Raw genomic sequence first — 56,790 nt, 5'->3', positions numbered from 1 at the left:
GCGCACCCTGCACCACGACGCCGGCGATCGGCCCCACGTCCTGGTGTGGGAGGTCACCCGGGCGTGCCAGTTGGCGTGTCGGCACTGCCGGGCTGACGCGTTCACGCGGGCGGACCCGCGCCAGCTGACCACCGAGCAGGGCAAGGCCCTGCTCGACGACTTCGCCGCCTACGGCACCCCGAAGCCCATCGTGATCTTCTCCGGCGGCGACGCTTTCGAGCGCCCCGACCTGGAGGAGCTCATCGCCTACGGCACCTCCATCGGGCTGCCCATCGCGCTGTCGCCGTCGGTCACCCCGCTGCTGACCGACGAGCGGCTCGCGTCCGTCCGGGAGGCCGGGGTGAAGGCGTTCTCGCTGTCACTCGACGGCGCCACCGCCGAGACCCACGACTCGTTCCGCGGCATCGAGGGCACGTTCGACGACACGATGAAGGCCGCCGAGCTCGTGGTCAAGCACGGGTTCCGGTTCCAGGTGAACACCACCATCTGCCGCAACAACCTGCGGGAACTGCCGCAGCTGCTCGCCACCACCATGAGCATGAAGGCGCACATGTGGTACGTGCTGTTCCTCGTGCCGATGGGCCGCGGCTCCAACCTCGAACCGCTCGACCCGGAGGAGATGGAGGACGTGCTGCACTGGCTGCACGACGTCTCCGACCGGGTCGCCGTCAAGGTGACGGAGGCGCCGAACTACCGTCGGGTCGCCATCCAGCGCGACGACCTCCGCGCAGCGGGCCGGCCCATGCCTGAGCGCGGTGAGCTTCACGCGTGGCTGACGGAGGAGACCGAGCGGCTGCTGGGCGGCGTCGTCGAACGCCGCACGCCGCGGCCGCCGATCGGGGTCAACAGTGGCCGGGGGTTCGCGTTCGTGGACCACATCGGCGACGTCTACCCGTCGGGCTTCCTGCCCCACAAGTGCGGCTCGGTGAAGGAGCAGTCGTTCCGCGAGATCTACGCGGAGGCGCCGATGATGAAGGCGCTGCGGGAACCGTCGTCCTACTCCGGCAAGTGCGGAGTGTGCGAGTTCAACTGGATCTGCGGCGGCAGCCGCGCGCGGGCGCACGCCATGCTGGGCGACCCGCTCGCGTCGGACCCCACCTGCATCTACCAGCCTCAGGGGGCCTGACCGCACATCCCTCGGTGGTCGACGGGGTCCCCTCGGGCCGGATCGCCGTGGGCAAGGGGGCGCCCTTCTCGCCCATGTGGGACCCCACCCGCCGGAGATGTGGTCTCCACCGAGCCAGTCGTCGGCGGGCACCCCCAACGCCCGACCTACCGCGAAGGGCGCCCCCTTGCCCACGGCTAAACGCAAGCTGTGCCGGATGGTTACTCTGGGCGCCTATGAACGGGCCCGGCGCGACCGACTCGCGGACCGGTCAAGAGTTGGCGGAGAGCAGCAGCGCTTCGCCCTGTCCTCCACCCCCACACAAGGCGACACCCGCGCGCCCGGCGCCCCGACGATGCAACTCCATCGCCGCATGCAGCGCCAACCTCGCACCGGATGCCCCGACGGGGTGGCCGAGCGCGATGGCACCGCCGTGCAGGTTCGTCCTCTCCCACGGGTAGCCCAATTCCTTGAGCGACGCCAGGCCGACGGCGGCGAAGGCCTCGTTGATCTCGAGGAAGTCCAGATCGGCCACCTCCCACCCGGCGCGCGCCAACGCAGCGGCCAGGGCCTTGGACGGCTGCTCGTGCAGCTGCGTATCCGGCCCGGCGACCTGCCCGGCCTCGCCCACCACGCACAGCACCGTCAGCCCGTTCGCCTCCGCGTACTCCCGAGAGGTGACCACCAACGCTGCGGCGCCGTCGGAGATCGGCGATGCGTTGCCCGCGGTGATCGTCCCGTCTGACCGGAACGCCGGCCGCAGCTTGCCGAGCGTCTCGACGGTGGACTCAGCCCGCACGCCCTCGTCGCTGTCGAGCACCAGCGGTTCACCCCGTCGTTGCGGGATCGACACCGGCGCGATCTCGTCGGCGAAGATCCCGTCGGCCGCGGCGCGAGCGGCCCGCACATGGGAATCGGCCGCCACCGCGTCCTGCTCTTCCCGGGTGAAGCCGTGCCGTTCGTTGCCCTGCTCGGTGAGTAGCCCCATCGAGATCCGGTCCGCCGCGTCGTCCAGCCCGTCGGCGGCCACGGCGTCCTCCAGCGGGGCCGTGCCGTACTTCACGCCGGCGCGCACCCGGGCCAGGTGCGGGGCGTTGGTCATCGACTCCATGCCCCCGGCGACCACCACTTCGGCCTCGCCCAGCCGGATCAGCCGTGCGGCGTGCGTCACCGCGGCGAGCCCGGACAGGCACACCTTGTTGACCGTCTCGGCCGGCACGTGCATGCCCAGCCCTGCCGACACGGCCGCCTGTTTCGCCGGGTTCTGCCCGCAGCCGGCCTGGATCACGTGACCCATCAGCACGTACTGCACGGCCTCCGCCTCGACCCCGGCCCGCGCCAGCGCGGATCGGATGGCGTGCGCCCCCAGGTCGACGGCCTTCATCGAGGCCAACTGACCCAGCAACCGGCCCTGCGGGGTGCGGGCCCCGCCCACGATCACGACGTCCCTCATGCCACTTCCTCCAGCTCCACCGAGAACTCGGCCCCGGTCTTGGTCTCAATCTCATCAGCCGAATGCCCGGGGGCGATGCGTCGCAGCACCAGCCCGCCATCGACCACGTCGAAGACGCAGAGGTCGGTGATGATCCGCTGCACCACGCCCCGGCCGGTCAACGGCAGGGTGCATTCGGCCACGATCTTCGGCGACCCGTCCTTGGCGACGTGCTCCGTCAGGACGATCACCCGGTCGGTGCCGGCCACCAGGTCCATCGCGCCGCCCATGCCCTTCACGAGCTTGCCGGGGATCTGCCAGTTCGCCAGGTCGCCGGCGCCCGAGACCTGCATCGCGCCCAGGATGGCGGCCGCCATCTTGCCGCCGCGGATCATGGCGAAGCTCGTGGCCGAGTCGAAGATAGCCGCGCCCGGCAGCAGCGTCACCGTCTGCTTGCCGGCGTTGATCAGGTCTGGGTGTTCGTCGCCCTCGTACGGGAACGGGCCCATCCCGAGGATGCCGTTCTCGCTCTGTAGCACCACGTGCACGCCCTCGGGCAGGTTGTTGGCCACCAGGGTGGGCATGCCGATGCCCAGGTTCACGTAGTCGCCGTCCTGCAGTTCGGCGGCCGCCATGGCCGCCATCTCGTCGCGGGTCCAGGCCATCGTCTAAGCCTCCTGACGCGCACGCACGGTGCGCTGCTCGATGGGCTTCTCGCGCCCGGAATACTGCGCCACGTGGTGCACGTAGACACCCGGCAGGTGCACGGCGTCGGGGTTGATGCCGCCCAGTTCGACGATGTGCTCGGCCTCAACGAACGTCACCCGCCCCGCCGTCGCGACATTGGGGTTGAAGTTGCGGGCCGTCCGGTTGAACACCAGGTTGCCGCTGACGTCGGCGGTGTGGGCGTGCACCAGCGACACGTCGGCGACGATGGCGCGCTCCAGCACGTACTCCCGGCCGTCGAAGGTCTGCACCGGCTTGCCGTCGGCGATGATCGTGCCCACGCCGGTGGCTGTGTAGAACGCGGGGATGCCGGCCCCGCCCGCACGCAGCCGCTCCGCGAGGGTGCCCTGCGGCACGAACTCCACCTCCAGTTCGCCGCTGATGTACTGCGCCATGAACGTCTTGTTCTCGCCAACGTAGGACGCCAGCACCTTGTGGACCTGTTTGTTGTCGAGCAACATGCCCAGGCCCACGCCGTCGACGCCCATGTTGTTCGACACCACGGTCAGGTCCCGGACGCCCGAATCCCGGACGATCTCAATCAGGTCCACCGGATTGCCGGACAACCCGAAGCCTCCGACGGCGAGCGTCATCCCGTCGAAGAGGTGCTCTGTCAGCACCTCGGCGATATTGGTCCGGACCTTGGTCATGGGGCCACCTCCTGATGCAGCACGGCATCGGCGACCACGGCGGCTCCGCGTTCCGACAACGTGATCGTGTAGTGATTGACCCCGGGCACATCCACGACGGTGAACTCGGGCAGCCGGGCTGCCCACCGGGATGCGTAGTCAGCGGGGAAGAGCCCGCCGGGCTCGTCCATCATTCCCCGCTCGGCGCGCAGGAACACCGTCGGCACCGCCAGGCCCTGCAGCGCGTCGAGGAACGTGTTGCCCTCGGCGCGCACCAGATCTTGGTAGTCGCCGGCCATGGCGTCGTAGCTGGTGGAGGGCCGGTAGGGGGCCTCGTCGCCGTGCAGGTCGTAGCGGACGTAGCGCTCCACGTCCGGCGTCCACGTGGCGAAGGCGGGGTGCTGCTGCCAGAACGCCACGTACTGCTCGGGGGAGTCGAACGTCATCGACAGCCGTTGCGCGGCTGGGCCGAGGATCGCCTGCAGCGCGTCCTCCGGGGCGAGGCCCTCGGGCATCGGCAGCGGGAGGCCGCCGTCGACGAGCACCAGCCGGTCCATGAGCTGCGGGTGCCGGTGGGCGAGCGTCACGGAGACGAACCCGCCCATCGAGTGCCCCACTGGCAGCACGTGGTGGATGCCGAGGTGCTCCAGCGCGGCGGCCACGTCGTCGGCGTGCTGTGCCATCCCGTGCGGCCCGGGCAGGGCGTTCGACCGCCCCCTCCCGCGCAGGTCCGGGGCGACGATCCGCCACCCGGGCAGGTGCCGGGCCAATGGTTCCCAGGCGCGCGATGACGAGGTGATGCCGTGCACGGCGAGCACCGTGCCGACGGGGTCGGCCGAGGGTTCCCAGACGTGGCAGTAGAGCCCGCCGGGCACCGTGACGTCTCGGCGGCTCATCGCGCGATCCACCCGCCGTCCATGACATAGCTGGCGCCGGTGGCCATGCGGCCGTGCGGGCCGGCGAGGAACGACACCAGGGCGCCCAGGTCGCCGGGCTCCACGAACTCCTTGACGGCCGGCTGCACCAGCATCACCTTCTCGATCACCTCGGCCTCCGAGATGCCGTGCGTCCTGGCCTGGTCCGCCACCTGGCCCTCGACGAGCGGGGTGCGCACGTAACCCGGGTTGACGCACACGGAGGTGACCCCGTGCGGGCCGCCCTCCAGCGCCGTCACCTTCGACAGCCCTTCCAGGCCGTGCTTGGCCGACACGTAGGCAGCCTTGAACGGCGAGGCCACCAGGCCGTGCACCGACGAGATGTTGATGATGCGGCCGAACCCCTGCGAGTACATGTGCGGCAGCGCAGCGCGGATGAGCAGGAACGGCGCCTCCAGCATGATGCGGTGCAGCAGCCGGAACGCGGCCGGGTCGAACTCCTCGATGGGGGAGACCCGCTGGATGCCGGCGCAGTTGACCAGGATGTCGCAGTCGAGGCTCAGGTCCTCGAGCGCGGCGGTGTCGGACAGGTCGACGACCCAGGCCTCGCCGCCCAGTTCCTCGGCGGTCGCGCGTGCGGCGGCCTCGTTGAGATCAGCGACGACGACGCGCGCGCCGTCGGCGGCCAACGCCTGTGCGCAGGCGAGCCCGATGCCGCTGGCGCCGCCGGTGACGAGCGCCTTCCGGTCGCTCAGTGGGGTGCTCATGCGTGTCCTCCTCGAGGTTGCAGTGCGTTGGTGACGAAGTCCATGACGGCCTCGAACACGTCGTCGGGGATCTTGGCGGCAGGGTGGCCGGCGTCCCAACTGAGGTAGCGCATGCCCACCACTTCGCCGACGCCCATCAGCGCCCACGCAGCCACCTCCGGGTTCGCCACCGAGATCTCAGCCCGCCCTGCCGCATCGGCCAACGCCTCGGCGTAGCCCTCGAAGATGCGGGTGTAGTGGGTGCGCATCGCGTCGGGGGCCACGAACCAGGCCTCGCGGATGAGGGGGTAGACCTCGGGGTGTTCGGCGAGGAAGTCGAAGTAGGCGCGGAACCCGCCGCGCTCCGCCTCGAGCCGGTTGGCGGCGCCGTCGCTGCCCTGGCGCATGGCGTTGCGCAGCTGACGGTTCAGGTCGACGACCACCTCGTGGTAGAGCTCAGCCTTGCCGGGGAAGTAGAGGTAGAAGGTGCCCATGGCGACGCCCGCGCCCTCGGTGATCTTCACGATCGACGCCTCGTGGTACCCATGGGTGGCGAACGCGGTGCGCGCCGACTCCAGGATCTTGGCCTTGGTGCGTTCACCGCGGGCGGTGCGGGGGGTGATGGTCGTCATCGGCGACTCTCTTCTCTCAGTGCCCGGCGGCTGACCTTGTCGATGCCGGCGGTGGGCAGGGCGTCGGCGAACGTGATCCTCGCCGGGGCTTTGAAGGCGGCCAGTTGCGCCCGCACGTGGGCGATCAGCTCGGCGCTGTCGACGGTGGCGCCCGGGCGCAGGACCACGTGGGCGTGGCCGACCTCGCCCCAGATGTCGTCCGGCACGCCCACGACTGCGGCCTGGGCGACCGCGGGATGCGTCAGCAGCGCCTCCTCCACCTCGACGGGGGCGATGTTCTCGCCGCCGGAGATGTACACGTCGTCGGTGCGGCCGAGGATGGAGTAGTAGCCGGCCTCGTCGCGGGTGGCGAGGTCGCCGGTGTGCAGCCAGCCGTCGCGCAGCGCGTCGTCGGTGGCGACGGGGTCGCCGAGGTAGCCGGCGAACAGCCCCGGCCCCCGCACCAGCAGCTCCCCGGTGGCCGGCCCGACGACGGGATCGCCGTTGACCGGCTCTGCCAGCGCCACCTCCACGTGGGGGTACGGGCGGCCCGCCGAGCCCACCCGCTCGAGGGCGTCCTCGGGCGGGAGGCACAGCACGTTGGGTCCGGCCTCGGTCAGCCCGTAGCCCTGGGTGAGTCGCACGCCGCGGGCGTGCCAGGTGCGCAGCACGGCGGCGGAGGCGGGGGCGCCGCCCACGACTGCGGTGCGCAACGTGGAGAGGTCGGTCTCGGCGAAGGTGTACTCCTCGCTGAGCCGCCGGTAGTGCGTGGGCACGCCCATCATGGCGGTGATGCCGCGCGCGGGGATGAGCTGCAGGATGCGGCGGGCGTCGAACGTGCGCTCCAGCACGACGGTGGCACCCACCGACCAGGCCAGCAGCGGCTGCACGTTCCACCCGCCGGCGTGGTGCTGGGGCAGCACCGAGAGCACCACGTCGTCGCGGTTCAACGGCACGACGCGCGAGAAGGACAGGTTGGTCCAGAAGCACGTGTCGTGGGTGAGGACGGCGGCCTTGGGGCGGCCGGTGCTGCCGGAGGTGAAGATGATCAGCAGGGGGTCGTCGTTGTGCGGCCCGCGGCGCGGCCCTGCAGGCGTGTGGTGGGCGCGGGGCGGCACGCCGTAGGTGTCGAACCTGGCGGTGTTGATGGGCTCCGGCAGCAGGGCCAGCCCTTCCCCCGCGACGGTGGCGTAGGCGTCCTCGACCACCACCAGCATCGGATCGGCGACCCTCAGGGCGTGGGCCAGTTCCGCCGGCGCCGAACGCCAGGACAGCGGGACGAGCGCGATGCCCAGGCGGGCGCAGGCGAAGAACCAGACCACGTGATCGGTGCTGCTGCCGGTGACGGTGGCGATGCGGTCGCCCGCGCGGTAGCCGCCGCGGGTGAGCCGCTCCGACAACCGCCCGACGCGGCGCTCCAGACCGGCGTAGGTGGTGCCCACGCCGCGGTCGTCGACGGCCACCCGGTCCGGGTAGGAACGGGCGCTGTCGGTGAGCCAGCGGTCGATCGTGTGGTCGGTGTTCACGCGATGTCCTCCAGCGCCTCGCGCGGGTCGTTCCCGCGTCGGCGGCCGGCGAGGCGGTTGAGCGTGCCGGACACGCCGCCGGGCAGGAACAGCACGATCAGGATGAACAACGTGCCCAGGATGAACATGGGCTCCGACAACGGGATCCGCAGGATGGCCGGCAGGTCCGCGATCGCCGGCGAGCTGGCCAGCGCGTTGAGGCGCTGGTTGAGCAGCGTGTAGATGATGGCACCGACGACGGCTCCCCACCGCGAGCCCACGCCGCCGAGCACCACCATGGTGAGCAGCGAGATGGTGAACTCGGTGGACACTGCCGTCGCGGAGGCGCCGGATTGGAGCAGCAGGAACACCATGCCGGTGAACGTGGCCAACGTGCCGCCGACGGCGAACGCGATGAGCTTGACCAGGTACGGGCGGCCGCCCAGCACGCGGACCCGGGTGTCGTTCTCGCGCACCGCGGCGACGTTGTGGCCCAGGCGGGAATTCTCGATCCAGGCGACGATCACGTAGACGACGGCGACGGTGACCAGCGCCACCCAGTAGAGGTTGCGGGTGTTGATGACGCCGATGACGAAGTCCGGCACGTTGTCGCTGGCCATGGACAGGCCCTCTTCGCCGCCGGTGAGGCGGCCGGGGTTCCGGCGCACCAGCACGTTGCCGGCCTGCGCGAACGCCAGCGTCACCATCGCGAACGAGATGCCGCTGACCCGCAGGCTGATGGCGCCCAGCACATTGGCGACGAAGATGCCGATGACCAGCACCACTGCCCCCGCCGCCAGCAGCGGCAGCTCTGTGTTGCGCAGCACGATGGCCAGCCCGTAGACGCCCACGCCGAAGTACAGTGCGTGGCCGAACGACAGCAGGCCGGCGACGCCGAAGATCAGGTGGTAGGACAGCACGACGGCCACCATCAGCATGGTGAACGCCATCAGGTGCATGGAGCCGGCCGAATACGTGGGGCCGGGCAGGATGCCGAGGCCGGGGATGGCCAGCAGCGGCGCCACGAACAGGGCGACGACGACGACAAGGGCGATCAGGTAACCGCGGCCTTCGCCGGGGAGGAGCCTCTTCATGCTGCGGCCTTTCCGAGGAGGCCCTGGGGGCGGACGAGCAGGACGACGCCGAGCAGCAGCACCACGATGAAGTCGCCGACGCCGAGGTAGAAGTTGGCGAACTGCTGGAGCAGCGCCACCAGCACCGACGCGATGGCCGCCCCGGCGAGGGACCCCATGCCGCCGATGACGGTGACGATGAACGCGAAGATCAGGAGCGAACCGCCGAGCAGCGGCGAGACGTAGCCGAAGAAGTGGCTGGCGAGCACGCCGCCGATGCCGGCCGCGATGCCGCCGATGGTGAACACCAGCGTGAACGCCTTGCGCACGTCGATGCCGAGCGCGGTGACCATCGAGCGGTTCTCGACGCCGGCGCGGATGATCAGGCCGTAGCGCGTCTTGTTGAGGAACAGCACCAGGCCGCCCAGCACGATGAGCGCCGCCAGAATGGTGACGAAGCGGTCGTTGGGGATGCGGGCGCCGAGGATCTCGGTGGTCTCGCGCAGCCAACCGCTGGAGTCCAGGAAGATCGGGTCCGGGCCCCAGATGCCCTCGAACAGCGCCACGGTGGCCAGGGACAGGCCCACAGTGACGAGCAGTTGCTCGATGTGGCGTTTATAGAGCGGCCGGATGAGCAGCAGTTCGGTGGCCGCGGCGAAGAGACCGCCCACCACCGCACCCACCAGGATGGAGCCGAAGAAGCCGGCGAACGTGCCGGCACCCAGCCGTCGGCCCACCTCGAACCCGGCGAACGCGGACAGGGTGAGGAACGAGCCGTGGGCGAAGTTCAACACTCCCATCAGGCCGTAGATCAGGCTGAGGCCGGAGGCCACCAGGAAGTACAGGGCGCCGAGGCCCAGCCCGGTGAAGGTCAACAGGACGAGCGTGCTCACTTCGTGGCCTCCCCATGGACGCCGAGGAACCGCTGGACACGTTCGGTGTCGTCGAGCAGTTCGCGGGCGTCGCCGGTATGGACGACGCGGCCGGAGTCGATGACGATGACGCGGCTCGCGAGACGGTTGATGACCTGCAGGTTCTGTTCCACCAGCAGGATCGGGACGGTGCGGGCGGCCTCGTCGAGGACGGCGGCCACCTCCTGGACGATCTTCGGCGCCAACCCCTTCGTTGGTTCGTCGATGAGGAGGAGCCGGTTGTCGTTGATCAGCGCGCGGCCGAGCGAGACCATCTGCTGCTGGCCACCGGACAGGGTGCCGGCCCGCTGCTGCGCGCGCTGCTTGAGCTCCGGGAAGAGCTGGGTGACGAACTCCCAGCGCGGCTCGTCCTGGCGCGCGGCGAGCGTGAGGTTCTCGTGCACGGTCAGCATGCTGAAGACCTCGCGGTCCTCCGGCACGTAGCCGATGCCGCGCTGGACGATGCGGTGGGTGGGTTCGTGGTCGATGCGTTCGCCGTCGAAGGTGACGGTGCCGGTGCGGTCGTAGAGGCCGAGGATGCCCTTGAGGGTCGACGACTTGCCGACGCCGTTGCGGCCCAGCACGGCGGTGACTCCGCTGGCGGGCACCTCGAACGTGATGTCCTCGACGACCTGCTGGCCGCCGACGGTGGCGCGGAGGTGCTCGACGGTGAGCAGGCTCATGCGATGTCTCCCAGGTAGGCCGACTGCACCGTCGGGTTGGCCATGATGGCGCCGGGCTCGTCGAAGGCGAGGAGTTCGCCGTGGTGCATAACGGCGACCCTGCTGACGAGGCCGAGCACCACCTCGAGGTGGTGCTCGACGATCATGACGGTCTTGCCCAGGTTGTTGAGGTCGCGGATGACCTCGGTGAGCCCCGGCACGTCGGCGTGGGCCACGCCAGCCATGGGCTCGTCGAGGAGGATCACGCTGGGGTCCTGTGCGAGGAGGACGGCGATCTCGAGCTTGCGCTTGTCGCCGTGGCTGAGGTCGCCGGCGAAGCTGCGGCGGGACCCCAACTGCACGATGTCGAGCATTTCGCGGGCAAGACGGGTGGCGTCGTCGGCGCTGCGCGGGAACTTCAGGATGGAGAGCGAGCCGCCGAGGCGCTGTTGCGCCGCGAGCCGTACGTTCTCCAGGACGGACAACCGTGGGAACAGGCTGGAGGTCTGGAAGGTGCGGCCGAGGCCGGCCCTGGCCCGGGACGCCACTGAGTGTTTCGTTACGTCCCTGCCCAGGAGGAGCACCCGGCCGCTGCTGGCCGGATTGATGCCGCTGATCAGGTTGAACAGCGACGTCTTGCCCGCACCGTTGGGGCCGATGACCCCCACCATTTCCCCGGGGGCGACGGCCAGACTCACGTCCCGCACGATGCGTGCGCCGCCCACCTGCCAGCAGAGGTCCCGGACCTCCAGCGCTGGTCCCACAGTTGTCACTTGCATCATCAGGATCCGCTCACGACGCTTCCGGCGGGGCCACGTCGGCGCCGTCCATGGTTTCGACGAGCTCAGGCACCCACTGGCCGCCCTCTTCCTTGAGCTTCACCACGAACATCGGCTGGATCATGGCGTGGTCCGATTCACGGATCTGCTGGGGGCCCTTCGGAGCGTCGAACTCCCAGCCCTCGAGCGAGGCGATCATCTCATCGACGTCGTCTCCGCCGCCCTCGCGCACTGCCTGGACGATCATCTGCGCGGCGACGAAACCGTCGGGCGAGAACAGATCGGCCTGGTGGCCACCCTCGTCGAGGAACGACACCATCGCGTCGTTGACCTCGTTGTCCGGGGCACCGGGGAAGTAGTGGTTGAGGAAGTTGATCTTGTCGGAGGCCTCACCGTACGCGCCATAGGTGGAGAGGTCGCCGAGGCCGGTCATCACGTTGGTGCTCTCAAGCACGCCCTGCTGCGACAGCGCCTGCCACATCGCGCCGGAGGTGGCTCCCGCCCAGGCGACGAAGACCAGATCAGGCTTCGCGTCGAGGATGCGGGCCGCGAACGGCGTGAACTCGGTCTCGGCCTCCGGCACGAGGAGTTCGGAGACGACGGCGCCCTTGGGCTCCAGGATCGCCTTGGCGGCTGCCACGTTGCCCTGACCGAACGCGCTGTTCTGCGCGAACACGAGCACCTTGGAACCGTCAGAGATCTGGCCGGAGGTGGTGGCGACGTCCTGCAGCGACTGGCGGCCGGAGCGGAACGTGTAGCGGTTGATGCCGGTGATGGCGTCGGCCGCGGCCGGGCCGGAGATGTACAGCACCTTGTTCTGCTCGGCCTGCTCGGCGAGCGGCCCGGCGACACCGGAGGAAACCGTGCCGCCCATGATCTTGGTGCCGTTGCCGATGGCCTCCTTGGCCGCGGCGACCGCCTTGTCGGGGTCACCGCCGTCGTCGGTGTAGGTGATCTCGAGCTCGCGGCCGTCGACTGCGCCGGAGCCGTCGGTGGCGTAGTCAAGGCCTGCCTGGAAGCCCTGGTAGTAGGTCTCGCCGTAGGCGGCGAGAGGACCGGTCTTGGAGTAGATGATGGCGACCTTCACCGGATCGCCGGTGGCGACCTCGGAGGTGCTGGCCGAGGCTTCGGCCGATGCGCTGCCGCTGGCCGTGGTTTCGCCGCCGGCGCTCTCGGAGGCGGTGGTCCCGCCACCGGCCGAGGTTTCGGCCGGAGCGGGAGTGGTGCTGGGCGCACAGGCGGCCAGCATCATTGACAGGCCCACAGCTACTGCTGCGAGTACGGGCTTCTTTGTCCGCATGGGGTTCCTTCCGCTGAACATGAAAGGTGATTCAGGTATGAGGATCGTGCCCTGTGCGCAGAGGGCCTGTCAAGGGTTTCAGGTCACGTTTCGATCACGACGGGTGAGCGCCGCGTGATTCGCTTCCCTTCCGGGGGTGGGGCTAGTGGTCGGCCAACTGATGGAGGTGGGCGTGGATGACCTCCCACACCGTCGGGTCGCTCACGGGGCGGAAGTGGCCCTCGACGCTGAGCGTGACGTTCGTGGCGTCGTCGAGATGCGAGCCGCCGGGGATCATCTGGTCGAACGCCGGGGCCAGCGACACGATCCGACGGTTGACCTCCCGCTCGGCGATCAGCGCCGCGAGCTCCGGGTGCTCCGGGTGGAACAGCCCGAGGGGTGAGCGCCGCAGCAGGAACATCCGCTGCACGCGGTTCCAGAGTTGCGAGCCACTGAACGGCGTCGCCACGGCCACCATGCCGGCCAGCACGCCGTCGGATCTGGGGCTGAGCAGCATGGCCTTGCCGATGAGCCCGCCCTTGGAGTGGGCGACGACGACGGCGTCGCGCACCTCGAGCGACTCCAACGCGTCGAGGCCCTGGGTGACGGAGGCGGTGATCCCCCGCAGGTTCCAGCCGAGCGCCGGCAACTGGTGGACCGTGTGCCCGTGGGAGACGAGCCACTGCTGCAACGGCGCCAGGTATCGCGGGTTCTCCAGGATGCCGGGGATGAGGACGACGGCGGGGCCGGTGCAGTCGCCTGGGGTGCCGGACGTCTCGTCCCTGCGGGCGCGGAGCGAGAGGTACTGGTCGCGCAGCGCCACCGCCCAGTCCTGGGCGGCGACCCGGACCGACCGGGGGCTGCGGAGTACCGACCAGGCCGAGACGGGCGGGTGGGGCGCAGCCCCGCCGGATCCAGATGCGGCGTCGTCCCGGACCCCGGATCCAGATGTGGGGTCCTCCGGCCCGGACGAGGCCAGGATCAGCTCGGCCACCCTCTCGGCGTGGGTGTGCATCGCCTGGTGCGCGCCCGGCACCACGGCGACCTGGGCGCGGCCGCCAGCCCGATCAGCCAGTTCCTCCAGCCAGCGGCGCGGCGCCATAAGGTCGAGTTCGCCCGCCACGAGCAGCGTCTCGACGTGGGTCAAGGAGATCCGGTCCTCGATGGGGTAGTTCAGCATCGCGGGGAAGATCTGCCACATCCACTTCGGCCCGCAGCTGAGGAAGGCCCGGACCGACGCGGCGGCTGAGCTGGGTTTCTCCTTCAGCGCCGACTGGCTGAACTGGCGCACGAGGGTGCGCGCCCGGCGGCTCGTGCGGTCGACCACCGGCGACAGCAGCACCATGCGGGAGCAGAGCCCGGGTTGCTGGGCCTCCGCCTCGACGACCACCTGGGCACCCATCGAGTGCCCGATCCACACGGCCCCCTCGACCCCCAGCTCAGCCACCGCGCGGCGGGCCAACGTGGCGAACTCGGCGATCCGGAGCGTCTGGTCCGGCTCTGGGGTGGGCCCGAAGCCGGGCAGGTTGAGCAGCACCAGCCGGCCGCTGCGCCCCAGCGCCTCGGCCAACGGCTCGAAGTAGCTGGACGCCACCCCCAGCCCGTGCACCAGCACGAGGGTGCGAGCGTGGTCACCGGTGGACGTGAGGGCCTGCAGATGGAAGCCGTCGACGTCGATCGAGGTGCTCGTCAGGTGCATCGCCCCAGCGTAATCACCCGACGGGGCGCCCGGCCCCGTCCGGGGTCAGCCGACGCGGGCGGCGGCGAGCTCGTCCTCGGGAGGCAGCGTGTGCTGGGGCGGCTCCTTCACGAACAGCGCCACGATGAGGCCGATCAGCAGGACCAGGACGATGCCGAGGATGCCCCAGTGCTGCGCGGATTCCTCGTCGCCCGCGCCCGTCACCGCCAGCCCGAGCGCGATCGCCAGGCCGAACATGAGCGGGGCCAGGAAGCTCACGGCCCGGCCCGTCGTGGCGTAGAGGCCGAACATCTCGCCGCTCATGCCCTTGGGGATCAGGCGGGCCAGGAAGGAACGGCTGGCGGACTGCGCCGGGCCGACGAACAGGCACATGGCCAGGCCGAGCCCCCAGAACACGGGCTTGCCGCCGTCGTGGAACACGAACACGCCGAGGCCGAGCAGCACCAGCGCGATGAGCGAGCCGATGATCACACTCTTGGGGCCGAGGCGGTCGTCGAGCAGGCCGAAGAGGATCGTCGAGACGCCGGCCACGACGTTGGCGGCGACGCCGAAGATCACCACCTCGCTGAACTCGAACCCGAAGGTGCCGGCCGCCAGCACACCACCGAAGGTGAAGACGCCGGCCAGCCCGTCGCGGAAGAGCGCCGCGGCGATCAGGAAGAACAGCGTGTTGGGCGAAGTGCGGGCCAGCCGCCTGATGGAGTTGAAGAGGGCCCGGTAGGAGCCGACGATGCCCAGCGACGGTGCGGGATGCGCCGGCCGGCGGTCCTTGAGCGCGATGAAGATCGGGATGGAGAAGACCAGCGTCCAGGCGCCACACAGCAGCATCGAGAGGCGCACCTGGTCCGCGTCGAAGCCGGAGCCCATGAGCGCGATGATGAGCAGCAGGATGGAGATGCCGCCCAGGTAGCCCAGGCCCCATCCGAGGCCGGAGACGCGGCCCACGTTGCGTGGGGTCGACACCTGGTCGATGGCCGCGTAGTAGTTGACGTTGGCGATCTCGGAGACGACGTTGCCCGCGCCCAGGAGGATGGCGCCCAGCAGGAAGTACTCGGGGGCGGGCGCCACGAAGTACATCGCGGCGCAGATGGCGGCCAGCAGCCAGGTCTGCCACCTGAGGTGGAACATCCGCTTGCCGGAACGGTCTGATCCCTGGCCCAGCACCGGGGCCAACAGCGCGATGAACAGCCCGGCGATCCCCGTGGCCCAGGCCAGCTTCATCGTGACCTCGTCCTTCGGGCCGAAGGCCGAACTGGTCAGGTACACCGCGAAGACGAAGGTGGTGATGACCGTGGCGTAAGGCTGTGTTCCCCAATCCCACAGTGCCCACGAAAAGACCTTGCCCTTACTGGCCTGCGCCGAGGAAAGGGCACCGGTCGTCTCGGGCGACGGCGTGATGTCTGGAATTGCGGATGTGCTCACCAGCGCAGATTAACGCGCGCGAGTTAACTTTCGGTGAACCCATGCCAACACACCCAAAAGTATGAGAGAAACCCCATATACCTGCCCGTGGAAAGACGTTACGGTGATTATGTGGGCTGCCGTCCACGCGAAACTGAAACAAGGAGGAACCATGCGAATCGGTTCTGGCATCATCCTCATGGCCATCGGCGCCATCCTGGTGTGGGCCGTCGATGCTGAGGTGCCTTACGTCAGCCTCGACATCATCGGCTACATCCTGATCGCCGCCGGCGTCATCGGGCTCATCTGGGCACTTCTGGCCTCGCAGCGCACCCGCGTCACCGAGGCCCGCACCGTCCAGGATCCCAACACGGGCGAGACGGTGCACCGCGCTGAATCGCACGACGGTCTCTGATTAGAACTCAACAATAAGGGTCCGCTCCTTGGGGGGCGGACCCTTCGTTTTGGTGGGACCCCTCCAGACTTGGACGATCGATTTTGTGCACTCGATCCAAGTTGTAAGGTGGGGGCGCAGCCATAGGAACCCACACCGGCGCCCACGACGGTCGCACGGGAGCAGAAGGAAAGGCATACGCATGACCGACAACGGAGTCCTCAAGTACGGGGATCTCGAGCTCGATCTGCCGATCGTGGAGGCCACACAGGGAAACAACGGTTTCGACGTCAGCAAACTGCTGTCGAGCACGGGGCTCACCACCCTGGACCCTGGCTTCGTTAACACAGCGTCGTGCACTTCGGCCATCACATTCATCGACGGCGACAAGGGGGTGCTGCAGTACCGCGGTTACCCCATCGAGCAGCTCGCAGAGAAGGCCACGTTCATCGAAGTGGCCTACCTGCTGATCTACGGCGAACTGCCCACCCAGGCCCAGCTCGACGAGTTCTACGGCAAGATCTCCCGCCGCATGACCCTCGACGAGCGACTCCGTGAGTTGTACCGCAGCTTCCCGCGGGGGGCCCACCCCATGCAGGTGCTCGCTGCCGGTGTCACCGCGTTGGGTGCGTTCCACCGCGAACACCTCGACGTGCACAACCCGGAGCACGTGGAGGAGTCGTCCCTCAGGCTCCTCGGCTCCATGCCGACGCTGGCGGCCTACGCCTACAAGTCGTCCATCGGCGCGCCGTTCCTGTATCCCCAGACCAAGCTGGGCTACGTCGAGAACTACCTCCGTCTCTCCTTCGGCACGCCGTCGGAGGAGTACGAGATCGACCCCGACGTCGTACGCGCCTTCGAGACGCTGTTCATCCTTCATGCAGACCACGAGCAGAACGCGTCCACCTCGACGGTGCGCCTCGTCGGCTCGGCAGACGCCAACATCTACGCCTCCATGAGCTCCGGTGTGGCGGCCCTGTCCGGCCCGCTGCACGGCGGCGCCAACCAGGCGGTCCTCGAGATGCTCCGCGAGATCAGCGCCGAAGGCCTGAACATCAAGGACTTCGTCTCCCAGGTCAAGGACAAGAAGTCCGGCGTGAAGCTGATGGGCTTCGGCCACCGCGTGTACAAGAACTACGACCCGCGGGCCAAGATCATCAAGGGCCATGCAGACACGCTCCTGCGCAGCACTGACAAGAACAACCACCTCCTCGACATGGCCCTGGAGCTGGAGGAGACGGCGCTGAACGACGAGTACTTCATCGAGCGCAAGCTGTACCCGAACGTCGACTTCTACACGGGCCTGATCTACGAGGCGATGGGCTTCCCCGCGTCGCACTTCACCGCTCTGTTCGCCCTCGGACGGCTCCCAGGCTGGATCGCGCAGTGGCGTGAGCAGCACGCAGACCCGCACCGCAAGATCGGCCGGCCGCGCCAAATCTACGTCGGTGAGAAGGAACGCGACTACCGGCCGATCAACGAGCGCTGATCCCGTCAAACCGCCTCTGACAAGGGCCCTGGTATACCAGGGCCCTTGTTTTTGTCCGTTGGGCGGCAACGACCTACTTCGTCCGCGCAAACAACTGATTCCCGCACCCTGAAGGTAGGGCCGGGTTCATCATGGTGGTACTGGACCGCAGGCTATTGGGGGGGTGGTCCAGACACCGTAGGGGGCGGAGCCACCAGCGCGAGCTCGATCGGGCCGGTGGCGGCTGCTCCTCCCGGGACGCCCGGGTAAACGCTCAGCCGAGGTGCCCATTGGCACAGCCGCTTCGAACGATGCTCCTCCTTCAGGTTCAGGATGAATCAACCCAGGAGGTCGTCCATGCGCAGAATTCTCGCTCTTTCCGCCGCCGCAGCACTGTTGGCCAGCTCCGTCGTCGCAGCCGGTTCGGGGCCTGCGATGGCCGCTGACCCGGTGGTGCTCCCCACGCCGCAGTCCATCATCCGCGAGGGCGCGGCCGTCGCACTCGACGGGGCGGTCACCGTCGTTGCGCCCGCCGATGTGGACGGGCCGGCGAAGCGTGAACTCATCGAGGTGCTCACCGGCGTCGACGCCACGGTGACGTGGGCCAATGAGGCCCCCACCGCCGGCACTGTCATCCACTTCGCTGAGACCGACCCGACGACACGGGCGGTGGCTGCGCAGCTGGGAGTCGCGGACGCCTCCACCCTCAACGCCGAGGGCTACGTGGTGGCCAACGGCACCGTCGGAGGGCAGCCCACCGTGCTGTTGGAGGGCGCCAGCGCACGGGGGTTGTTCTACGCCGTCGACACGTTTGAACAGCTCCTCCAGGGCTCGACGGTGGTCCCGGCGACGGTGCGGGACTGGCCGTTGATGTCCATCCGCGGTGGCATCGAGGGCTTCTACGGCATCCCGTGGTCGCACCAGGCGCGCCTGGACCAGTTGGAGTTCTACGGCGAGCACAAGATGAACACCTACATCTACACGCCGAAGGACGACGCCTACCTGCGCAGCCAGTGGCGCACTCCGTACCCCCAGCCCGAACTCGAGCAACTCCGGGAACTCGTCCAGACCGGGCGCGACAACCACGTGGAGTTCGTTTTCGCGCTGTCGCCGGGAAATGACATCTGCTATTCGCTCGACAGCGACTTCGACGCCACCATCGCCAAGTTCGAGCAGCTGCGCCAGATCGGGGTGCGGACGTTCTACATCGCCCTCGACGACATCGACCCCTACCTGAAGTGCGCGCAGGACCTGCAGCGCTTCACGCTGCCGGGCTTCCGCAAGCTGGCCGAGGGGCAGGCGTACTACCTCAACCGCGTCATCAACGAGTTCATCAAGCCCAACAACCTGGAGCCGCTCCAGACGGTGCCCACCAACTACGCGGGTTCGGCGCCGGACGCCTACAAGCTGGAGTTCGGCACGCAGACCGACGACTCGCTGATCATGCAGTGGACGGGAGAGGGCGTCTTCTCGGACCAGATCACCATGGAGTCGGCGGCCCGGGCGAAGACCACCTACAACACCGAACACCTCTACATCTGGGACAACTTCCCGGTCAACGACGGCCAGCCGGACCGGCTCTTCCTCAACCCGTTGTCGGGTCGTGCGGCGGATCTCCACCAGCACCTGGATGGCTTCACGTCCAACCCGATGGTGCAGTCCTACGCCTCGATGATCGCGCTGGCCGGCTATGCCGACTACACGTGGAACGGGCCCGCCTACACCCCGGCCGTCACGCAGACGCGCATCCTCGACGAGCTGGCGGGCGACGACCCGGCGGTCCGCGAGGCGCTCGAGGTTTTCGTCGACCTGAATCAGGACTGGCGGCCCTACCGCCCGTCGTCTCCGCAGGCACCGGCGCTCGGCGCCGACATCGCCGCTTTCTGGGCCGCGCACGACGCGGGCACCGCGGCCGGCACGCAGCCGTTGAAGGAGCGCCTGGCCACCATCGCCGGGTTGGAGGAGTCGCTGGCGGGCATGGCCATGACCGGCTTCTACGACGACTCGCTGCCCTGGATCCAGGCGGCGACCGAATGGGCCACCGCGCTGAGTGAGGCCGTCGTCGGGCTCGAAGAGCTGGCGGCCGACGACGGATCGGGTGCGGCTGCGTCGTTCCTCGCCTCGGCGGCCGAGCGCAAGAAGGCCTCCACCACCTACCGCGTGGACGGGCTCAACGGCCTGACCCCGGTGGCTGACAGGTACATCCCGAAGGTGGGCGACACCCGCTTCGACACCTTCCTCCAGGAGGCCTATGGCCGCTACCTGACGTGGCTGGGTGCGGAGCCCTACGCGTCGGAGACGTTGCCGGGCGCGCCCACGCGGTCCGCCAGACTTGGCCAGTACCAGACCAACGCCATCGAGCGGATCGTCGACGGCAACCTGAGCACGTTCTGGTGGTCGAGCGCGGCGCCGCAGACCGGCGACTGGGTCCAGATGGACCTGGGCTCGGTACAGGCGGTGGGCGGAGTGTCCGTGCACCAGGCCGACAGCGACGGCTCCCGGGGCGACATGTTCTACAACGCTGCGCTGGAGTACTCGACGGACGGGGCCACGTGGACCACGGCCGGCGAGTTCACAGACGCAGTGGTGCTCGCTGCCTCGTTCCAGGAACCCGTGCAGGCCCGCTACGTGCGGGTCCGCGCCACCGCCCCCAACGCCGGCGGACAGTGGATCAAGATCCGCGAGTTCCGCGTCCTGCCGCCCAGCGCGGAGTTGGTCAGCACGGCGCCGGATGGCAACCCCGTCGCGGCGGTGGACGCGAACCTCACCACCGCGCTCGAAGGCACCGCCGAGGCGGGCCAGTACCTGTCGCGCTGGCTGGACGCGCCGCTGCAAAACGCGCAGATCCGCGTGGTGGGAGCGGAGCTCAGCGGCACCGTCGAGGCCCTGGTCGACGGCGCGTGGGAGGTTGTCGGGGAGGCCACGGCGCCCTGGTTCGAGGGGGTCGTCGGCGGTGAGGTGACCGCGGTGCGCATCGTGTTCGACGCAGGCCCGGTGAGCGTGACGGAGCTGCTGGTGTCGCCGTACGACGGCGTGATCCCGAGCCCGTCGCCGTCTGCGAAGCCGTCGGTGTCGCCGTCTGCGAAGCCGACCAACAGCCCGACGCCCCCGTCGAAGTCGCCCAGCGCGAAGCCGACGGTCACGCCGAGCACCCCGGGGCGCTTCGAGCCGAAGCCGCCGTACACGGCGCCCGGCATCTTCGAGCTCAACGGCCGGCAGTGGATGACCACCTGCGAGCCCTACTCGCAGACCCAGCGGTGCCGCACGGAGATCTGGGCGACGATCGTGCGGGTCCGGGGGGGCGAGTTCGTGCGTGAGAACGCTTGGGCGTTCAACAACCTGACGTACCTGCCCTACATGACGCGCGCGGCGTGGAAGGGCAACCCGCTCGGCGACGCCGGCGTGACCGACGACGGGGTGTTCACCTCGGGTGGGCGTCAGTGGCGCACCGAGTGCGACACCGCCGCCACGGGACGCGGCGCGTGCCGCAGCTACACGTGGACGACGGTGTACGCGGCCACCGCCAAGCCGGGCGGAGGCTACGCCTTCAGCCAGTCGAACCAGTGGGTCTTCAACAACATCGTGATGTTCCGTACCGGCTCTGAGTCGACCGCGGGCGACAGCGACGGCCCGAAGTTGTACTCGTCCGGTTCCTGAGGAGCGGCAAGCGAGGAACGAGCGCAGCGCTCACGAAGGTCCGCCGAAGCCGATCTGACACCTGAATGAGGACCCCGGAGTGGAAGGACTCCGGGGTCCCCACTTGTGGAGGCGTTTCAGTCAGCCGGCGGTGGGGTCCTCGTCGGGGGCTCCGACCGCGAGCAACTGCAGCGCGCCGGTGGGGCAGTTGCGCACGGTGGTGCGGAGGCGTTCGTCGCGTTCGGCGTCGTCGGCGGCCGACGGGTTGATCCACGGGCGGTTGGCCGTATTGAACACCTCGGGCATGTTGCGTACGCACTGGCCGTTGTGGTTGCACAGCGCGGAGTCGAACGTCACGTCGACCAGTGGGCCGGTGTAGCGCTTGCGGCCATGGGTGGGGATGTCGCGTTCCGACGCGGGTCTGGCGACGGCGACCGCGCCCACCATCGCGCCCTCGTCGTTGCGCAGCGCGGCGAACGTCATGTCGATGTAGACGCTCCCGCCGTCCTCCCGCAGGGACTTGGTGCGGCGGGCCTGACCGTCCGACGCCAGCGCACCGCGCAGCATCGCGGACGAGAAGCCCCGGTGGTGGGCCTCACGCAGCTTGAGCGGGATCATGAAGTCGACGTCGCGCCCCAGTGCGTACTCCTTCGACCAGCCGAACAGGTCCACGCACGCCCGGTTCCAGGCGCGCACCAAGCCGTCCTCGTCGATCACGATGATGGCGTCCGTGGCGCTGTCTAGCGCCCAGCCCGCGACCTCTGCGCTCAGCGCACCGTCGGCGGCGGTCCAGTTGGTCATGTGCCCTCCTGATCTCGCGCCCCATCATTCAGCAACCGGCGCGGATAAGTCCAGGGAACCGGGAGAAAACCGGCCTCCAGCCGCATGCCATACCTCCGCGCTGCGCGAGAGGAGCTCTTCCAGGCTCGGCGGCTCTGAATCCACCTCATCCGGGCAGGGTGGTGCCTTGGGTGGCGGGGTGAGTTCGCGTAGTAGGTGGCGGGGGTGTTGTCGTGGTGTGCGGGTTGGGTCGATGTGTCGGGGGGGTGAACCATGGCATCCCGGTGTCCGGGTCGAGGTGGACCTGCCATTGCGATTCGGCTGATTGTTGTGGGTCTGGTTCGACGAGGCGGTGGTGGTGTGGACAGAGCAGGACTGCGTTGATTAGGGAGGATTCTCCGCCTGCCCACCACGGGTTGATGTGGTGCGCTTCGCAGGTGGCGGGGCGGGCGGTGCAGCCGGGGAACGCGCAGCCGCCGTCGCGGAGGACGAGCGCGGTGCGGATGGCGGGGGTGAACAGGCGATGCTTCCGGCCGACGTCGAGTGGGCGGGAGTTGCCGCCGAGGACGGCGGGGATGAGGTCTGCATCGCAGGCCAACCGGCGGGCGTCGCCGGCGGAGAGGCCGTCGAGGTCGTCGGCGCCCATGATGCCGGCTCTGCCGAGCCCGGTGAGCAGGGTGTCGTAGTTCAGGGTGACGGTGACCTGCGGCCTGTCCCCGCCGTGGGCGGGCAGTTGCCCGGTGGCGGCGGCTGCCTGGACCAGCAGCATCAGCGCGTCGGCGCGGCGGACCTCTCGGCTGGGCAGTTCTCCTGCCTCGCGGTAGGAGGACAGGGGTGGCTCGATGGCGTCGAGTTGCGCCTCCAGCAGGTGGGCGTGGGCGGTGGGCAGCAGCGCGGTGACTCTGGTGCCGCCGTGGTGGTCTGGGGCCAGGCGCAGGTACCGGCTGCGCATGGCGGCGCGGTCTTGGGCGTCGAGGCGTTGTTGCGCGGCGGCGTCTGCGCCGTCGGGGTCTACCAGTTCGTGGAGGCGGGTGGCGAGGGCGCGCAGTTCCGCCGGGCCGAGGGTGTCGACGTGTTCGAGGATGGCCTCCTGGCACTTCACCAGGTCTGCGCGGTGAGCGAGCCGGGTAGTTTCCGCAGCCCGTCGATGATGCCCTCGGCCTGGGCGAGGGAGATGACGCCTTCGTGCAGGGCGGTGGCGATCAGCGGGAACCGCTCGGCCAGGTCTGTGGCCAGCTTCAGGGAGGCGACCGCCTGGCCCGCGGTGGTGCGCACCGAGTGGCGGACCTGGTCGAGCACGGGTGCGGCGCAGGCGAGCCGGGCCTCGTGCATGTCGTCCATACGCACTATTAAAATAGACAGCACTGACAAAACCGTGCCGGAACGGCCCAATGGGGAAATCCTCGAGGAGCCGTGGATGCTGCGCGCACGAACGAGCGCGAACGATGGACGCCACGTCGCACGAGTCAAGGTGCGATGGCTCGCGTGCATGCCGGGACCCGTCACACGCTGACGGGCTCAACCGGCGTTGCGCTCAGCCCACCAGCTTTTCAGCAGCTCGACGGCGTCGTCGTGGTCCATGGGCCCGTTCTCCGTGCGGTGTTCGAGCAGGAACGCGTAGGCGGCGCCCACCTCGCGGCCCGGCTTGATGTCCAGGATCTCCATGATCTGCGTGCCGTCCAGGTGGGGACGCAGCGCGCTGAGCTCCTCCTGTTCGGCGAGCTCGTCGATGCGCCACTCCAACTCCTCGTAGGCCCGGCGCAGCTTGGTGGCCTTGCGAACGTTGCGGGTGGTGCAGTCCGCGCGGGTCAGGATGTGTAGGTGCTCGAGTTCGTCACCCGCGTCGCGCACGTAACGGCGCACCGCGGAGTCGCTCCACTCACCGTCGGCGTACCCGTGGAAGCGGAGGTGGAGGTCGATCAGCTTGGCCACGGACTTCACCACCGTGTTCGGGTACATCAGAGCCTTGAGCCGTTTCGTGGCCATCTTCGCGCCGACGACGTCGTGGTGGTGGAACGTCACCTTCGACGCCTCGAAGCGGCGGGTGGGCGGCTTACCGATGTCGTGCAGCAACGCGGCCAGGCGGTTGACGATGTCCGGCTCGTGGCCGCGGGCCTTCTCGAGCTCGATCGCCTGGTCCAGCACGGTCAGCGAATGCTCGTAGACGTCCTTGTGCCGGGAGTGCTCGTCGACCTCGAGCTGCAGCGCGGGCAGCTCCGGCAGGATGATCTCCGCCACGCCGGTGCGTACCAACAGGTCGATGCCCTCCCGGGGTTGGTCGGTCAGGAGGAGGCCGGTCAGCTCGGCCTGGATGCGCTCGGCCGAGACGATCCCGATCCGCTCCGCCATGTCCTTCATCGCCTGCACCACCTCGGGTGCGACGGTGAAGCCCAGCCGGGCGGCGAACCGCGCGGCGCGCATCATCCGCAGCGGGTCGTCGGAGAAGCTCGCCTCGGGTGTGCCGGGGGTGCGGATGAGGCCGTCGGCGAGGTCCTCGAGGCCGCCGTACGGGTCCACGAACTGCCGCGTGGCCACGTTGATGGCCATGGCGTTGATGGTGAAGTCGCGGCGCACGAGGTCGCCGTCGATGTCGTCGCCGAAGTTGACCTCGGGCTTGCGCGACTCGCTGCGGTAGATGTCCGCCCGGAACGTGGTGATCTCGATCTGCCACTCGCTGTCCGCGGTCTTCTTGTGGGCGCCGATGGTGCCGAAGTCGCGGCCGATGTCCCACGTCGACGGCGTGAACTTCTTCAGCAGCGCGTGCGTCTGGTCCGGGCGGGCTGAAGTGGTGAAGTCGAGGTCGTGGCCCAGTTGGCCGAGCAGCGCGTCGCGCACCGAGCCGCCGACGAGATACAACTCGTGGCCGGCGTTGCGGAACAGCCTGCCCAGGTCATCGATGACGGGCGCGATGCGCAGGAGTTCCTGCATCGCGTTGGTCTGGGCGGCGGTCAAGCTGGGCACGGGCGTCGATTCTACCCTTCGCGCGCAGGGCAGAATGTGGCCATGCCTGATTTCTGGGAGAAGCTGCTGCTTGCCGGCATCATGATCGCGGTGGCGCTCGCGCTGCGCCTCGTCCTGATGTTCGCCATCGGCCGCACGGTCAAGAGCCTCGCCTCGCGCGAGCGCGCCGTGGGTGACGACCTGGGCACCCGCGCCCGCCGCATCCTCGCCCGCGCCAGCGGCGTCAGCGCCGAGAGGCACCGCCAGCGGGTGGAGACCCTCGGCTCGCTGCTGCGCAACGTCGTCGACATCGTGCTGCTGGTGGTCGTCCTCCTCACCGTGCTGGCCACGTTCGGCGTGCCGATGGGCCCGCTGATCGCGTCGGCCGGCGTCGGTGGCGTGGCGCTCGGCTTCGGCGCCCAGTCGCTGGTGAAGGACTACCTCTCCGGTGTGTTCATGTTGGCCGAGGACCAGTTCGGCGTCGGCGACCTCATCCGCGTCGGCGACCTCACCGGCACCGTCCAGGAGGTCACCCTCCGCGTGACGAAGCTGCGCGACGCGACGGGCACCGTCTGGTACGTGCGCAACGGTGAGGTGCTGACGCTGGGCAACGTGTCGCAGGGCTTCTCCACCGCCACCATCGACGTGCCGGTGGCCATCGACGAGGACCCGGAGAAGGTGCAGGACCTGCTGCGCGCCGCCGTCGGACGGATGGACGAGGAGCCGGAGTTCGCCGAGCAGTTGCTCGAGGCGCCGACGGTGCTGGGTGTGGGGGCTATGGAGGGCGGCACCATGACGGTGCAGGTGCTGATCAAGACCGGCCCCAACCAGCAGTGGGCGCCCATGCGCGCCGTGCGGGCCCGCGCCCAACGGGCGTTGGCGGAGGCCGGGATCCGCGGCCCGATCCTGCCCGGCGGGATGAAGCCGCCGTCGCTCTGACGGGCCACCCGCCAGGCATGCCGAGGGCACATCTGAGTTGTGCATCGACTCCGCTGCACAACTTCACTCTGCCCGACCCGCGGCTCGGCCCAAAGCCCCGATTCGGTCTCCTTGAGCGCGACACTTACCCTGGAAAGGGTCGGCTCTGCGGGGTCGGCGTGGTTGTCAACGGTGAGAGGGACACATGGCCACGACTGGCAAGAAGGCTGCGGCGAAGCGCGCTGCGGGTAAGAAGGGTGCGCAGAAGTCGCGCGCCCGGAAGATCTGGGGCCGCATAGGCATCACCGCCCTGGTGCTGTTCATCATCGGTGGCCTCGTGGGCATCGGCGGCTTCGCGTACCTCTACACCACCACGGACCTGCCGGATCCGAACTCGGACTTCACCACCAACACCACGTTCCTCTACTACCAGGACGGGGCCAACCAGCTGGGGTCGCTCGCGGTGCAGAACCGCGTCACCATCCCCTACGACGAGATGCCGCAGTTGATGAAGGACGCCGTCATCGCGGCGGAGAACCGGTCCTTCTGGGAGGACCCGGGATTCTCGGTGCCCGGCATGCTGCGCGGCGCCTGGTCGATCGCCCGCGGCGGCGAGGTGCAGGGCGGCTCCACCATCACGCAGCAGTACATCAAGATCCTCTACCTCGATTCCAGCCGGACGATGTCGCGCAAGGTGCGCGAGCTGTTCCTGGCCACCAAGATGGGCCGTGAGATGCCCAAGGAGGAGATCCTCGAGGGCTACCTCAACACCATCTACTTCGGCCGCGGCGCGTACGGCATCCAGGCCGCCGCGAAGTCCTACTTCCTCAAGGACTCGAAGGACCTCACCGTCGGCGAGTCCGCCGCCCTCGCGGCCATCCTGAACAACCCCGCCGGGTTCAACCCCTCGGGCGGCCAGGAGAAGCTCGACAGGCTGCTGGGTCGCTATCAGTACGTGCTGGACGGCATGCTCGAGATGGGCGCCATCTCGCAGGCCGAGCACGACGCGGCGCGCCCCGCGCTGCCCACGTTCCCCGAGGTGCCGGTCAACGACCGCTACGGCGGCCCCAAGGGCTTCCTGATCAAGATGGTCGAGGACGAACTGCTCGCCAACGGCTTCTCCGAGGGGGAGATCCAGGGCGGCGGCCTCAGGATCGTCACCACGCTCAGCAAACCCATGCAGGAGGCCGCCATCCAGGAGGCCCAGCGCTACACCGCTCAGGCCGCGGCCGACGCGGAGGGCACGCCTGACCCGTCCAAGCTGCACGTGGCCATCTCCTCCGTCGACACGGCCAGCGGCGGCGTGCTGTCGCTCTACGGCGGCGCCGACTACGTGAAGAGCTCCCGCAACTGGTCGCTGACCAAGCGCCCCGCCGCGTCGACCTTCAAGCCGTTCGCCACCATCGCGGGCCTGCGCAACGGGTTCTCCCTGCAGTCCATCCTCAAGGGCGACACCTTCACCCCCCGCGGCGACACCCAGCCCGTCCGCAACGAGTTCAGCAACCAGTACGGCCCGGTCACGCTGCGCAAGGCGACGGCGGACTCGATCAACACCGCGTTCGTCGACCTCACCGAGCAGATGGAGAACGGCCAGCAGGAAGTGATCAAGGCCGCCAACGACGCGGGTGCCCCCACCGGGCCCGCCTGGGAGGAGTCCGGCAACCGCATCGCGCTGGGCTTCGGCGAGGTCAGCCCCGTCGACATGGCCAACTCCTACGCCACGCTGGCGAACTCCGGCCAGCGCAACGCCACGCACATCGTGAAGCAGGTCATCGACCGCAACGGTGAGGTGCTCTACGAGGCGAAGCCCGCCAACGAGCAGACCATCGACACCAACGTGGCCGCCAACGTGACGGATTCCCTGCGCTCCGTCGTCCAGGAGGGCACGGGTCGTCGCGCCCGTGAGTTGGGCCGCCCGGTAGCAGGCAAGACCGGCACCAACGGCGTCGAGGACGCCATCACGTCGGCCTGGTTCGTGGGCTACACCAAGCAGATCTCGACGGCGGTGATGTACGTCGCCGGCGACGGGGGCAACGAGGACCTCGAGCCTTACAAGCGCCCCCGGGACCGGACGTTCTTCGGCTCCAGCTATCCGCTCATGACCTGGGTGTCCTACATGGCCCGCGCCACCGAGGGCATGCCGGTGGAGGAGTTCGACGAGCCCAAGGACATCAAGGCGGACAAGGGCGAGACGGCCGACGAGTCCGAACCGCCGGCCAGCGAGGAACCCTCGCCGTCCCCCACCCCGTCGCCGACGCCGTCCCCCACCCCCACGCCGTCGCCGACGCCTTCGGAGGAGCCGACGGTGGAGCCCACCCCGTCGCCCACGCCCACCGTCGCGGAGACCACGGAGGCGCCGGCGACGACGCCCCCGGCCACCACGCAGGCTCCGAAACCGAAGCCGAAGCCCACCAAGGAGGAGACCGAACAGCCGGCCCCCACCGTGGCGCCGGAACCCACCGCGGAGCCGACGGTGGCGCTGTCGCCGACGGTCACCGCGGCTGTGCAGGACGCGGTGACCACGGAGCCGTAAACGTCGGGGCGGCTACAGTGAGCGCGTGAAGAACGCGCTGCTGCCCGGCCTCGGGGGCCCCATGGGCCGTCATGCCAACCCGCGGGGTGTCTGGTTCAACCCGTTGCCGTGGGCCTTCCTGCTGGCGACCGCCGTGTTCCTGGTGCTGTTCGTGCGCCACGTGCCGTGCGTCCAGACGACGGCGCACCAGCAGGTCGATATGTACAAGCTGCTCTGTTACACCGACATCCAGTCGTCGTGGCTGGGGCAGGGCTTCGGCCGCGGCAACTCGCCGCTGGGCAGCGAGACCATGCTGTTCGCACCGCTGATCGCCGCGGCCATCCTGGTCACCCGCAAGACGGCGACGGTGCTGTTCGACGCCCCCATCCGCCGCAGCGCCAGCCTCGCCGACGAGGTGGACTCCAGCGTCGTCTTCTTCGGCTTGACCGTGCTGGGGCTCTTCGTCTGCTTCCTGATCCTGGTGGCGTGTGTCGCCTGGCTGGGTCGTCGCCGGCCAGGACGGCCCTCCTGGGACGCCGTGCTCGTGGCCGCCTCGCCCGTGGTGCTGGCCGTGGGCCTCGTCAACTGGGATCTGGTGCCGGTGGCGTTCACCGCGCTGGGCCTGGTGCAGGTGGCGCGGGGGCGCCTGCTGGAGGCGGGCATTGTGCTCGGCCTGGCCGCCTCAGCCGGCACGATGCCGATCGGCGTGATCCTGGCGGTACTCGTCAGCCTGGGCCTGCGGGGAGGTTGGCGCAGGGCCACCGCGTTCATCGCGCCGGCCCTGGTGACGTTCTTCGCCGTGCATCTGCCGCTGCTGCTCCAGAACTTCGACCGCGTCTACCTGTACTACCACGGCGAGATCAACAAGGGCACCAGCTACGGCTCGCTCTGGTACGTCCTCGAGCTGATGTTCGGCTTGCAGCTGCGGGAATCCGGGCCGCTGCTCTTCGTGGTGCTGCTGCTCGGGCTCGGCGCGTTCATCGCCTACCTGTACGTGGCTCGGAAGCGGCCGCGGGTGGGCTCGATGGTGGCGGTGGTGGTCTTCGCCACGCTGCTGATGGGCCCCGCGTTCCCGCCGCAGTCCGCCCTCTGGCTGCTGCTGGCGCTCGTGCTGGCCCGCCCGTACAAGCCTGAACTGATCGCGCTGTCCATCACCCAGGTGGCCTACTACATCGCCATCTGGGGGTGGCTCGGCGGGTGGCTGACCACCAACCAGAACGGGCCGTTCATGCTCTACTGGGCGGCCATCCTCCTGCACGTCGCGGTGGAGGTGTGGATCCTGGCCGAGGTGGTTGCCGACATCGTGCGGCCCGCCCGTGATCCGCTCCGAGACCCGGTGCTCCCCGACGAGAAGGACTACCTCGCCGGTTTCGAGCGCCCCACCGCCGCCGCGACGGTCTGAGCCTCAGCTCCCCTCGGGCCAGTTGTCCGGGGTGCCGTGGCCGCCCTCCACCACGTCCTCCTTCTCCAGATCCGTGACGGAATCCTCGGGCCGGTAGCCCAGCTCCAGCATGGTGTTGGTGAGGTCCCAGCGGCGGTTCGGGTTGTCCGAGATGGCGTAGTAGAGGCCGTAGCCGATGTTCTCCGCCTCGATGGCGCGCCGGAACACCCGCTCCGTGTCGTCGTTGCTCAGCCACATGGCGTGGAGCAGTTCCTCCTCTGCCGCCAGCGGGTCCTCGGTGGACCAGCCGATGCGCAGCGAGATGAACTCCATGCCGTACTTGTCGTGGTAGTACCGTCCCAACGCCTCTCCGAAGACCTTGGACACCCCGTACAGCGAATCAGGCCGCGGGAGGTGGTGGGGGTAGACCGGCCAGTCCTCGTCGCGGTCGTACATGCCCATCGCATGGTTGGACGAGGCGAACACGAACCTGCGCACGCCCGCGTCGCGGGCTGCCTCCAGGACGTTGCGGAAACCGATGATGTTGGGGCCCACCACCTCGTCCCACTCGGCCTCAGGGGAGGCCTGGCCGGCCAGGTGGAGGACCACCTCGACCCCGTCCATGAGGGTGCGCACCTCGTCGTAGTCCTCGAGGTCCGCCTTGCGGAGGCGCTTGGCCTGCTCGTCGTTGGCGGGGGTGCGGCCGTGGGAGATGACGTCGTAATCCGGCATGAGGCGCTCCTCGAGGAGCAGCCCGATCCCGCCGGTGGCACCGGTGATGAGAATCCTGCGCTTGTTGTCAGCCATGATCCATCTTCACAAATGACCGGGCCGACCGCTCAGGTCCAGAAGATCTCGTCCGGGGTCGCCGTCGTCATACGCGTGGTGACGGGCACCTCGTCGCCGACCTTCGTGAGCGGGTACTCGCCGGGCACGAAGACCATCGACGAGTGCATGTGCGGGGGTTCGGCGAAACTCCGCTTCTTCCCGCCGATCTCATACGGCGACAGCGTGCGACCGACGGCGTCCAGCAGGCCCTGAGCGAGCGTCACGCCGCGCTGCTTCAAGGAGCGCTGGGGCACGGGAGCCGCCATGGCCACGCCGTGGGCGGTGCCGCCGGAGACGATGACGATCCACCCGTCCTTCGGCGCGGGCACTCCGTGGTAGCCCAGCACCTGCCCCTTTTTGATGCGGTGCACGTCGAGCACGGTGGCGGTGGTCCGGTAGGCCTGCTTGTCGCCGAGCCAGAGCCGGGTGCCGACGCGCAGATAGGTGGGCACGCTCAAGCTCGCCGCGAAGGTGCGGTAGTCGTCGACGCTGAGGTGCGACAGCCACACGGGACCGGTGCGGGTGGCCAGACCCGTCTGCGCGAGGCGGTTCGCCTCCGCGGGCGAGCCGTCGGCCGGCAGGTGGACGGCCCAGCCCTCGAACCAGAGGTCGCCGAACGCGTCTGCGGTCAGCTGGCGCGGATCCAGCCCGTGGCGGTGCATCGCGGTCTCGATCTCGACGATGACCCTGGCCCTGGGGTGCGACTGGGTCATCGCGCGCAGGTCCTCGACGCGCGAGACGGTGGTGATGATCTTGGGGTCGTTCAGCAGGGCGGTGGCCGCCGCGTCGAAGGGGCGCCAGGGGTTGAGCACGACGATGTCGTCGTCCCAGCCGCCCGCCCGCACGTCCGCGACCTCCTGGGCGATGCCGACGGCGAGCGTCTGCGTGCCCAACCGCTTGGCCTCCGCCGCCAGCGTGCCGAGGCCGAACCCGTAGCCGTTGCCCTTCGCCACGGGGACGAGCCCGCCCACCTGCCTCTGGAAGCCGTCGAGGTGGGCGCGCCAGCGGTGCGCGTCGATGTTCAGCGTCAGCGTCATGTCATCGCCTCTTGAGGTACTGGTTGAACGCCCAGTGGATGGGCTTGTTGATGGCGTAGTCCCATTCGCCCAGGTACGCCACGGCCTCGCCGCCGGTACCCACCTTGAACTGGATCAGGCCGATCTCGGGATGGTCCGCGCCCACGCCCTCGACGATGCCGCGCATGTCGTAGACGGCGCAGCCCGCGGCGTTCGCGTCGCGGATCATCTGCCACTGGACGGCGTTGGAGCCGCGCACCTCGCGCTTGGCGGTGGTGGAGGCGCCGTAGGAGTACCAGGCATGCTCGCCGACGGTGACCATGGTGGTGGCGGCGACGAGGTCGCCGTCGTGCTCCGCGAGGTAGACCTTCATCCGCTCCGGGGCCTCCGCGTTGAGGGCGTCCCACATCACCTCGAAGTAGGAGAGGCCGCGGCCGGTGAAGCCGTCGCGCTGCGCCGTCTCGAGGTAGATGCGGTGGAATGCCGCCAGGTCTTCCCGGGTGCCGGTGCGGACGGTGACGCCCTCCTTGTCGGCCTTCTTGATGTTGCGGCGCCACTGCTGGTTCATGCCCTTCAGCAGTTCGTCGTCGCTCTTCTGTGTGCCGTCCCCATGGCGCAGCGGCAGGTGGAAGTTGAACCTGGGCTGCCCGGCGGCGAAGCCCTCGCCCGTCTCGTCGGTGACCCAGCCGGCGTGCAGCAGGGCGTTGCGCACCCGCGTGCCCACCAGGTTGGTCTCGTCCGGCTCCTGCTGGGAGAGAAGCGTGACGTCGTCGTCCGCGACGGCGTCCTTGATGGTCTTCGCCAGCCAGCGGCGGTGCGTGAGCCACGGCCCGATCCGCACCGCGAAGGCCTTGCGCTGCTTCGCGTGCCTGACAAGGGCGGACACGTGCTCGTCGACGTCTGGTCTCGCCCAGTCGAGGACGGGCCCCTCGGGGAGGTAGGCGAGGTAGCGCTTCACCTTCGGCAGCTGTCGGTAGAGGATGAGGCCGACCCCCGTCAGCTCCCCGTCGGCGAAGAACCCGACGGACTCGGAGCGCCACTCAGGCTTCACCTTGCCCCACGCCGGGGTCTGGAGGAACGACGCGGAGCCGCGCGCCTCGATGAAGGCGAGGTGCTCCTCGGCAGGGATGGGACGACACTCGATGCTCACGAACCACAGGCTACCCAAGTCGGCCCGCCGACCGTGCCGCCGTAGGATCTCTCCATGCCCGACGTCCGTACCTTTGTCCTACGAGCCGTCGACACCTATCTGCATTCCTGGGTGCTGCGCCTTCTGGCGCTGGGGTGGCTGGGCTACCTCACCTACAGCTGGCTCTACGGCTTCCCGGGTGAGGACTTCATCCCGTACCGCATCGACTTCGACGTCTACCGCATCGGCGGCCAGGTGTTCCGCGACGGCGGCGACCTCTACGGACGCATGCCCGAAACGATCGTCGGCGTGAGCCTCCCGTTCACCTATCCGCCGATCGCGGCGGCGATCTTCTCCGCCTTCACGTTCGTGTCCTGGCGGGTGGGCTCGGTGACGCTGTCCGCGCTGACGGTGGCCGCGATGCTCGGCGTGTTGTACCTGGTGGTGCGTGAACTGGGCAGCAACCGGCGCGACGCGCTGTGGCTCACCGCCGCGCTGGGCTGCCTCGCGCTGCACCTGGACCCGCTGGCCGAGACGGTCGAATTCGGCCAGATCAACGCCGTCCTGATGGCGCTGGTGATGGTCGACCTGCTGGCCGGGAGGGGCAAGTGGTGGCAGGGCTCGCTGGTGGGGCTCGCCTTCGCGGTGAAGCTGACGCCGGTGGTGTTCCTCGCGTGGTTCCTGATGCGGCGCGACTGGCGCTCCCTCATCGTCGGGGTGGGCTCGGCGCTGCTGTACACGGGGATCGGGTTCGCGCTGCGGCCGCGCGACTCCATCGCCTACTGGACGCGGGTGCTGCCGGATTCCGAGCGCATCGGCGAGCCGGCCTACCCGGCCAACCAGTCGCTCAACGGCATGGTGCACCGCGCGCTCAGCGGGGACGCCGCCACCTGGATCTGGTTCGTGGCCTGCGTCCTGATCGGCCTGGCCTGTCTGGCGCTCCTCCGCGTGCTCTTCGCGCAGGGCGACGACATGACCCCTGCCATCGTGCTGGGGCTCTACGCGTTGGTGGCCTCCCCGGTGTCGTGGAGCCACCACTTCGTCTGGGCCGCTCCCGCGGTGGTGGTCGTCGCGGCCTGGGCGTGGCGGCTCGGGCCGGTGTGGGCGGCCTGGCTGACCGCCCTGACCGGGGCCGCCGGGCTCTGGGTCTTCCGCCACTCACCCCACTGGGACTTCCCGCACCCGCCCGAGCAGAACCCCAACTGGACGCCCTACCAGCAGGTGGTGGGCGGCGCCTACTTCTGGTGGGTCCTCGGCGCGCTCGTCGTCCTGGGCGTCGCGGCGTTCGTCCACCGCCGCAGCCTACGCAGCAGGCCGTCGAGCTTGTAGGGTCGACACCATGGCAAACATGAATGAGAAGCCGGAGATCGACTTCCCCGGTGGCGAGCCCCCGGCAGATCTGGACATCACCGACATCGTGGAGGGCGACGGCGCGGTGGCCGCTGCCGGCGACGTCGCGCACGTGCACTACGTGGGTGTCGCCTTCAGCTCCGGCGAGGAGTTCGATTCCTCCTGGAACCGCGGCGAGCCGCTCTCGTTCCGGCTCGGCATCGGCCAGGTCATCCAGGGCTGGGACAAGGGCATCCAGGGCATGAAGGTCGGCGGCCGTCGTCAGCTGGTCATCCCGTCGCACCTCGCCTACGGCGAGCGTGGCGCAGGTGGCGTCATCGCCCCGGGCGAGACGCTGATCTTCGTGTGCGACCTCATCGGCCTCAACTGATCACCCACGGCTGGGCGAAGTGACTCCCGGGGGCAAGCGGGTGGTCGGCGTACGCGACGTCGCCACCCTCGCGGGCGTGTCGCGTCAGACGGTGTCGAGGGTCCTCAACAACAACCCCGACGTCGCGGAGGCCACCAAGGCCCGCGTCGTCCGGGCGATGGAGGAGCTCGGCTACCGGATGAACAACGCCGCCCGCGCACTGGGCACGCGCCGCTCCCGCACGCTCGGGATCCTCGCCTCCGACGCGCTGCTGTACGGCCCGTCCCGCTCGGTCGCCGCCATCGAGGCGTCGGCGCGGGTGGCCGGCTACTGGATCAGCGCCGCGTTCGCGCAGGCTGACGACGACACCGCCGTGGCCGCCGCCATCGAGCACCTCGTGGCCCAGGGGGTGGAGGGCATCGTCGTCGTGGCCCCCCACGAACAGACGCTGCGCACCATCGACGCGCTGGCGGCGGGCGTCCGTGTCCTCACCCTGCACTCGGCCGGTCACGGCGCGCCCTGGCTCTCCGTGGACCAGGCCGAGGGCGCCCGCCTGGCGGTGGACGCGCTGGCCGATGCCGGGCACGTGCGCATCGCCCACCTCGCCGGGCCGGCGAGTTGGCTGGAGGCCGAGGCTCGGGCCGCCGGCTTCACCGCCGAGACGCAGGCCCGGGGCCTCGACGGCGTCGTCCTCCACCTGGGCGACTGGACGGCGCGCTCCGGCTACGAGGCGGCCGCGGCGGTGCTCGAATCGGGTGCCACCGGCGTCTTCACCGCCAACGACCAGATGGCGCTCGGTCTCATCGGCGGGCTGCACGAGGCGGGGGTCGCCGTGCCGGACGACATCAGCGTCGTCGGTTTCGACGACATCCCCGACGCGGCGTACTACTGGCCGCAGCTCACCACCGTGCGCCAGGACTTCGAGGAACTCGGCCGCCGGGCCGTTGAAGCCTTCATTGCGGGTCCGGATGCCGCGGCGCCCGCACGGGAACCCGTCGCGCCGGTGTTGATCCCGCGCGCGTCGGTCGCCCGCCCGATCGCTGACCGATTGGGTCCTTGACCTACGGCGCTGTTGGGGATACGCTTGTGTGACCGGTCACAGTCGACTCTGGGAGGTCACCCGTGAGCACACCCTTCTCCGCCGAGGTCCAAGCCGCCATCAGCAGCGTCCGGGCTGATGTCGCCCGGCTGCACGGCGAACTCGTGCGCTACAACCTGATCGTCTGGACGGGCGGCAACGTCTCCGGCCGGGTGCCCGGGGCGGACCTGTTCGTCATCAAGCCGTCCGGCGTCAGCTACGACGACCTGACCCCGCAGAACATGATCCTGTGTGACCTGGACGGCAATGTCATCCCCGGCTCCGAGGGCAGCGAGCGCTCGCCGTCGAGCGACACCGCCGCGCACGCCTACGTCTACCGCAACATGCCCGATGTCGGCGGCGTGGTGCACACCCACTCCACCTTCGCCGTCGCCTGGGCGGCGCGCGGCGAGGAAATTCCCTGCGTCATCACGGCCATGGCGGACGAGTTCGGCGGCCCCATCCCCGTAGGCCCGTTCGCGATCATCGGCGACGACTCCATCGGGCGCGGCATCGTCGAGACCCTCCGGGGCCACCGCAGCCGCGCCGTGCTCATGCAGAACCACGGCCCCTTCACCATCGGCGTGGACGCGAAGGACGCCGTCAAGGCTGCCATCATGGTGGAGGACGTCGCCCGCACCGTGCACTACGCGCGCGAGGCGGGACCGCTCATCCCCATCCCGCAGGAAGCGATCGACAGCCTCTTCGACCGCTACCAGAATGTCTACGGCCAGAGCACCGACGCTCGCCGCTGACAACCCACCCCACCACCGCGCACCGCCGCAGCCCCCAGCCCCCGAAAGGTCCACTCGAATGCCCAAGCTCACCACTTCCCTCGACGGCTACGAGGTCTGGTTCCTCACCGGAAGCCAGCACCTGTACGGGCCCGAAACGCTCGCCCAGGTGGCGGAGCAGTCCAAGGAGATCGCCCGGGTGCTCGACGACGCAGGCGACGTGCCGGTCTCGATCGTCTGGAAGCCCGTTCTCACGGACTCCGCCGCGATCAAGCGCGTCGCCCTCGAGGCGAACGCCGACGACCGGGTGATCGGTCTGGTCGCGTGGATGCACACGTTCAGCCCCGCGAAGATGTGGATCGCCGGCCTCGACGCGCTGCAGAAGCCGCTGGCGCACCTCCACACCCAGGCCAACGTCGAGCTGCCGTGGGCGGACATCGACTTCGACTTCATGAACCTCAACCAGGCCGCGCACGGCGACCGTGAGTTCGGCTACATCCAGACCCGGCTCGGGGTGCCGCGCAAGACGATCGTCGGACACGCCTCGGATCCGCAGGTCCAGCGCGAGCTGGGCACCTGGCAGCGCGCGGCCGCCGGCCTCGCCGCCTCCCGCAGCCTCAAGCTCGCCCGCTTCGGCGACAACATGCGCTTCGTCGCCGTCACCGAGGGCGACAAGACGGAGGCGGAACTGCGCTTCGGCGTCCAGGTGAACACCTGGGGCGTCAATGAGCTGGCCGACGCGGTCGCCGCGGCGTCCGAGGATGCCGTCGATGCGCTGGTCGCCGAGTACGAGGAGCTGTACGAGGTCGCTCCGGAACTGCGTAAGGGAGGGGACCGGCACCAGTCGCTCCGCGACGGCGCGGCGATCGAGCTGGGCCTGCGCTCCTTCCTGGAGGAGGGCGGCTTCGGCGCCTTCACCACCAGCTTCGAAGACCTCGGCTCCCTCAAGCAGCTGCCGGGGCTGGCGGTGCAGCGCCTCATGGCCGAGGGCTACGGCTTCGGCGCCGAGGGCGACTGGAAGACCGCCATCCTGGTGCGGATCGCCAATGTCATGGGCGCGGGCCTGCCCGGCGGGGCGAGCCTGATGGAGGACTACACCTACGACATGACCCCTGGTGACGAGCTCATCCTCGGGGCGCACATGCTGGAGGTGTCGCCGTCGCTGACCACCGCGAAGCCCACCCTGGAGATCCATCCGCTCGGCATCGGCGGCAAGGAGGACCCGGTGCGCCTGGTCTTCACGGCGGACCCGGGGCCCGCCGTGGTCGTCGCGTTGAGCGACATGCGCGACCGCTTCCGCCTGACCGCCAACGTCGTCGAGAACGTGGAGCCCCGCGCCCCGCTGCCCAAGCTGCCTGTGGGGCGCGCCGTGTGGAAGCCGCAGCCGGACTTCAGGACCAGCGCCGCCGCGTGGCTCACCGCCGGCGCCGCGCACCACACCGTGATGTCGACGGCCGTCGGCATCGAGGCGTTCCGCGACTTCGCCGACATGGCCCAGGTGGAGCTCCTGGTGATCGACGACTCCACGACGCTGCCGGAGTTCCAGCAGCTGGTCCGCTGGAACCAGGCCTACTACCGCCTGGCCCAGGGCCTCTGACCGGGGGGTTCGCCCCTCAGCGCAGCACGTCCGCTCCGCCCTCGCGTTCCCAGGCGAGCAGTTCGTCCCTCAGGGGCAGGCCCTCGTAGTCGCCGCGATGGCGGACGGCGGCCGCACCCAGGACGTTGCCGCGGCGCAGCCGGGCCTCTGGCCCGGCGCCCTCCAGCAGCGCCGAGACGTACCCCGCGGTGAAGGCGTCGCCGGCGCCCACGGGATCGACCACCGCCACGGTCGTCGTCGGTCCGTCGACGACCGAGCCGTCTGCGTGCAGGCGCGCGCCCTCGGGGCCGAGTTTCACGACCACCTGCGACGGACCCATCTCCACCAACCGCTGCGGAGTCGGGGCCAGGAGTTCCAGCTCCTCGGGGGAGCCGACCACCACGTCCACCCCGGGGATGATCCGCTGGAGGAACCGGGCGGCGGCCTCCCGTGACCACAACCTGGCCCGGTGGTTGACGTCGAGGACCACCGTCGCTCCCATGGCCTGGGCCGACTCCACGGCCCTGGCTGCCGCCTCCGCCGGGCCCGGTCCCAGGGCCGGAGTGATCCCCGACAGCACCACGACGCGGGGCGCGGCCGCCACCAGCGAATCGACCACCTCGACGCCCAGCGCAGACGCCGCGGAGCCTGCCCGGTGATAGGCGACCTCTGCGGCGAACGTGGTGGGCCTCAGGAACATGAAACCGGTGGGCCGCTCGGGATCCAGCGCGCAGTCGACGGCGATCCCCTCGGCCCGCAGCTCCCGCATCACGAGGTGGCCGAACGCGTCGTCGCCGAGACGGCTGCACCAGGTCACCGAGTGCCCCAGGCGCGCCAGCCCGATCGCGACGTTGGATTCGGCGCCGGCCACGTGGGTGCTCCAGGTCACCCCGGGGCTGAGCAGCGCCGTCGTGCGGAGGCTCACCATCGTCTCGCCGAACGTCCAGACGTCGGTCATGAGCGGCAGGCCCTCACGAACTCCCCGGCGCGCTCGGCCAGCGCGTCCAGCGAGCCGCCCCGGGCCGCGTCGCCGATGAGGGGCCCGCCGACGCCGAAGCCGATCGTCCCGACGGCGCGGTAAGGGGCGATGTCGTCCAGCCCGACGCCGCCGACGGCCACGAGCGGGATGTGGGGGAGGGGGTCGCGCAGCGCCTTCAGGTGCGCAGGGCCGCCCGAACTGGCGGGGAAGATCTTCACGGCCGTGGCGCCCCTGCGATGGGCCTCCATGACCTCGCTGGCCGTCCAGGCCCCGCCCAGGCTGGGGAGCCCGGCGGAGGCGGCGGCCTCGATGGCCGGACAGAGCCCCGGGGTGACGATGAACCGCGCCCCGGCCGCCCTGGCCCGCTCTGCGTCCTCGGTGCTGATGACGGTGCCGGCACCAACCCAGACCTCGGCCGGAGCGTCGGTGGCCAGCGCCTGGATCGTCTGCTCCGCGTCCGGCGTGGTGAGCGTGACCTCGAGCATGCGCACTCCCGCCTCGATGAGACGGCGGGCGATCGGCTCCGCGGCGCCGGCCTCCCGACAGCGGATGATGGCGCACAGGCCGCTCTGCTTCAGTTCTGCGAGGAATCGCTCCGGATCCATGCGGCTCACCACTCCGCGAACGAACCGTCGGGATGGTTCCAGATCGGGCCGCGCCAGGCGTGCGGCTCCTGATCGGCGCGACGGATGGCCGCCTCGTCCAACGCGATCCCCAGCCCAGGCGCGTTCCACAGGGCGATGTGGCCGTCGGTGCTCGTGAGCGGGCTCGGGTCCAGCAGCATGTCGAGCAGGTCCGCGCCCACGTTGTAGTGGATGTCGAGGCTCTGCTCCTGGATGATGTGGTTGCTGGTCGCGAAGCCCACCTGAAGGCAGGCGGCCAGCGCGATGGGGCCGAGCGGGCAGTGGGGCGCCAGCAGGGCGCCGTGCGCCTCGGCGAGCGAGGCGATCTTGCGGGTCTCGGTGATGCCGCCGGCGTGCGAGAGGTCGGGTTGGACCACCGCGACGCCGGCCCTCAGCACGGGGAGGAACTCCTGTCGGCTGTAAAGCCGCTCGCCGGTGGCGATGGGAACCGTGGTGTGCGCGACCAGATCTGGGAACAGGTGCGAGTTCTCAGGCACCACAGGCTCCTCGATGAACATCGGGCCAACGTCCTCGAGCAGGTGGATCAGGCGGCGAGCCGCGGGGAACGACACCCTGCCGTGGAAGTCGATGGCCAGGTCCCCGTCGTCCCCCATCACCTCGCGCACCACTTCCGCCCGCTCCACCGCGGCCAGCATCTCCGCGCGGGTGGCGAGCTTGCCCAACGCCGGGGTGGCGTTCATCTTCACCGCGGTGAGGCCGTTGGCCCTGGCGCGCTCCGCGGAGTCACGCACGGCGTCGGGCTGGTCGCCACCGATCCAGCCGTACACCCGGACCCGCTCGCGCACCGCCCCGCCGAGGAGCTGGTGCACTGGCGCGCCGAGCCGCTTGCCGAGGATGTCCCACAACGCCTGGTCGATGCCTGAGACCGCGCTGGCCAGGATGGGTCCGCCGCGGTAGAACGAGCCGTTCGTGAGCCGCTGCCACAGGTCCTCGATGCGGCCCGGGTCCCAGCCGACGGCGATCTCGGCCAGCTGCTCGACCGCGGTGCGGACCGTCTCCGAGCGCCCCTCGCAGGTGGCCTCGCCCCAGCCCACGACCCCGTCGCGGGTCTCGATCCGAACGAAGAGCCAGCGCGGCGCCACGAGGAACGTTTCGATCCGCTCGATCACGTCAGCCATCATCAGCCCTTCGTCGCGCCGGCGGTGAGGCCGCTGACGATGTACTTCTGGACGAAGAGGGAACCCACCATGATGGGCACGGTGACGACGGTGGTGGCCGCCATCAGCCCGCCCCAGTCGATGCTCGCGTAGCCGATGAAGTCGAAGATGGCCACGGGCAGCGTCTTGGTGTCGGTATCTGACAGCACCAGGGCGAACATGAAGTTGTTCCAGCTGAAGATGAACGACAGGATCGCCGCCGTCGCGATACCAGGCGTTGAGAGCGGCAGAGTCAGGTGCCAAAAGGCGCCGATGGGGGTCAGGCCGTCGACCTCGCCGGACTCCTCGATCTCCGTGGGGAGGCCGTCGAAGAAGCCCATCATGATGTAGACGATCAACGGCAGCGAGACGAACATGTGCGACAGGATCAGCACCGAGTAGCCGCCCACCAGCCCCATGATGCTGAACACGTAGTACCAGGGCACCAGCAGCGAAACGCCCGGGATGATGCGGGCCATCAGCACCACGATGGAGGACTTGTTCATGGTGAACCGGCTCATCGCGTAGGCGGCCGGGATGCCGATGATCAGCGACAGGAGCGTCGACACGGCCGCCACCACGAAGCTGTTCCAGATGAACTCGCCGTAGTTGGCCTGCGCGAAGACGCGCTCGTAGTTCTCCAGCGTGGGGGCGAAGTTGAAGATGTTGGCCGTGTCGAAGATCTGCACGGTCGTCTTGAACGACGCCATGACCATCCACGCGAGGGGGGCCAGCAGGAAGAAGATGATGAGGATCAGGGCGACGACCCTGAAGATCTTGTAGCCACGAGAGGTCATGAGGTCACCTTCTTGTTACCGCGGGAGAGGAAGAACATCAGGATCACGATCAGCAGGAAGAAGAAGATCAGCACCGCCGACGCGAGGCCGTACTCGTTGTAGTCGAAGCTCAGGCCGTAGGCGTAGACGTTGAGGGTCTCCACCTCGTTGAACGAACCGCCGCCCCGGCCCTTCGTCGCGTAGAGGATGTCGAAGGTCTTCAGCGCGTCGATGCCGCGCAGCAGGATGGCGACGATCACCGTCGAGCGCATCAGCGGCAGGGTGATGTGCCAGAACCGCTGCCAGGCGCTGGCGCCGTCGATCTGCGCCGCCTCGTCAGGCTCGTCGGAGAGCGACGACAACCCGGCCAGCAGGATCAGCGCCACCATGGGCGTCCACTGCCAGATATCGATGAACATCGTGGTCCACAGGGCTGTCGACTCGCCCGCGAGCCAGGGTTGCGGCGGGATGCCCACCCAGCCCAACATGGTGTTGACCACGCCGATGTTCGGGTCGAAGATGAGGCGCCACATCATGCCGACGGCGACGGGGGTCGCCACCAGCGGGAGCAGGATCGCCACCCGCACCCAGCGCTCGCCCCGGAAGGGGCGGCGCAGCAACAGCGCGATGATCATGCCGAGGACGACCTCGACGATCAGCACCACCGCGGTGAACAGCACGGTGCGCCACACGGCGGGCCAGAACCTGTCGGTGTCGGTGAGCATCTCGGTGAAGTTGCGCGCGCCGATGAAGTCGCGGCTGGCCTGCACGGAGCCGCTGGCGTTGGTGAGACTCAGGTACGCCGTCCAGCCCAGCGGGAAGATGATCATGGCAGCCACGAACACCATCGCAGGGGCGGCGAACAGCCACTTGCGGTGCTTGTTGGCCCATCTGTAGGCCGGTGAGGTCGGCTTCATCGCGGCGCGGTAGCCGGTGTCGGCAGCAGCGTGTGTCATGGATGCCTCGATTCAGGACGAGCCGTGTGGAGGGCCGCCGGGGCGGCCCTCCACACTCAGGACAGGGTCGGGGGTCAGGCGTTCTCGTCGTCCAGGAACTTCTGGAAGTCCTCCTGGGCCTTGGCGATCGACGCCTCCAGGTCCTTGCCGGTGATCCCGTCGACGATGGGCTGGCCCACCATCTCGCGGGCCTTGGCGACCTGGATGACCAGCGGGCGGTCGTGGCCGACGCCCTCCTTGGCGTTCTCACTGATCGAGGCGGCGAGGTCCTCCGGGAAGCCAGCGACGCCCTCGGGGTCGTCCCAGGCGGAGTTACGGGCGCTCATGAGACCGTTCTTCTGGTTCTCGAGCGTCTTGGCCTTCGAGGTGGCCCATTCGATGAACTTCCACGCGTTGTCCTTGTTCTTGGACTTCTCGTTGATGGCCAGACCCCACGACGGGATGTTGAACGGCTTGCGGCCGGCCGGCCCTGCCGGGAACGGCGCGAAGCCCACCTTGTCGGACACCGCGGACTTCGAGGCGTCCGTGGCGTTGGTGTAGAGCACGTCGGCCTCGGTGTAGAAGGCGGCGTTGCCCTGCGTGAAGATCGCCATGGCCTCCGGCCAGCTCATGTCGGTCGAGACGTTGGCGGGCCCGGTCTCGCGGATGAGCTTCGAGTACATGTCGTAGGCCGCCTTGGCCTCGGCCGTGTCGACGGTGGCCTGAGTGCCCTCCTCGTTGTGGAAGTCGCCGCCGTAGCTGTAGAGGTAGCTGGAGAACTGGGTGACGGCGGCGCTGCGGCCGGTGCGGGCGACGAAGCCGGCCCTGTCGCCGCTCTTGGCCTTCTGTGCGAGCTCGAACAACTCGTCGAGCGTGTCCGGCGGGGCGGCCGCGCCGAGTTCCTCGAGAATGTCCTTGCGGTAGTACAGGCACTCACGCTCGGTGGTGAGCGGGACGCCCACCACCTTGCCCTCGAAGGTGCTGGCGGCGACGGGGCCCGGCTGGTAGTCGGCCCAGTCGTAGTCCTCGCTGCCCTCCACCTTCTCCGTGAGGTCCATCAACCAGCCGTTCTGGGCGAACAGCTTGCCTTCCTGCAGCGGGCGGTACATGAGGACGTCGAGGTCCTCGGTGCCCGAGTTGAGTTTGACGTTGTACTGGTCTGAGAGCTGGTCCTCGCCGAGCTGCGTCAGCTTGACCGTGAGGCCGGTCTCTTCCTCGAACTCCGGGAACAACTCCTTGATGGCATCGCTCCACGGGTGGTTGGACAGGGTGACCTGCAGTTCGGTGGACGCTTCGCCGGATTCGGTGTCGTCCCCGCCGCAGGCGCTCAGCGCCGCAACGGCGGCAGCACCGATCGGGACGCTGATAAGGACAGTGCGACGCTTCATATGATCTCGTCTCCTTCGACGTGTCCCCTAGACCTGGGGGTGGGCTGCGTTGCCCCTCCTGCTTTACATTGGCCAATAAGTCAGACATATGCAAGGGCTTCCGGGAAAAATGAGCCAGAATGTTATCTATGGACGTCCCCGCCATCTCCGTGAGTGCCCGCAGGCGTCTCGCGCCTCCCTACCGGCCGGAGCCGGGCGCGGTGTCGAACCTGCGCTTCTCCGTCGTGGAGGACCTGGGGACGCAGATCTGCGCCGGGGAACTGCCGGCCGGTACCACGCTCCACATGACCGAACTGGCGGTGGAGCGCGGCGTCTCGCGCTCCGTGATGCGCGAGGCGGTCGGGGTGTTGGCGTCGCTCGGCCTTGTCGCGTCCCGCCGCCGCGTCGGCACCGTCGTCCAGCCCATGACGGAATGGGAACTGGTCAACGGCGACGTCATCCGGTGGCGGCTGATGTCGCCGGACCGCGCCCGGCAGATCATCGAACTGAGTGAGCTGCGCTCGGCCATCGAGCCGGCGGCAGCCTCGTTGGCGGCGCAGCGGGTCACCGACGCGGATCGGGCCGAGCTCGGCGAGTGCCTGAAGCTGCTGCTCACCGCCAGCCGCGACAACGACATCCCGGAGTTCCACCGGCAGGACAAGCGGTTCCACACCATGGTGCTGGAGATGGGCCACAACTCGATGTTCGGCGCGCTCCACAGGCTGGTGGAGGGGATGCTCGAGGCCCGCTACCTGCAGGGGCTGCTGCCCCAACGGGTGGACCCGCAGGCGCTGGAATGGCACCACAGGCTCGGAGACGCGATCATCGCGGGCGACGAGGACGCCGCCCGCGAATCGGCACGGCTGATCGTGACCCTGTCCGCGGCCGAGATGCTGGAGATGGCGCAGGGCAGCGTCACCGGTTGAGCCTCCGGGGTCAGGCGAACGGGTCGGCGAAACCGACGGCGCGGCGGCATTCGAGATAGTGCCCCCGTTGACGCCAGCAGCCCGTCTCCAGACGCTTTGTCCTCCGCCGGCCCCGGCGGTGTCGCCGGCGTGCAGGTAGGCGGAGAGCCCGACGGGCGACGCGTTGATTCGCTGCGCCGCCGGTCAGCACTTTCGCGCCCTGCTCCAACGCCTCGTCAACCACGCGCGGGGCGGCGCCGCCCACCCTTGACGTGGGGCGTGCCGGAGGTGAGGCTGGGGGCACACGAACCGGCACCCGGAGCACACGAGGAGTAGCCATGCCCCAGTTCCTGTTATCAGTCATCCACGACGGCAAGCCGTTCGCGGAGGACGCCGACCAGAGCGAGATCTTCGCGGCGGTCGACGCCCTCAACCGGGAGATGATGGACGCCGGCGCCTGGGTGTTCGCCGGCGGGCTCACCCCGCCGTCGGACGCCCGGTACGTCACGTCTGAGGGTGTCGTCGTCGAGGGCCCGGTGCTGCAGTACCCGGACCAGGTCAACGGGTTCTGGGTCATCGACGTCGAGGACGACGCGGCCGCGCTCGACTGGGCGAAACGGGCGGTGGCCACCGGCTGCAACCCCACCGTCGAGGTGCGGCCCTTCCAGGGCTGAGCTGGGCGCCCAAGCCGGCCGGCCGACGAACACGCGAGGCCCGGATCTCCCTGGGGGAGGGAGATCCGGGCCTTGTGCCGAGCGGTTCCGACTCGGAATAGGGGTCAGGCGTCGATCGCGACAGCCTCGGTTGTCCGATCGATCTCCATCTCCGACATGTTCTCGTTGATGCGCATGCCGTAGAAGGAGCGGTGGACGAAGAACAGCGACGCGAAGAAGAACGCCGCGGCCAGCACCCAGGTCAGCACCTGGCCGCCCTGAGCGTTCAGGGAGACCGCGAGTTCGACCGCGAGGAGACCGAACAGGGTGGTGAACTTGATCACGGGGTTCAGCGCCACCGACGAGGTGTCCTTGTAGGGATCGCCGACGGTGTCGCCGATGATGGTGGCGTCGTGCAGGGCCGTGCCCTTGGCGTCGAGGTCCACTTCGACGATCTTCTTCGCGTTGTCCCAGGCGCCGCCCGCATTGGCCATGAAGATGGCCTGGTACAGGCCGAACAGGGCCATCGCGATCAGGTAGCCGATGAAGAAGAACGGCTCCACGAACGCGAACGCGAGGGTGGAGAAGAAGACGCCGAGGAAGATGTTGAACATGCCCTTCTGGGCGTACTGGGTGCAGATCTGGACGACCTTGGCCGAGTCCTCCTCGCTCGCGCGGGTCACCCCGTCGAGCTTGATGTTGGCGCCGATGAACTCGACGGCCCGGTAGGCGCCGGTTGTCACGGCCTGGATGGACGCGCCGGTGAACCAGTAGATGACGGCACCACCGACGAGCAGGCCGAGCAGGAACGGGGCGTGCAGCAGCGACAGGTTCGCGACGGCCTCCGCGTTCTCCAGGCCGTCGGTGAGGCCCATCATGATCGAGAAGATCATGGTGGTGGCGCCGACGACCGCGGTGCCGATCAGCACGGGCTTCGCCGTCGCCTTGAACGTGTTGCCCGCGCCGTCGTTGGCCTCGAGGAAGTACTTGGCGCGCTCGAAGTCGGGCTCATGGCCGAACTCGGTGGCCAACTCGTCGGCCGCGCTGGGGTCATGTTCCACCGTCGACAGCTCGAAGACGGACTGCGCGTTGTCGGTCACCGGGCCGTAGGAGTCCACCGCGATGGTGACAGGGCCCATGCCCAGGAAGCCGAAGGCGACCAGGCCGAAGGCGAAGACGGCCGGGGCCAGCATCATGTCGCTCAGGCCGAGGGTGGAGATGCCGTAGGCGACGGCCATCAGGGCCGCGATCGCCATCCCCAGCCAGTAGGCGGAGAAGTTGCCCGAAACGAGGCCGGAGAGGATGCCCAGCGAGGGGCCGCCCTTGTTGGAGGAGATGACCACTTCCTGCGTGTGGCGGGCGCTGGTGGAGGTGAACACCTTGACCAGTTCGGGGATGAGGGCGCCGGCCAGCGTGCCGCAGCTGACGATCAACGACAGCTTCCACCAGAGGCCACCCTCGAGGTTGCCGATGAGCAGGATCGAGGTGAGGAATGTGGTGGCGATGCAGACGGCCGAGGTGATCCAGACCAGCGACGTCAGGGGCGCCTCGAAGTCCATGTCGTCGGCGTTGGCGTAGCGGGCCTTCGCCCAGGCACGGTTGGCGAAGTAGGAGATGCCGGAGGCGACCACCATGGCGGCGCGGATGACGAACAGCCACACGAGCAGGGTCACCTGCATGCTGACTTCCGGCACGCCGATGAGGATGAAGGTGATCAACGCCACGCCTGTTACGCCGTAGGTCTCGAAGCCGTCTGCCGAGGGGCCGACGGAGTCGCCGGCGTTGTCACCGGTGCAGTCGGCGATGACGCCGGGGTTGCGGGCGTCGTCTTCCTTGATCTTGAAGACGATCTTCATGAGGTCGGCGCCGATGTCGGCGATCTTGGTGAAGATGCCGCCGGCGATGCGGAGGGCGGACGCGCCGAGGGACTCGCCGATGGCGAAGCCGATGAAGCAGGCGCCGGCGATCTCACCGGGCAGGAACACCATGATGATGAGCATCATCGCGAGTTCGACCGAGATCAGCACCATGCCGATGCTCATGCCGGAGCGCAGCGGGATGTCGTGGCAGGGGTAGGGCTTGCCGCCGAGCGCTGCGTGCGCGGTGCGCGAGTTCGCCAGCGTGTTGACGCGGATGCCGTACCAGGCGACGCCGTAGGAGCCGGCCATGCCGATCAGCGAGAACGCGATCACGATGGCGGTCTTCCCGACGCCGAAGCCGACGAGGAACAGGTAGTAGAAGATGATGATCGCGGCGATGAACGCCCACAGCACCAGCAGGAACTTGCCCTGCTGCTTCAGGTAGGCCTTGCAGGTGGTGTAGATGAGTTCCGAGATCTCGCGCATCGCCGAATGGGCGGGCATGCGCTTGAGTTGCGTGTAGGTCATGAGGCCGAAACCGAGGCCCAGCGCGCACACGATGAGGCCGAGCCCGAGGAGCGCGGAACCGGGGATGCCGAGGAAATCGACGCTGCCGAGATCCGGCAGCTGAAGATTGGCCTCACCTCCGACGTGGGTCTCGCCGGGCGGGGCGCCGTCGCCCGAACAGCCGGTGATTCCGAGTGCCGTGAGTCCTGCGATTGCCAGCGCAGCCCAGCGGGCGCGCCTCATCCCTCTGCTGGAGAGCATGGTTGCCATAATGACCGTCTTCTTCCTTGAAACCGGGCCGCGACGCAATGTGCCGTCCCCTCATACTACTTCCGGTAGTGGCCGAAGTCAGCGGGGGTTGGGTTTGATCGCTCAACGTGGCTGTCGCCTGGGCGCCGCACGCGTTGAAGGTGGCCGCCGCGGCCGGCGTCCGGCGACCCTAGGCTGTCCGCATGACCGAAGACGTGCTGGACCTGGACGCGCCGCCAGCACCAGACCCCACCGGGCGACTGGGTGGGTGGTCCAGGGGCCGCACTGCCGTCGTGGCGGGGGCCATGGCGATGGCGCTGGCGCTGGGGCTAGGGGTGGTCCTCCTCCTCAGGTCGCCGCCGCCCCCCGCGCCGCAGGTCCTCGGCCTCCAGGACGGGCCCGTCGAGGCGTGGCGATGGGGCGACGACGGGAGGGCGTACGGGGGTTTCGTGCCCGTCAGCGGCGACCGCCTCCTGGTCTCTGTCGGAGGCGGGGACCCGGCGCCGCCTCAGGTGGCACTGCTCGCGGCAGGGTCCGGCGAAGAGCTGTGGCGGACCTCGGTGCAGGGCGTGTGGGGCTTCGACGAGTCGCATCTCACCGATCTGCCGGGGACCCCGTGGGTCGGCGTGCCTCTCAGAGGGGCGACGGCGTTACTTGACCGCGAGACAGGCCGGGAGATGCACCGGCTGGAGATGCCGGTGTTCGACTCCACGGAGTACACGGACTCGGCGGGGAACGTGTTTGAGTCGCCTGGCGGGTACAGCTGGGTTTCTTCAAGCAACAACGGCACGTTGTTCCTGGCGGTGCGCCAGAACGACGAGGACCCCTACGGTCCTGGCGCGGCCAGATTGCTGGCGTACGACCCCGGCGATCTGGTGCACCCGCTGTGGGATGTCGACGTCGACGCCGGGGGTGGATGGTCCGGAGGCTTTGCGAGGCAGGTCCTGGAGTCTGACGGATTCGCGTACCTCGCGCCGGACTCGGCCGCCTCTGAGTTCGCCGGCTACCGCTACGTGTTCCGGATGTCCGACGGCGCGCAGCCCGACTGGCAGCCTACGCGGCCGTCGATGCACGTGGTGGACGGCGTGACGGTCATCAACGAGTTCGGCGCGGTCCGTGCCATCGAGCCCGCATCGGGGGAGGAGGTGTGGCGCTCCGAGGTGGGCAACTGGGGGACCGTGGTCAACGACGGGCTCCTCTACCTCCTGCCCCTGAGCGGCAAGGGGGAGCTGCAACGGCTCGATCCGCGCACCGGAAAAGTGCGGTGGGTGACACCGCTGGCAAACCAGCTGTGGGGGGATCCGCAGGGTGCTGCGCCCGGAGCGCTGTGGGGCGACGACCTCATCGTCCTCGAGGGAGCCTACGGTTCCGCAGCCATGGCGGTGCTGCGCTTCGACGCCACCACCGGACGCGAGGTGATGCGCACCCCCATCGAGGCGCGCGCCGGTGAAGCGGCCTTGTACGTGGGGGAGGGGCAGCTCGTCGTGCTGATCACGCCGTCAGATCCGCAGACAGGCGAGACCACCCAGCCGAAAGCGTTGGGCATCGACCCCGACACCGGCGAGGTCAGGTGGGAGCGGACGTTGCACGGGTATGCCACCGTGTACGGAGGGCGGTTGGTGGTGGGCGACGACGACAGCGTCGCGGTCTATCGGTGAGCCAACACCGTGTTCCACGCGGCCGTCGCGACGGCGGGGTGGGCCCTCCGGCCCACCCCGCCGCCGCAATTGCGTCAGGCCTGGTCGTCGAGTTTCCGGAGCGCGGTCTCCCAGCGCTCGGTCAACGACTCAGGGGCGTAGCCATCTTCGATGAGTTCGTGGGTCAGGTGAAGCTCGGTGCCGCCGTCGACGGGTTTCATCTGCAGGTCGACGAGGCTGCGGGGAGCGCCTTCGGCTTCATGCCAGGAGAACCGGATCTGTTCCATGGGGTGGAAGCTCCGGGTGACGCCGTGTGGGCCGTCGGTGGACGCCCAGTCGACCCCCTTCGATCCCAGTTGACCACCCTTGCCCAGCAACGGCTCCTGGCCGTTGGGTTGCATGAGCGCCGCCCACACCTTCTCGAGCGGTTTGGCGACCTTGTGGGTCACCTTCACGCTCTTGGTTTCCGCCGTCTCCTCCACAACTGCATCCATCTGTGTGCACCTCCTGGGTACTGCGGGCAACTTCCGTGGTGCCCTGGTATCCAAGCCTAGCTCTGCGATCGCAGGAGGGAAGAGGGCAGTGCCAATTCGTCATGGCTGACTCGGCCGGGGGTCATCCGTTGCCCGGTGGCCACGGCAAGACCGGGCGGCGGCTACACCTTCAGCCAGAGCAACGACTGGTTGTTCAACAACATCGTGATGTTCGGTGCTGGCTGAGGGGCGGCCCCGTAAGGTGACTGTCATGTCAGCAGAGCCGCTGGAGATCCACATCATCGCCGACTCCACAGGCGAGACCGCAGCCCGCATCGCGCGGGCCGCCATCACCCAGTTCCCGACGCGGCAATTCAGCCTGGTCCGGCACCGCAAGGTGGGCACCACCGCGTCGTTGCTCACCGCGCTGGAGACCATCAAGGAGAGCACGGAGCGGGCGCCCGTCGCGGTGTTCTTCACGCTCGTCAGCGAGGAACAGGCCGAGTTGGTCAAATCGTTCTGCAACGACATTGAGGTGCCGTTCGCCGATCTGATGACGCAGGCGATGGGTGCGCTGGAACGCATCAGCGGCATCGAGGCCGACCAGGTCCCCATGCGCCCCCTCGGCGTCGAGGCGGAGTACTTCGTGCGGATGGCCGCCATCGACTTCGCCGTCCGCCACGACGACGGGTCGCTCCCGGAGGCGCTCAAGGAGTGCGACATCTGCCTGGTGGGCCCGTCCCGCTCAGGCAAGACCCCGCTGTCGATCTACCTCGGCTACCTGGGCTACAAGGCGGTCAACGTGCCCCTGGTGCCGGGCATCGAACCGCCGAAGGAGCTGTGGGATCTGGACCGCTGGCGCATCATCGGGCTCACGATGGACGCGGAGCGGCTCAATCAGATCCGTGGCCAGCGGGTGCGCGGCATGGGTGGCTTCGGCACCAAGGACGGGTACGCCGACCTGGTCAAGATCTACGACGAGCTCGATGAGATCGGCCGCACCCAGCGCAAGCTCGGCTGCCCCATCATCGACACCACCGGCGTCGCCATCGAAGAGGCCGCCTCGCGCATCATCGACGTGGTCGATGACCGGGCCCGCAAGGTGGGCCAACGCCTCCGTCGTCCCCCCGGGATCGTGCGGCCGGGCGGCGCCTGGGCGCCTCCTCCCAAGTGATCCACGCTCCGCGGGCGTGGGGTGCCCGCTCCGCAGCCTGACGAAGGTGGGGTCGGCTGGGATTCTCCCACCCCGCCCCCTTCGCCGGGCTTGTCAGGACTAGTCTTGGGGCAGCGGGGAGCCAAAGGCGGTTCCCCAGGGTTTGTCAAAGGAGATATCCCCACATGAGCGAGGATCGCTACATCTACGACCTGTCCGAGGGTGACGCCACGATGCGCAGCCTCCTCGGCGGTAAGGGCGCCAACGTCGCCGAGATGGCGAAGGTCGGCCTTCCCGTCCCGGACCTGTTCACCGTCACCACCACGGCCTGCGTTCAGACGATGAACAACGGTGGAAAGTGGCCAGAAGGCCTGGCCGACGGCATCGCCGCGGCGCTGAAGCGCCTCGAGCAGCGCACCGGCCGTGTGCTGGGTGCCGCCGAGAAGCCCCTCCTCCTCTCCGTGCGTTCCGGCGCCGTCCACTCCATGCCCGGCATGATGGACACCGTCCTCAACCTCGGCATCTCCGACGAATCCGTCAAGGCGCTCGCGGAGGAATCCGGCAACGAGCGCTTCGCGTGGGATTCCTACCGACGCTTCATCCAGATGTACGGCGAAGTCGTCGAGGGCGTCCCGGGCCACCTCTTCGAGGACGCGCTCAGCGCGCTGAAGCACGAGCGCGGCGTCGAGCAGGACACGGATCTCACCGCCGACGACCTCAAGGAGCTGGTGGCCACCTACAAGGAGATCTCCAACGAGTACCTCGGCGGGGAATGGTCCTCGGACCCCCACGAGCAGCTCAACCGCGCCGTCAACGCCGTCTTCCGCTCCTGGGGCAACCCCCGCGCCGAGGTGTACCGCCGCGCCCACAACATCTCCGCTTCGCTCGGCACCGCCGTCAACATCCAGCAGATGGTGTTCGGCAACCGCGGCGACACCTCCGCCACCGGCGTCTGCTTCACCCGCAACCCGTCCACCGGCGAGAACGCGCTCTACGGTGAGTTCCTCGTCAACGCCCAGGGCGAGGACGTCGTCGCCGGCATCCGCACCCCGCGCCAGCTCCATGAGATGGAGGAGGTGCTCCCCGAGGCGTACGCGCAGCTCGTCAAGACGATGAAGGACATGGAACTGCACTACCGCGACATGCAGGACATGGAGTTCACCATCGAGGACGGCAAGCTCTACATGCTGCAGACGCGCAACGGCAAGCGCACCGCGGCCGCCGCGCTGAAGATCGCCTCGGACCTGGTCGACGAGGGTGTCATCTCGCAGGAGGACGCGCTGATGCGCATCGAACCGGGCCAGCTCGACCAGCTGCTCCACCCGGCTATCCCGCCGGACCACGGCAATGACGCGATCGCCACCGGCCTGCCCGCTTCGCCGGGTGCTGCCGTCGGTGGCGTGGTGTTCGACGCGGACACCGCGGCGGATCTCGGCGGCAAGGGCGAGGCAGTCGTCCTGGTGCGCTACGAGACCACCCCCGACGACATCCACGGCGTCATCGTCGCCCAGGGCATCCTCACCGCCCACGGCGGCATGACCTCGCACGCCGCCGTCGTGGCGCGTGGAATGGGCAAGCCCTGCGTGGCCGGCGCGCACGGCATCAAGATCGACACGGTGGCCAAGACCCTGACCATCGGCGACCGCGTCATCCATGAGGGCGACGTCATCACGCTCGACGGTTCCCAGGGCAAGGTCTACGGCGAGAAGCTCGATCTCATCCCGCCGCAGATCAACGAGGACTTCCTCAAGGTCGTGCAGTGGGCCGACGACGTGCGCCGCCTGGGCGTACGCGCCAATGCCGACAACTTCGAGGACGCCACCAAGGCCCGCGAGCTGGGCGCCGAGGGGATCGGGCTGTGCCGCACCGAACACATGTTCATGGCCCAGGACCGCCTGCCCGCTGTCCGCAAGATGATCCTCGCCGAGAGCCCCGAGCAGCGCGCAGCCGCGCTCGAGGAGATCCTGCCCATGCAGCAGCAGGACTTCGAGGGCATCTTCACCGCCATGAAGGGCCTCCCCGTCACCGTTCGGCTGCTGGACCCGCCGCTGCACGAGTTCCTGCCCAACCTGGTGGAGCAGTCGCTGCTGGTGCAGCGGCTGGAACTGACCAACGGCGACGGCCAGCAGCTCACCGAGGCGCGGGAGACGCTGACCCAGGTCAAGCGCCTGCACGAGCTCAACCCGATGCTCGGCACCCGCGGCGTCCGTCTGGCCATGCTGTACCCGGAGATCCCGGACATGCAGGCCCGTGCCATCATCCGCGCCGCCCTGGCGGTCAAGGAGCGCGAGGGCGAGACAGTCGGCGTGGAGATCATGATCCCGTTGGTGGCGCTCACGCAGGAGCTCGAGGCGCAGCGGGCCATCGTCGTGGCGGCGGTTGACGACGAACTGGCGAAGGCGGGTCAGCAACTCGACTACACCATCGGCACCATGATCGAGCTGCCGCGCGCGGCGCTCGTGGCCGACAAGATCGCCGAGTTCGCCGACTTCTTCTCCTTCGGCACCAACGACCTCACCCAGACCACCATCGGCATCTCGCGCGACGACGCGGAGAACGGCTTCCTCACCAACTACGTGATGGACCACGTGCTGGAGCGCAACCCGTTCGAGACCATCGACGTGGACGGCGTGGGCGCCCTGGTGGAGATGGGTGTGGCCAAGGGTCGGCAGACCAAGCCCAAGCTCAAGACGGGCGTCTGCGGCGAGCACGGGGGCGATCCGGATTCCGTGACGTTCTTCCACGGCGCCGGGCTCGACTACGTGAGCTGTTCGCCGTTCCGCGTACCGATCGCCCGGTTCGCGGCCGCCAAGGCGGTGCTGCAGGAGCGCGCCGGCTGACGTGAACGGAAACCCCCGGGTGGACACCGGTTGCCCACCCGGGGGTTCCGTACGCCCGGCCGCTGTCGTCGGCGCGGGCGTCGGCCCCCGTCGGCCTAGACTGGGCCCGAGACTAGGAGGTCAGGGTGTCGAACGACCAGTACCCGCCGTCGGAGCCGCAGCCGCAGCCGTACGGTACGCCGAGGGGGCCGGAATTCGGCGGGCCCAGCTACGACCCCTACCTCGATGATCCGTTCACCGCGCAGACGCCTCCGCCGGCCCAGCCCGTCCCCACGTACCTGCCCCCGGCGGTGTCGCCCGCCCCGGTGGTGCCGCCCACGCCGCAGCAGCCACCGTACGGCTACCCGGTGCCCTACCAGCAGCCGATGCAGGTGCCCCAGCCGTACTACGGCTACCAGTTGGCAAAGCCGGAGCACCCCTCGTCGGTTGCCGTGCTGGTCCTGGGCGTCCTCAGTGTGTTCGTGGTGGTCACCGCACCATTCGCCTGGTACATGGGCAGCAAGGCGAAGAAGGAGATCGCCCTCGGCGCGCCCTACCAGTGGGGTGCCGGCGGGCAGGTCGGCTGGGTGCTGGGCATCATCTATTCCGTGTTCATGATGCTGTTCGCAGCGCTGATCATGCTGGGGATCATGGCCAGCGTGTGAGCGGTTGCTGTGACCTTCGGCAGCCCTTGTGGACAATCTTCCACGCGATGGCCTCCTCATGCCCGACAATTGCGGTGCATTCGCCACGAAAGGAACAGCCATGTCCCAGCCGGAGTACGGGGCCCCGCAGGGCCAGCCGGATCCTCAGCAGAGCCCTCTCTACGGTCAGTCGCCTGACTACGGCCAGACCCCACCCGCAGCGGGCTACGGTCAGCAGCCCTATGGCCAGCCGCAACAGCCCTACGGCCAGCAGCAGCCCTACGGCCAGCCGGCCTATGGCCAGCAGCAGCCGTACGGCCAGCCCACCCCCTACGGGCAGCCGGGTTACGGCCCCCCCGCCGAGCACCCGCAGAGCCAGACCGTGTTCATCCTCGGCATCGTCGGCATCTTCGTGCAGGTCTGCGCCTTCATCGCCTGGTACATGGGCGGCAAGGCCAAGAAGGAGATCCAGGCCGGCGCGCCCTACGCCTTCGACGGCAACCTGAAGACCGGCTACCTGCTCGGCAAGGTCATCTCCATCCTGACCATCATCGGCGTCGTCCTCACGATCGTGTGGTTCATCTTCATCATCGGTCTGGCCGCTTCATCCGGCTACTAACCGCCTGATACGCGACGACGGCGCGGCCACCGATGGTGGCCGCGCCGTCGTCGTCTGTCTGGGTCAGTGGTCACCTTCGTCGACGACGACCTCGGGGGTGCGCACGAGATGCACCACTGCTGCTGCCAGCCCGCCCCAGAGGGTGAGCATGGCGATGATCATCATGGTGATGGCGATGGGTGTCATTTCTTCATGATCTCCTCATACTTGGCGTCGAGCGCGTTCTCGTCGATGGATTCCACGGTGCCGCGTCTCCACGGCGTGAGGGCCAGGATGGCGGCTCCGACGATGAGCGACGCGACCATGCCCCAGCCGAAGATGCCCAGCATCCCCAGCGGGTAGTCCCCGTAGGGCGTGGTGACGTGCTTGATGACCTCGGTCACCAGGATGTAGCCCAGCACGACCGGCACGACGACGGCGACGAGCACCATCCACACCTTGCCGAAGCGCACGCTGGAGACGCGATAGAGGTGGCTCTGCAGCAGCGGGATCTTCCGCAGCACCCAGGCCACCACGATCACCATGGCGAACGCGCCGAGCAGGATGCCGAACTTGTTGATGAACTCATCCGTGATGTCCAGGAAGAACAGGCCGGTGGTGGTGGACAGCAGCAGCATGGACGCCGCGGCCATCGGCAGGCCGACGGCGAGCGTGGCCTGCACGCGGCCAAGGCCCAGCTTGTCCTGCAGGGCGGCGGTGCAGACCTCCACGATGGAGATCATCGATGTGAAGCCGGCGAACACCAGCGACGCGAAGAACAGGGCGCCCAGCAGCGGGCCGATGGAGCTGGAGGACACGATGCTGGGGAACGCGATGAACGCCAGCCCGATGCCTCCGGAGGCCACGTCACCCACCTCGCTGCCCGAGGACTGCGCCATGAAGCCCAGCACCGCGAAGACGCCGATGCCGGCGAGCAGCTCGAAGCCGGAGTTCGCGAAGCCCACCACCAGGCCGGAGCCGGTCAGGTTGGTGCGGCGACGCAGGTAGGACGAATAGGTGATCATGATGCCGAAGCCCACCGACAGCGAGAAGAAGATCTGACCGTACGCCGCCGCCCACACGCCGGGGTTCGCCAGCGCGGCCCAGTCCGGGGTGAAGAAGGCGTTGAGACCGTCCATCGCGCCCGGCAGGGTGAGCGCCTGGATCACCAGGACGAGGAACATCACGAGCAGCAGCGGGATCATCACCAGGTTGGCCCTCGCGATGCCCCGCTTGACGCCGAGGCCGATCACCACGAGCGTCAGGACCCACACCAGCAGCATGGGGATGGCCACCTGCGGGACGAAGTCGAACCCGATGTGCGGGGTCTCGGCCACCTGGAGGAACTCGCCGAAGAGGAACCCCTCCGGGTCGTCACCCCAGGCCTCGGTGAAGCTGAAGATGAAGTACATCGCGGCCCACGCGAGGATCGCGGCGTAATAGACGGCGATGACGAAGCAGACCAGCACCTGCCACCAACCGAACATCTCGCTCCACTTCTTGCCGGCCCGGCGCAGCGCCAGCGGGGGAGAGGCGCGGTAGCGGTGGCCGAGGGCGTAGTCGAGGAACAGCAACGGGATGCCGGCGGTCAACAGCGCGATGAGGTACGGGATGAGGAAGGCGCCGCCACCGTTGGTGTACGACACGTAGGGGAATCGCCAGATGTTGCCGAGACCGACGGCGGAGCCGATGGCCGCCAGGATGAACACGTTGCGCGAGCTGAACATCTCGCGACGGTGGGTCGTCGGCGCCGCTGGCCGCATGACAGATGGATCGCTCATCCGTCCTCCTATGGGTAGTAATACGGGCGTAGCGTATAGGCCACGGGGCGCGCGCGGATAGGGGCGCGCGGGATGGACCGCTCAGTGGCCCAGCGCGGCGCGGCGCCGAGATATGTGCCTGCCCTGTCAGGGCCGCCCCGGCCGTGGGAGACT

The 56,790-nt window shown here is 68.9% G+C and carries 50 protein-coding genes (1 of these 50 only partly in view); 19 read left to right on the top strand and 31 right to left on the bottom strand.

Translation table 11 applies throughout. The features are described from left to right. Positions 1-1,126 carry the 3' portion of a TIGR04053 family radical SAM/SPASM domain-containing protein gene (locus H5393_RS11250; protein WP_182766730.1) on the top strand. The gene continues 47 nt to the left of window position 1, outside the view, so only the last 1,126 of its 1,173 coding nucleotides appear in the window; its start codon lies beyond the left edge, outside the window; its stop codon occupies positions 1,124-1,126. Between the two features lie 250 nt (positions 1,127-1,376). Here H5393_RS11250 and H5393_RS11245 read toward each other — a convergent pair whose 3' ends face one another. From H5393_RS11245 to H5393_RS11180, 14 genes are all read right to left on the bottom strand, one after another. Further along, on the bottom strand, positions 1,377-2,558 hold the full coding sequence (locus tag H5393_RS11245) for an acetyl-CoA C-acetyltransferase (protein WP_182766729.1): 1,182 nt from the start codon (positions 2,556-2,558) through the stop codon (positions 1,377-1,379). Next, positions 2,555-3,202: a 3-oxoacid CoA-transferase subunit B gene (locus tag H5393_RS11240; RefSeq protein ID WP_182766728.1), complete on the bottom strand. Its 648-nt coding sequence runs from the start codon at positions 3,200-3,202 to the stop codon at positions 2,555-2,557. Before H5393_RS11240 ends, H5393_RS11245 begins: the two co-directional genes overlap by 4 nt. A gap of 3 nt (positions 3,203-3,205) precedes the next feature. Next, positions 3,206-3,913: a CoA transferase subunit A gene (locus tag H5393_RS11235; protein ID WP_182766727.1), complete on the bottom strand. Its 708-nt coding sequence runs from the start codon at positions 3,911-3,913 to the stop codon at positions 3,206-3,208. Continuing rightward, positions 3,910-4,788, bottom strand: a complete 879-nt coding sequence (locus tag H5393_RS11230; RefSeq protein WP_182766726.1) for an alpha/beta fold hydrolase — start codon at positions 4,786-4,788, stop codon at positions 3,910-3,912. The genes H5393_RS11235 and H5393_RS11230 overlap by 4 nt, the downstream gene beginning before the upstream one ends. Next, a complete protein-coding gene (locus tag H5393_RS11225) occupies positions 4,785-5,534 on the bottom strand; it encodes a 3-hydroxybutyrate dehydrogenase (RefSeq protein ID WP_182766725.1) in 750 nt (249 codons plus the stop codon). The genes H5393_RS11230 and H5393_RS11225 overlap by 4 nt, the downstream gene beginning before the upstream one ends. Further along, positions 5,531-6,145, bottom strand: a complete 615-nt coding sequence (locus H5393_RS11220) for a TetR/AcrR family transcriptional regulator (protein ID WP_182763204.1) — start codon at positions 6,143-6,145, stop codon at positions 5,531-5,533. The genes H5393_RS11225 and H5393_RS11220 overlap by 4 nt, the downstream gene beginning before the upstream one ends. After that, a complete protein-coding gene (locus H5393_RS11215) occupies positions 6,142-7,650 on the bottom strand; it encodes an AMP-binding protein (protein WP_182766724.1) in 1,509 nt (502 codons plus the stop codon). The genes H5393_RS11220 and H5393_RS11215 overlap by 4 nt, the downstream gene beginning before the upstream one ends. Next, on the bottom strand, positions 7,647-8,723 hold the full coding sequence (locus tag H5393_RS11210; protein ID WP_182766723.1) for a branched-chain amino acid ABC transporter permease: 1,077 nt from the start codon (positions 8,721-8,723) through the stop codon (positions 7,647-7,649). Before H5393_RS11210 ends, H5393_RS11215 begins: the two co-directional genes overlap by 4 nt. Continuing rightward, positions 8,720-9,595, bottom strand: a complete 876-nt coding sequence (locus H5393_RS11205; protein WP_076061496.1) for a branched-chain amino acid ABC transporter permease — start codon at positions 9,593-9,595, stop codon at positions 8,720-8,722. The genes H5393_RS11210 and H5393_RS11205 overlap by 4 nt, the downstream gene beginning before the upstream one ends. Beyond that, complete coding sequence (locus tag H5393_RS11200) at positions 9,592-10,296, bottom strand: ABC transporter ATP-binding protein (protein ID WP_182763207.1); 705 nt, start codon at positions 10,294-10,296, stop codon at positions 9,592-9,594. The genes H5393_RS11205 and H5393_RS11200 overlap by 4 nt, the downstream gene beginning before the upstream one ends. Continuing rightward, positions 10,293-11,057, bottom strand: a complete 765-nt coding sequence (locus H5393_RS11195; RefSeq protein WP_220488381.1) for an ABC transporter ATP-binding protein — start codon at positions 11,055-11,057, stop codon at positions 10,293-10,295. The genes H5393_RS11200 and H5393_RS11195 overlap by 4 nt, the downstream gene beginning before the upstream one ends. A 10-nt stretch (positions 11,058-11,067) precedes the next feature. Beyond that, the gene (locus H5393_RS11190) at positions 11,068-12,354 is read right to left on the bottom strand and encodes a substrate-binding domain-containing protein (RefSeq protein WP_220488380.1); all 1,287 of its coding nucleotides are present in this window, start codon (positions 12,352-12,354) and stop codon (positions 11,068-11,070) included. 142 nt (positions 12,355-12,496) lie between these two features. Next, positions 12,497-14,032, bottom strand: coding sequence for an alpha/beta fold hydrolase (locus H5393_RS11185; RefSeq protein ID WP_182766722.1), 1,536 nt, complete (start codon positions 14,030-14,032; stop codon positions 12,497-12,499). A 45-nt stretch (positions 14,033-14,077) separates the two neighbouring features. Further along, positions 14,078-15,454, bottom strand: a complete 1,377-nt coding sequence (locus H5393_RS11180) for an MFS transporter (RefSeq protein WP_182766721.1) — start codon at positions 15,452-15,454, stop codon at positions 14,078-14,080. Between the two features lie 151 nt (positions 15,455-15,605). On the opposite strand from H5393_RS11180, the gene H5393_RS11175 reads away from it, so the two are divergent. From H5393_RS11175 to H5393_RS11165, 3 genes are all read left to right on the top strand, one after another. After that, a complete protein-coding gene (locus H5393_RS11175; protein ID WP_076061489.1) occupies positions 15,606-15,848 on the top strand; it encodes a DUF6458 family protein in 243 nt (80 codons plus the stop codon). A gap of 181 nt (positions 15,849-16,029) precedes the next feature. Beyond that, positions 16,030-17,316, top strand: coding sequence for a citrate synthase (locus H5393_RS11170; RefSeq protein ID WP_182766720.1), 1,287 nt, complete (start codon positions 16,030-16,032; stop codon positions 17,314-17,316). Positions 17,317-17,652: 336 nt separating this feature from the next. Further along, positions 17,653-20,952: a beta-N-acetylglucosaminidase domain-containing protein gene (locus H5393_RS11165; protein ID WP_182766719.1), complete on the top strand. Its 3,300-nt coding sequence runs from the start codon at positions 17,653-17,655 to the stop codon at positions 20,950-20,952. A gap of 120 nt (positions 20,953-21,072) precedes the next feature. Here H5393_RS11165 and H5393_RS14655 read toward each other — a convergent pair whose 3' ends face one another. The 4 genes from H5393_RS14655 to H5393_RS11145 form a co-directional block, all read right to left on the bottom strand. After that, positions 21,073-21,732 (bottom strand): (4Fe-4S)-binding protein, encoded by a 660-nt coding sequence (locus H5393_RS14655; RefSeq protein WP_255436476.1) that lies wholly within the window; start codon positions 21,730-21,732, stop codon positions 21,073-21,075. Positions 21,733-21,877: 145 nt separating this feature from the next. Continuing rightward, positions 21,878-22,813: an HNH endonuclease signature motif containing protein gene (locus H5393_RS11155; RefSeq protein WP_182766718.1), complete on the bottom strand. Its 936-nt coding sequence runs from the start codon at positions 22,811-22,813 to the stop codon at positions 21,878-21,880. Further along, positions 22,810-23,052 carry a DUF222 domain-containing protein gene (locus tag H5393_RS11150; protein WP_182766717.1) on the bottom strand — a complete coding sequence of 81 codons (243 nt, stop codon included), beginning with the start codon at positions 23,050-23,052 and terminating at the stop codon, positions 22,810-22,812. The genes H5393_RS11155 and H5393_RS11150 overlap by 4 nt, the downstream gene beginning before the upstream one ends. A gap of 177 nt (positions 23,053-23,229) precedes the next feature. Continuing rightward, the gene (locus tag H5393_RS11145; protein WP_182766805.1) at positions 23,230-24,639 is read right to left on the bottom strand and encodes a CCA tRNA nucleotidyltransferase; all 1,410 of its coding nucleotides are present in this window, start codon (positions 24,637-24,639) and stop codon (positions 23,230-23,232) included. 75 nt (positions 24,640-24,714) lie between these two features. On the opposite strand from H5393_RS11145, the gene H5393_RS11140 reads away from it, so the two are divergent. The 3 genes from H5393_RS11140 (at position 24,715) to H5393_RS11130 (ending at position 29,483) form a co-directional block, all read left to right on the top strand. After that, positions 24,715-25,590 carry a mechanosensitive ion channel family protein gene (locus H5393_RS11140; RefSeq protein WP_182766716.1) on the top strand — a complete coding sequence of 292 codons (876 nt, stop codon included), beginning with the start codon at positions 24,715-24,717 and terminating at the stop codon, positions 25,588-25,590. A 184-nt stretch (positions 25,591-25,774) separates the two neighbouring features. Continuing rightward, positions 25,775-28,102: a transglycosylase domain-containing protein gene (locus H5393_RS11135; protein ID WP_182766715.1), complete on the top strand. Its 2,328-nt coding sequence runs from the start codon at positions 25,775-25,777 to the stop codon at positions 28,100-28,102. Between the two features lie 25 nt (positions 28,103-28,127). Next, positions 28,128-29,483, top strand: coding sequence for a glycosyltransferase 87 family protein (locus H5393_RS11130; RefSeq protein ID WP_182766714.1), 1,356 nt, complete (start codon positions 28,128-28,130; stop codon positions 29,481-29,483). A 3-nt stretch (positions 29,484-29,486) separates the two neighbouring features. Here the strand turns inward: H5393_RS11130 and H5393_RS11125 are convergent, their stop codons facing one another. From H5393_RS11125 to H5393_RS11115, 3 genes are read right to left on the bottom strand one after another with little or no spacing between them, the layout of a single operon-like run. Further along, complete coding sequence (locus tag H5393_RS11125) at positions 29,487-30,269, bottom strand: NAD(P)-dependent oxidoreductase (RefSeq protein WP_182766713.1); 783 nt, start codon at positions 30,267-30,269, stop codon at positions 29,487-29,489. Positions 30,270-30,301: 32 nt separating this feature from the next. Further along, positions 30,302-31,327 (bottom strand): alanine racemase, encoded by a 1,026-nt coding sequence (locus tag H5393_RS11120; protein ID WP_182766712.1) that lies wholly within the window; start codon positions 31,325-31,327, stop codon positions 30,302-30,304. 1 nt (position 31,328) lies between these two features. Further along, positions 31,329-32,456 (bottom strand): peptidoglycan bridge formation glycyltransferase FemA/FemB family protein, encoded by a 1,128-nt coding sequence (locus tag H5393_RS11115; RefSeq protein ID WP_182766711.1) that lies wholly within the window; start codon positions 32,454-32,456, stop codon positions 31,329-31,331. Between the two features lie 54 nt (positions 32,457-32,510). Here H5393_RS11115 and H5393_RS11110 point away from each other — a divergent pair, with 54 nt between their 5' ends. From H5393_RS11110 to araA, 5 genes are all read left to right on the top strand, one after another. Continuing rightward, entirely contained in the window at positions 32,511-33,764 is a 1,254-nt protein-coding gene (locus H5393_RS11110; protein WP_182766710.1) for a glycosyltransferase 87 family protein, read from the top strand. A 19-nt stretch (positions 33,765-33,783) separates the two neighbouring features. Next, positions 33,784-34,155 carry an FKBP-type peptidyl-prolyl cis-trans isomerase gene (locus tag H5393_RS11105; RefSeq protein WP_182763380.1) on the top strand — a complete coding sequence of 124 codons (372 nt, stop codon included), beginning with the start codon at positions 33,784-33,786 and terminating at the stop codon, positions 34,153-34,155. Positions 34,156-34,174: 19 nt separating this feature from the next. After that, complete coding sequence (locus H5393_RS11100; protein WP_182766709.1) at positions 34,175-35,194, top strand: LacI family DNA-binding transcriptional regulator; 1,020 nt, start codon at positions 34,175-34,177, stop codon at positions 35,192-35,194. 62 nt (positions 35,195-35,256) lie between these two features. After that, entirely contained in the window at positions 35,257-35,967 is a 711-nt protein-coding gene (locus H5393_RS11095; protein ID WP_182766708.1) for an L-ribulose-5-phosphate 4-epimerase, read from the top strand. Positions 35,968-36,025: 58 nt separating this feature from the next. Further along, the gene (gene araA / locus H5393_RS11090) at positions 36,026-37,543 is read left to right on the top strand and encodes an L-arabinose isomerase (protein ID WP_182766707.1); all 1,518 of its coding nucleotides are present in this window, start codon (positions 36,026-36,028) and stop codon (positions 37,541-37,543) included. Between the two features lie 16 nt (positions 37,544-37,559). Here araA and H5393_RS11085 read toward each other — a convergent pair whose 3' ends face one another. From H5393_RS11085 to H5393_RS11060, 6 genes are all read right to left on the bottom strand, one after another. Beyond that, complete coding sequence (locus H5393_RS11085) at positions 37,560-38,480, bottom strand: sugar kinase (RefSeq protein WP_182766706.1); 921 nt, start codon at positions 38,478-38,480, stop codon at positions 37,560-37,562. Further along, positions 38,477-39,106, bottom strand: coding sequence for a bifunctional 4-hydroxy-2-oxoglutarate aldolase/2-dehydro-3-deoxy-phosphogluconate aldolase (locus H5393_RS11080; RefSeq protein WP_182766705.1), 630 nt, complete (start codon positions 39,104-39,106; stop codon positions 38,477-38,479). The genes H5393_RS11085 and H5393_RS11080 overlap by 4 nt, the downstream gene beginning before the upstream one ends. Positions 39,107-39,111: 5 nt before the next feature. Further along, positions 39,112-40,263 (bottom strand): galactonate dehydratase, encoded by a 1,152-nt coding sequence (gene dgoD, locus H5393_RS11075; protein WP_182766704.1) that lies wholly within the window; start codon positions 40,261-40,263, stop codon positions 39,112-39,114. Between the two features lie 2 nt (positions 40,264-40,265). Next, on the bottom strand, positions 40,266-41,078 hold the full coding sequence (locus H5393_RS11070; protein ID WP_182766703.1) for a carbohydrate ABC transporter permease: 813 nt from the start codon (positions 41,076-41,078) through the stop codon (positions 40,266-40,268). Beyond that, positions 41,075-42,013 carry a carbohydrate ABC transporter permease gene (locus H5393_RS11065; protein WP_220488379.1) on the bottom strand — a complete coding sequence of 313 codons (939 nt, stop codon included), beginning with the start codon at positions 42,011-42,013 and terminating at the stop codon, positions 41,075-41,077. The genes H5393_RS11070 and H5393_RS11065 overlap by 4 nt, the downstream gene beginning before the upstream one ends. A 74-nt stretch (positions 42,014-42,087) precedes the next feature. After that, positions 42,088-43,380, bottom strand: a complete 1,293-nt coding sequence (locus tag H5393_RS11060) for a sugar ABC transporter substrate-binding protein (protein WP_182766702.1) — start codon at positions 43,378-43,380, stop codon at positions 42,088-42,090. A gap of 128 nt (positions 43,381-43,508) precedes the next feature. Between H5393_RS11060 and H5393_RS11055 the strand changes: the two genes are divergently transcribed. Next, a complete protein-coding gene (locus H5393_RS11055; RefSeq protein WP_182766701.1) occupies positions 43,509-44,285 on the top strand; it encodes a FadR/GntR family transcriptional regulator in 777 nt (258 codons plus the stop codon). Between the two features lie 317 nt (positions 44,286-44,602). Further along, the gene (locus H5393_RS11050) at positions 44,603-44,938 is read left to right on the top strand and encodes a YciI family protein (protein WP_076061457.1); all 336 of its coding nucleotides are present in this window, start codon (positions 44,603-44,605) and stop codon (positions 44,936-44,938) included. Between the two features lie 104 nt (positions 44,939-45,042). Here the strand turns inward: H5393_RS11050 and H5393_RS11045 are convergent, their stop codons facing one another. Continuing rightward, positions 45,043-47,526, bottom strand: a complete 2,484-nt coding sequence (locus H5393_RS11045; RefSeq protein WP_182763381.1) for a sodium-translocating pyrophosphatase — start codon at positions 47,524-47,526, stop codon at positions 45,043-45,045. A 209-nt stretch (positions 47,527-47,735) separates the two neighbouring features. Between H5393_RS11045 and H5393_RS11040 the strand changes: the two genes are divergently transcribed. After that, the gene (locus H5393_RS11040) at positions 47,736-49,190 is read left to right on the top strand and encodes a PQQ-binding-like beta-propeller repeat protein (protein WP_182766700.1); all 1,455 of its coding nucleotides are present in this window, start codon (positions 47,736-47,738) and stop codon (positions 49,188-49,190) included. Between the two features lie 74 nt (positions 49,191-49,264). Here H5393_RS11040 and H5393_RS11035 read toward each other — a convergent pair whose 3' ends face one another. After that, positions 49,265-49,663, bottom strand: a complete 399-nt coding sequence (locus tag H5393_RS11035; protein ID WP_076061451.1) for an SRPBCC domain-containing protein — start codon at positions 49,661-49,663, stop codon at positions 49,265-49,267. 250 nt (positions 49,664-49,913) lie between these two features. Between H5393_RS11035 and H5393_RS11030 the strand changes: the two genes are divergently transcribed. The 4 genes from H5393_RS11030 to H5393_RS11015 all read left to right on the top strand — a co-directional run bounded on the left by H5393_RS11030 (position 49,914) and on the right by H5393_RS11015 (position 54,877). Beyond that, positions 49,914-50,816, top strand: a complete 903-nt coding sequence (locus H5393_RS11030; RefSeq protein WP_076061449.1) for a pyruvate, water dikinase regulatory protein — start codon at positions 49,914-49,916, stop codon at positions 50,814-50,816. Between the two features lie 164 nt (positions 50,817-50,980). Beyond that, on the top strand, positions 50,981-53,635 hold the full coding sequence (gene ppdK, locus H5393_RS11025) for a pyruvate, phosphate dikinase (protein ID WP_076061447.1): 2,655 nt from the start codon (positions 50,981-50,983) through the stop codon (positions 53,633-53,635). Between the two features lie 125 nt (positions 53,636-53,760). Next, positions 53,761-54,279 carry a hypothetical protein gene (locus H5393_RS11020; RefSeq protein ID WP_182766699.1) on the top strand — a complete coding sequence of 173 codons (519 nt, stop codon included), beginning with the start codon at positions 53,761-53,763 and terminating at the stop codon, positions 54,277-54,279. 100 nt (positions 54,280-54,379) lie between these two features. After that, positions 54,380-54,877 (top strand): hypothetical protein, encoded by a 498-nt coding sequence (locus H5393_RS11015; protein ID WP_076061442.1) that lies wholly within the window; start codon positions 54,380-54,382, stop codon positions 54,875-54,877. A gap of 63 nt (positions 54,878-54,940) precedes the next feature. On the opposite strand, the gene H5393_RS11010 is transcribed toward H5393_RS11015, so the two are convergent. Together H5393_RS11010 and H5393_RS11005 are read right to left on the bottom strand one after the other, a co-directional pair. Next, a complete protein-coding gene (locus H5393_RS11010) occupies positions 54,941-55,063 on the bottom strand; it encodes a methionine/alanine import family NSS transporter small subunit (protein WP_076061440.1) in 123 nt (40 codons plus the stop codon). Next, positions 55,060-56,637, bottom strand: a complete 1,578-nt coding sequence (locus H5393_RS11005) for a sodium-dependent transporter (protein ID WP_076061438.1) — start codon at positions 56,635-56,637, stop codon at positions 55,060-55,062. Before H5393_RS11005 ends, H5393_RS11010 begins: the two co-directional genes overlap by 4 nt. Positions 56,638-56,790 lie beyond the last annotated feature (153 nt).

This window comes from Tessaracoccus sp. MC1756 (assembly GCF_014164735.1).
Lineage (GTDB): Bacteria > Actinomycetota > Actinomycetes > Propionibacteriales > Propionibacteriaceae > Arachnia.
Note: the sequence above shows the minus strand (reverse complement) of the source record. Positions and strands in the feature narration are given on the sequence as shown.

What these genes read in the sequence shown, in the direction of transcription:
- H5393_RS11245 (WP_182766729.1), bottom strand. Translation starts at nt 2,558, where the DNA reads ATGAGGGACGTCGTGATCGTGGGCGGGGCCCGCACCCCGCAGGGCCGG.
- H5393_RS11240 (WP_182766728.1), bottom strand. Translation starts at nt 3,202, where the DNA reads ATGGCCTGGACCCGCGACGAGATGGCGGCCATGGCGGCCGCCGAACTG.
- H5393_RS11235 (WP_182766727.1), bottom strand. Translation starts at nt 3,913, where the DNA reads ATGACCAAGGTCCGGACCAATATCGCCGAGGTGCTGACAGAGCACCTC.
- H5393_RS11230 (WP_182766726.1), bottom strand. Translation starts at nt 4,788, where the DNA reads ATGAGCCGCCGAGACGTCACGGTGCCCGGCGGGCTCTACTGCCACGTC.
- H5393_RS11225 (WP_182766725.1), bottom strand. Translation starts at nt 5,534, where the DNA reads ATGAGCACCCCACTGAGCGACCGGAAGGCGCTCGTCACCGGCGGCGCC.
- H5393_RS11220 (WP_182763204.1), bottom strand. Translation starts at nt 6,145, where the DNA reads ATGACGACCATCACCCCCCGCACCGCCCGCGGTGAACGCACCAAGGCC.
- H5393_RS11210 (WP_182766723.1), bottom strand. Translation starts at nt 8,723, where the DNA reads ATGAAGAGGCTCCTCCCCGGCGAAGGCCGCGGTTACCTGATCGCCCTT.
- H5393_RS11200 (WP_182763207.1), bottom strand. Translation starts at nt 10,296, where the DNA reads ATGAGCCTGCTCACCGTCGAGCACCTCCGCGCCACCGTCGGCGGCCAG.
- H5393_RS11195 (WP_220488381.1), bottom strand. Translation starts at nt 11,057, where the DNA reads ATGATGCAAGTGACAACTGTGGGACCAGCGCTGGAGGTCCGGGACCTC.
- H5393_RS11190 (WP_220488380.1), bottom strand. Translation starts at nt 12,354, where the DNA reads ATGCGGACAAAGAAGCCCGTACTCGCAGCAGTAGCTGTGGGCCTGTCA.
- H5393_RS11185 (WP_182766722.1), bottom strand. Translation starts at nt 14,032, where the DNA reads ATGCACCTGACGAGCACCTCGATCGACGTCGACGGCTTCCATCTGCAG.
- H5393_RS11175 (WP_076061489.1), top strand. Translation starts at nt 15,606, where the DNA reads ATGCGAATCGGTTCTGGCATCATCCTCATGGCCATCGGCGCCATCCTG.
- H5393_RS11170 (WP_182766720.1), top strand. Translation starts at nt 16,030, where the DNA reads ATGACCGACAACGGAGTCCTCAAGTACGGGGATCTCGAGCTCGATCTG.
- H5393_RS11165 (WP_182766719.1), top strand. Translation starts at nt 17,653, where the DNA reads ATGCGCAGAATTCTCGCTCTTTCCGCCGCCGCAGCACTGTTGGCCAGC.
- H5393_RS14655 (WP_255436476.1), bottom strand. Translation starts at nt 21,732, where the DNA reads ATGACCAACTGGACCGCCGCCGACGGTGCGCTGAGCGCAGAGGTCGCG.
- H5393_RS11150 (WP_182766717.1), bottom strand. Translation starts at nt 23,052, where the DNA reads ATGGACGACATGCACGAGGCCCGGCTCGCCTGCGCCGCACCCGTGCTC.
- H5393_RS11145 (WP_182766805.1), bottom strand. Translation starts at nt 24,639, where the DNA reads ATGCAGGAACTCCTGCGCATCGCGCCCGTCATCGATGACCTGGGCAGG.
- H5393_RS11140 (WP_182766716.1), top strand. Translation starts at nt 24,715, where the DNA reads ATGCCTGATTTCTGGGAGAAGCTGCTGCTTGCCGGCATCATGATCGCG.
- H5393_RS11135 (WP_182766715.1), top strand. Translation starts at nt 25,775, where the DNA reads ATGGCCACGACTGGCAAGAAGGCTGCGGCGAAGCGCGCTGCGGGTAAG.
- H5393_RS11125 (WP_182766713.1), bottom strand. Translation starts at nt 30,269, where the DNA reads ATGGCTGACAACAAGCGCAGGATTCTCATCACCGGTGCCACCGGCGGG.
- H5393_RS11120 (WP_182766712.1), bottom strand. Translation starts at nt 31,327, where the DNA reads ATGACGCTGACGCTGAACATCGACGCGCACCGCTGGCGCGCCCACCTC.
- H5393_RS11110 (WP_182766710.1), top strand. Translation starts at nt 32,511, where the DNA reads ATGCCCGACGTCCGTACCTTTGTCCTACGAGCCGTCGACACCTATCTG.
- H5393_RS11105 (WP_182763380.1), top strand. Translation starts at nt 33,784, where the DNA reads ATGAATGAGAAGCCGGAGATCGACTTCCCCGGTGGCGAGCCCCCGGCA.
- araA (WP_182766707.1), top strand. Translation starts at nt 36,026, where the DNA reads ATGCCCAAGCTCACCACTTCCCTCGACGGCTACGAGGTCTGGTTCCTC.
- H5393_RS11085 (WP_182766706.1), bottom strand. Translation starts at nt 38,480, where the DNA reads ATGACCGACGTCTGGACGTTCGGCGAGACGATGGTGAGCCTCCGCACG.
- H5393_RS11080 (WP_182766705.1), bottom strand. Translation starts at nt 39,106, where the DNA reads ATGGATCCGGAGCGATTCCTCGCAGAACTGAAGCAGAGCGGCCTGTGC.
- dgoD (WP_182766704.1), bottom strand. Translation starts at nt 40,263, where the DNA reads ATGGCTGACGTGATCGAGCGGATCGAAACGTTCCTCGTGGCGCCGCGC.
- H5393_RS11070 (WP_182766703.1), bottom strand. Translation starts at nt 41,078, where the DNA reads ATGACCTCTCGTGGCTACAAGATCTTCAGGGTCGTCGCCCTGATCCTC.
- H5393_RS11065 (WP_220488379.1), bottom strand. Translation starts at nt 42,013, where the DNA reads ATGACACACGCTGCTGCCGACACCGGCTACCGCGCCGCGATGAAGCCG.
- H5393_RS11060 (WP_182766702.1), bottom strand. Translation starts at nt 43,380, where the DNA reads ATGAAGCGTCGCACTGTCCTTATCAGCGTCCCGATCGGTGCTGCCGCC.
- H5393_RS11055 (WP_182766701.1), top strand. Translation starts at nt 43,509, where the DNA reads ATGGACGTCCCCGCCATCTCCGTGAGTGCCCGCAGGCGTCTCGCGCCT.
- H5393_RS11050 (WP_076061457.1), top strand. Translation starts at nt 44,603, where the DNA reads ATGCCCCAGTTCCTGTTATCAGTCATCCACGACGGCAAGCCGTTCGCG.
- H5393_RS11045 (WP_182763381.1), bottom strand. Translation starts at nt 47,526, where the DNA reads ATGAGGCGCGCCCGCTGGGCTGCGCTGGCAATCGCAGGACTCACGGCA.
- H5393_RS11040 (WP_182766700.1), top strand. Translation starts at nt 47,736, where the DNA reads ATGACCGAAGACGTGCTGGACCTGGACGCGCCGCCAGCACCAGACCCC.
- H5393_RS11035 (WP_076061451.1), bottom strand. Translation starts at nt 49,663, where the DNA reads ATGGATGCAGTTGTGGAGGAGACGGCGGAAACCAAGAGCGTGAAGGTG.
- H5393_RS11030 (WP_076061449.1), top strand. Translation starts at nt 49,914, where the DNA reads ATGTCAGCAGAGCCGCTGGAGATCCACATCATCGCCGACTCCACAGGC.
- ppdK (WP_076061447.1), top strand. Translation starts at nt 50,981, where the DNA reads ATGAGCGAGGATCGCTACATCTACGACCTGTCCGAGGGTGACGCCACG.
- H5393_RS11015 (WP_076061442.1), top strand. Translation starts at nt 54,380, where the DNA reads ATGTCCCAGCCGGAGTACGGGGCCCCGCAGGGCCAGCCGGATCCTCAG.
- H5393_RS11010 (WP_076061440.1), bottom strand. Translation starts at nt 55,063, where the DNA reads ATGACACCCATCGCCATCACCATGATGATCATCGCCATGCTCACCCTC.
- H5393_RS11005 (WP_076061438.1), bottom strand. Translation starts at nt 56,637, where the DNA reads ATGAGCGATCCATCTGTCATGCGGCCAGCGGCGCCGACGACCCACCGT.